The organism is Actinokineospora spheciospongiae (assembly GCF_000564855.1).
In the GTDB taxonomy this organism is placed as follows: domain Bacteria; phylum Actinomycetota; class Actinomycetes; order Mycobacteriales; family Pseudonocardiaceae; genus Actinokineospora; species Actinokineospora spheciospongiae.
This window is the reverse complement of the sequence record NZ_AYXG01000033.1, coordinates 1-44,393: the sequence shown is the minus strand read 5'-3', so window position 1 is coordinate 44,393 and position 44,393 is coordinate 1. Positions and strand designations below refer to the sequence as shown.

The 44,393-nt window shown below is 73.8% G+C and carries 37 protein-coding genes, 2 tRNA genes and 2 pseudogenes; 24 read left to right on the top strand and 17 right to left on the bottom strand.

Going from position 1 to position 44,393, the window contains the following annotated elements; all coding sequences use genetic code 11:
• Positions 1–232 precede the first annotated feature (232 nt).
• Positions 233–517, bottom strand: coding sequence for a hypothetical protein (locus tag UO65_RS04410; protein WP_052020689.1), 285 nt, complete (start codon positions 515–517; stop codon positions 233–235).
• 62 nt (positions 518–579) lie between these two features.
• A complete protein-coding gene (locus tag UO65_RS04405) occupies positions 580–1,194 on the bottom strand; it encodes a TetR/AcrR family transcriptional regulator (protein ID WP_035278953.1) in 615 nt (204 codons plus the stop codon).
• Positions 1,195–1,284: 90 nt separating this feature from the next.
• Here UO65_RS04405 and UO65_RS04400 point away from each other — a divergent pair, with 90 nt between their 5' ends.
• Positions 1,285–2,784, top strand: a complete 1,500-nt coding sequence (locus tag UO65_RS04400; protein ID WP_035278952.1) for a flavin-containing monooxygenase — start codon at positions 1,285–1,287, stop codon at positions 2,782–2,784.
• Between the two features lie 49 nt (positions 2,785–2,833).
• Here the strand turns inward: UO65_RS04400 and UO65_RS04395 are convergent, their stop codons facing one another.
• From UO65_RS04395 to UO65_RS38540, 3 genes are all read right to left on the bottom strand, one after another.
• Positions 2,834–3,319 carry a helix-turn-helix domain-containing protein gene (locus UO65_RS04395; protein WP_035278950.1) on the bottom strand — a complete coding sequence of 162 codons (486 nt, stop codon included), beginning with the start codon at positions 3,317–3,319 and terminating at the stop codon, positions 2,834–2,836.
• Between the two features lie 108 nt (positions 3,320–3,427).
• On the bottom strand, positions 3,428–5,326 hold the full coding sequence (locus UO65_RS04390; RefSeq protein WP_052020687.1) for an LCP family protein: 1,899 nt from the start codon (positions 5,324–5,326) through the stop codon (positions 3,428–3,430).
• A gap of 114 nt (positions 5,327–5,440) precedes the next feature.
• Complete coding sequence (locus tag UO65_RS38540; protein ID WP_052020684.1) at positions 5,441–7,633, bottom strand: phospholipase A2; 2,193 nt, start codon at positions 7,631–7,633, stop codon at positions 5,441–5,443.
• 388 nt (positions 7,634–8,021) lie between these two features.
• Between UO65_RS38540 and UO65_RS04380 the strand changes: the two genes are divergently transcribed.
• From UO65_RS04380 to UO65_RS04360, 5 genes are all read left to right on the top strand, one after another.
• Entirely contained in the window at positions 8,022–11,507 is a 3,486-nt protein-coding gene (locus UO65_RS04380) for a tetratricopeptide repeat protein (RefSeq protein ID WP_052020681.1), read from the top strand.
• A gap of 250 nt (positions 11,508–11,757) precedes the next feature.
• Entirely contained in the window at positions 11,758–12,669 is a 912-nt protein-coding gene (locus tag UO65_RS04375) for an SDR family NAD(P)-dependent oxidoreductase (protein WP_052020679.1), read from the top strand.
• Positions 12,670–12,917: 248 nt separating this feature from the next.
• A complete protein-coding gene (locus UO65_RS04370; protein WP_084175300.1) occupies positions 12,918–14,156 on the top strand; it encodes a GGDEF domain-containing protein in 1,239 nt (412 codons plus the stop codon).
• 111 nt (positions 14,157–14,267) lie between these two features.
• On the top strand, positions 14,268–15,416 hold the full coding sequence (locus UO65_RS04365) for an inorganic phosphate transporter (protein WP_035278948.1): 1,149 nt from the start codon (positions 14,268–14,270) through the stop codon (positions 15,414–15,416).
• Complete coding sequence (locus UO65_RS04360; protein WP_035278945.1) at positions 15,413–15,631, top strand: hypothetical protein; 219 nt, start codon at positions 15,413–15,415, stop codon at positions 15,629–15,631. The genes UO65_RS04365 and UO65_RS04360 overlap by 4 nt, the downstream gene beginning before the upstream one ends.
• Here the strand turns inward: UO65_RS04360 and UO65_RS38535 are convergent.
• The 3 genes and pseudogenes from UO65_RS38535 to UO65_RS04350 form a co-directional block, all read right to left on the bottom strand.
• Positions 15,615–16,019, bottom strand: a complete 405-nt coding sequence (locus UO65_RS38535) for a DUF4184 family protein (RefSeq protein ID WP_052020677.1) — start codon at positions 16,017–16,019, stop codon at positions 15,615–15,617. The two genes, UO65_RS04360 and UO65_RS38535, sit on opposite strands and share 17 nt — an antisense overlap.
• Positions 16,020–16,132: 113 nt before the next feature.
• A pseudogene (locus tag UO65_RS38910) lies at positions 16,133–16,246 on the bottom strand (DUF4184 family protein); the annotation flags it as partial.
• 80 nt (positions 16,247–16,326) lie between these two features.
• Positions 16,327–16,524, bottom strand: coding sequence for a hypothetical protein (locus UO65_RS04350; RefSeq protein ID WP_035278943.1), 198 nt, complete (start codon positions 16,522–16,524; stop codon positions 16,327–16,329).
• Positions 16,525–16,846: 322 nt separating this feature from the next.
• Here UO65_RS04350 and UO65_RS04345 point away from each other — a divergent pair, with 322 nt between their 5' ends.
• Positions 16,847–17,941: a glycoside hydrolase family 3 N-terminal domain-containing protein gene (locus UO65_RS04345; protein WP_152551976.1), complete on the top strand. Its 1,095-nt coding sequence runs from the start codon at positions 16,847–16,849 to the stop codon at positions 17,939–17,941.
• A gap of 68 nt (positions 17,942–18,009) precedes the next feature.
• On the opposite strand, the gene UO65_RS04340 is transcribed toward UO65_RS04345, so the two are convergent.
• Positions 18,010–18,085, bottom strand: a tRNA-Lys gene (locus UO65_RS04340).
• A gap of 168 nt (positions 18,086–18,253) precedes the next feature.
• On the opposite strand from UO65_RS04340, the gene UO65_RS04335 reads away from it, so the two are divergent.
• Entirely contained in the window at positions 18,254–19,453 is a 1,200-nt protein-coding gene (locus UO65_RS04335) for a L,D-transpeptidase (protein ID WP_084175298.1), read from the top strand.
• 6 nt (positions 19,454–19,459) lie between these two features.
• Here the strand turns inward: UO65_RS04335 and UO65_RS04330 are convergent, their stop codons facing one another.
• From UO65_RS04330 to orn, 3 genes are all read right to left on the bottom strand, one after another.
• A complete protein-coding gene (locus tag UO65_RS04330; RefSeq protein ID WP_084175297.1) occupies positions 19,460–19,675 on the bottom strand; it encodes an RNA-binding S4 domain-containing protein in 216 nt (71 codons plus the stop codon).
• A 63-nt stretch (positions 19,676–19,738) separates the two neighbouring features.
• A tRNA-His gene (locus UO65_RS04325) sits at positions 19,739–19,811 on the bottom strand.
• A gap of 67 nt (positions 19,812–19,878) precedes the next feature.
• Entirely contained in the window at positions 19,879–20,484 is a 606-nt protein-coding gene (orn, locus tag UO65_RS04320) for an oligoribonuclease (protein WP_035278940.1), read from the bottom strand.
• Positions 20,485–20,609: 125 nt separating this feature from the next.
• On the opposite strand from orn, the gene UO65_RS04315 reads away from it, so the two are divergent.
• Positions 20,610–22,088 carry a glutamate--cysteine ligase family protein gene (locus tag UO65_RS04315; RefSeq protein ID WP_035278938.1) on the top strand — a complete coding sequence of 493 codons (1,479 nt, stop codon included), beginning with the start codon at positions 20,610–20,612 and terminating at the stop codon, positions 22,086–22,088.
• A gap of 53 nt (positions 22,089–22,141) precedes the next feature.
• Here the strand turns inward: UO65_RS04315 and UO65_RS04310 are convergent, their stop codons facing one another.
• The 3 genes from UO65_RS04310 to UO65_RS04300 all read right to left on the bottom strand — a co-directional run bounded on the left by UO65_RS04310 (position 22,142) and on the right by UO65_RS04300 (position 24,993).
• Positions 22,142–22,879: a VOC family protein gene (locus UO65_RS04310; RefSeq protein WP_052020672.1), complete on the bottom strand. Its 738-nt coding sequence runs from the start codon at positions 22,877–22,879 to the stop codon at positions 22,142–22,144.
• A gap of 78 nt (positions 22,880–22,957) precedes the next feature.
• Complete coding sequence (locus UO65_RS04305) at positions 22,958–24,487, bottom strand: PH domain-containing protein (protein WP_035278936.1); 1,530 nt, start codon at positions 24,485–24,487, stop codon at positions 22,958–22,960.
• Positions 24,484–24,993 (bottom strand): PH domain-containing protein, encoded by a 510-nt coding sequence (locus UO65_RS04300; RefSeq protein ID WP_035278933.1) that lies wholly within the window; start codon positions 24,991–24,993, stop codon positions 24,484–24,486. Before UO65_RS04300 ends, UO65_RS04305 begins: the two co-directional genes overlap by 4 nt.
• A 185-nt stretch (positions 24,994–25,178) precedes the next feature.
• Here UO65_RS04300 and UO65_RS04295 point away from each other — a divergent pair, with 185 nt between their 5' ends.
• Both UO65_RS04295 and UO65_RS04290 read left to right on the top strand, forming a co-directional pair.
• Positions 25,179–25,382, top strand: a complete 204-nt coding sequence (locus tag UO65_RS04295; protein WP_035278931.1) for a hypothetical protein — start codon at positions 25,179–25,181, stop codon at positions 25,380–25,382.
• A gap of 53 nt (positions 25,383–25,435) precedes the next feature.
• Positions 25,436–27,355: an SDR family oxidoreductase gene (locus tag UO65_RS04290; RefSeq protein ID WP_035278929.1), complete on the top strand. Its 1,920-nt coding sequence runs from the start codon at positions 25,436–25,438 to the stop codon at positions 27,353–27,355.
• Between the two features lie 105 nt (positions 27,356–27,460).
• On the opposite strand, the pseudogene UO65_RS34315 reads toward UO65_RS04290, so the two are convergent.
• Positions 27,461–28,615 (bottom strand): annotated as a pseudogene (locus UO65_RS34315) (Bcr/CflA family multidrug efflux MFS transporter); the annotation flags it as partial.
• A 249-nt stretch (positions 28,616–28,864) separates the two neighbouring features.
• Between UO65_RS34315 and UO65_RS04280 the strand changes: the two are divergent.
• Entirely contained in the window at positions 28,865–29,860 is a 996-nt protein-coding gene (locus tag UO65_RS04280) for a tetratricopeptide repeat protein (RefSeq protein ID WP_035278927.1), read from the top strand.
• 143 nt (positions 29,861–30,003) lie between these two features.
• Complete coding sequence (locus UO65_RS04275) at positions 30,004–30,594, top strand: hypothetical protein (RefSeq protein WP_035278925.1); 591 nt, start codon at positions 30,004–30,006, stop codon at positions 30,592–30,594.
• 249 nt (positions 30,595–30,843) lie between these two features.
• Here UO65_RS04275 and UO65_RS04270 read toward each other — a convergent pair whose 3' ends face one another.
• Complete coding sequence (locus UO65_RS04270; RefSeq protein WP_035278923.1) at positions 30,844–32,535, bottom strand: bifunctional 3'-5' exonuclease/DNA polymerase; 1,692 nt, start codon at positions 32,533–32,535, stop codon at positions 30,844–30,846.
• Between the two features lie 217 nt (positions 32,536–32,752).
• Between UO65_RS04270 and UO65_RS04265 the strand changes: the two genes are divergently transcribed.
• The 11 genes from UO65_RS04265 to kamB all read left to right on the top strand — a co-directional run.
• Positions 32,753–34,348, top strand: coding sequence for an acyl-CoA synthetase (locus tag UO65_RS04265; RefSeq protein WP_035278963.1), 1,596 nt, complete (start codon positions 32,753–32,755; stop codon positions 34,346–34,348).
• A 420-nt stretch (positions 34,349–34,768) separates the two neighbouring features.
• Positions 34,769–35,956 carry a S8 family peptidase gene (locus tag UO65_RS04260; RefSeq protein ID WP_035278921.1) on the top strand — a complete coding sequence of 396 codons (1,188 nt, stop codon included), beginning with the start codon at positions 34,769–34,771 and terminating at the stop codon, positions 35,954–35,956.
• Between the two features lie 182 nt (positions 35,957–36,138).
• Positions 36,139–37,347: an acyl-CoA dehydrogenase family protein gene (locus tag UO65_RS04255; RefSeq protein ID WP_035278919.1), complete on the top strand. Its 1,209-nt coding sequence runs from the start codon at positions 36,139–36,141 to the stop codon at positions 37,345–37,347.
• Positions 37,344–38,147: an SDR family oxidoreductase gene (locus UO65_RS35490; protein WP_035278917.1), complete on the top strand. Its 804-nt coding sequence runs from the start codon at positions 37,344–37,346 to the stop codon at positions 38,145–38,147. The genes UO65_RS04255 and UO65_RS35490 overlap by 4 nt, the downstream gene beginning before the upstream one ends.
• Positions 38,144–38,893: an SDR family oxidoreductase gene (locus UO65_RS35485; RefSeq protein ID WP_035278915.1), complete on the top strand. Its 750-nt coding sequence runs from the start codon at positions 38,144–38,146 to the stop codon at positions 38,891–38,893. The genes UO65_RS35490 and UO65_RS35485 overlap by 4 nt, the downstream gene beginning before the upstream one ends.
• Positions 38,890–39,945 (top strand): phosphotransferase family protein, encoded by a 1,056-nt coding sequence (locus tag UO65_RS04240; protein WP_035278914.1) that lies wholly within the window; start codon positions 38,890–38,892, stop codon positions 39,943–39,945. The genes UO65_RS35485 and UO65_RS04240 overlap by 4 nt, the downstream gene beginning before the upstream one ends.
• Before the next feature lie 7 nt (positions 39,946–39,952).
• Positions 39,953–40,618: a histidine phosphatase family protein gene (locus UO65_RS04235; protein ID WP_035278960.1), complete on the top strand. Its 666-nt coding sequence runs from the start codon at positions 39,953–39,955 to the stop codon at positions 40,616–40,618.
• A gap of 10 nt (positions 40,619–40,628) precedes the next feature.
• Positions 40,629–41,615 carry an SMP-30/gluconolactonase/LRE family protein gene (locus UO65_RS04230; protein ID WP_084175296.1) on the top strand — a complete coding sequence of 329 codons (987 nt, stop codon included), beginning with the start codon at positions 40,629–40,631 and terminating at the stop codon, positions 41,613–41,615.
• 133 nt (positions 41,616–41,748) lie between these two features.
• Entirely contained in the window at positions 41,749–42,210 is a 462-nt protein-coding gene (locus UO65_RS04225) for a PPOX class F420-dependent oxidoreductase (protein WP_035278912.1), read from the top strand.
• A 405-nt stretch (positions 42,211–42,615) separates the two neighbouring features.
• Positions 42,616–42,987, top strand: coding sequence for an STAS domain-containing protein (locus tag UO65_RS33020; RefSeq protein WP_052020670.1), 372 nt, complete (start codon positions 42,616–42,618; stop codon positions 42,985–42,987).
• A 755-nt stretch (positions 42,988–43,742) separates the two neighbouring features.
• Positions 43,743–44,393 (top strand): 16S rRNA (adenine(1408)-N(1))-methyltransferase KamB (gene kamB / locus UO65_RS36565; RefSeq protein ID WP_035278955.1); only part of this gene is annotated, 651 nt, incomplete at its 3' end.

Sequence of the window (44,393 nt, the reverse complement as noted above, 5' to 3'; positions counted from 1 at the left end):
CCACCCAAGCACATCCACCCACCCGGGCATTCCGGCGCCGGGCCGGCGGTTTGTTGGGTGGCTGGCTTTCGCTGCGCCGGTGAGGTTGCGGGTGGCCAGCCGCCAGACCGGCGGTTGGCGGGGGATGGTCGCCTGCTGCGCTCGGTGGGTTCGGTGTGGTTGCCCGCCCGCCTGTGGGGTTCGGGGTGTTCTGGTGGCCTGCCTGCTCGGGACTGGTGCCGGTGGTGTCGGCTCAGGCGGTTGTCGCCTCGTCGGTGGCGGGGGGTGGGCCTGGGGGTGGGGTGGCCAGGCGGGCGGTCAGGTAGGCCGTGGTGAAGCCCAGGGCGTCGCCGTCCAGGGTGTGGACGACGGTGCGGGGTTGGTCGCCGGGGGCGATGCGCTCGGCGAGTTGGTCGGCCTGGTCGCGGGCCGCGATGAGGCCGGGGGCGGTCGCGGTGAGGACCTCGTCCCCGCCCGTGACCTCGACCTTCCAGTCGTCGCCGTCGCGGGTGTAGTTCGCCAGGATCGGCTCGAACATCCTTGGCCCTCCTGTTCTGCTCACCGACCAGCGTAGGCCCGGTGTCGGCGCGGTGCCGGAATTCAGTTCTCGACCATGCTGGACAGCCCGGTCCACAGTGCCCGCATCAGGTGGTCGGCGGCCTGCTCGGCGGTGACCTCGTCCTGGTTGACGTACCACAGCGACAGGCGCTCGCAGGCGCCGACGACGATCTGGGCGGCCGCCTCCAGGTCCTGGTGGGGGGCGTCGGGCAGGAAGGCCTTGAACAGGGCGAGGTCGATCTCCACCTGCTCCTGGCGGCCCGCCTCGATCTCCGCGGCGGCGGCCGGTCCGGCCACGGCGGCCTCGCTGCGCAGCATGAGCGACCAGGCGCGGCGGTGGGTGTCGGTGAACTCGAAGAAGGCGACCAGGCCGCGGCGCAGGGCCTCCTCCGCGCTGGTGGACCCCACGACCGACTCGGTGGTGGCCTTGGCCAGCTCGGTGCGGGCCTGGCGGATGCAGGCGACGAGCAGGCCCTCCTTGGAGCCGAAGTACTCGTAGATCATCGGCTTGGAGACCCCGCACAGCTCGGCGATGTCGTCCATGGAGGCGGCCAGGTAGCCCCGGTCGGCGAAGATCTCCTCGGCGACGGCCATCATCTGCCGCTCGCGCTCGGCGCGGGGCATTCGTCGCTTGCGCTCAACCTTGCCACCGGTCATTGTCACGGGATTGACTCTACCGCAAGTAACCTACTCAGAGTAAGCTTGACTCCGGGTAACAGGTACATACTAGTCACGGAGGCGCGGCCCATGGGCAAACTCATCCACACCGGTGTGGTGATCGTCGGCACCGGGTTCTCCGGCATGGGCATGGCCATCCAGCTCCGCAAGGAGGGCCGCGAGGACTTCGTCGTGCTGGAGAAGGCCGACGACTTCGGCGGCACCTGGCGCGACAACAGCTACCCGGGCTGCGCCTGCGACATCCAGTCGCACATGTACTCGTTCTCCTTCGAGCCCAAGGCCGACTGGTCGCGCGCGTTCGCCCCGCAGGCGGAGATCTACCAGTACATGCGCGACGTGGCCGCCAAGTGGGACCTCGCCCGCAACACCACCTTCGGCGTCGAGGTCGCGGGCGGGCGCTGGGACGAGGAGGAGAACCGCTGGTACATCGCCACCACCGGCGGTGACACCTACGTCGCGCAGTACGTCGTCGCGGGCATTGGTGCGCTGCACCTGCCGCAGGTCCCGCACCTCAACGGCATCGAGAACTTCGAGGGCACCGCCTTCCACTCCGCGCGCTGGGACCACGACTACGACCTCACCGGCAAGAAGGTCGCCGTGATCGGCACCGGTGCCAGCGCGGTGCAGTTCATGCCGCGCATCGCCAAGCAGGTCGCCGAGCTGACCCTGTTCCAGCGCACTCCGCCGTGGGTCATGCCCAAGCCCGACCACGCCATGCCCGGCTGGGCCAAGACGGCGCTGGCGAAGGTCCCCGGCGCCCACCGCGGCTACCGCAACTTCCTGTACTGGCTCAACGAGGCCCGCGCGATCGGCTTCAACGGCCACCAGGGGATGCTCAAGGCGGCGTCCAGGCTGGCCGCGTGGAACATCAAGCGGTCCGTGCGGGACCCGGAGCTGGTCGCCAAGCTCACCCCGGACTACGTCATGGGCTGCAAGCGCGTCCTGATCTCCAACGACTACTACCCGGCCTTCCGCCGCGACAACGTCTCCCTCGACACCTCCGGCGTCGCCGAGGTCAAGGCGAGGAGCATCGTCACCAACGACGGCCGCGAGATCGAGGTCGACGCCATCATCTACGGCACCGGCTTCCAGGTCATCGACTCCATGGAGCACCTCGACATCACCGGCCGCGACGGTGTCGAGCTGGGCAAGATGTGGGCCGAGGCGGGCATCACCACCTACAACGGCATCAACGTCGCCGGTTTCCCGAACCTGTTCTTCCTGCTCGGCCCGAACACCGGCCTGGGCCACAACTCGGTCGTGTTCATGATCGAGTCGCAGCTCAACCACATCCGCGAGGCGATGAAGCTCGCCGAGCGGCACAACGTCGAGGCCATCGACGTCCGCCCGGCGGCGCAGGAGAAGTTCAACGTCGAGATCCAGCGCAAGCTCCGCGAGGGCGTCTGGACCCAGGGCGGCTGCAAGAGCTGGTACCTCGACGCCCAGGGCGTCAACCGCACCCTGTGGCCCGGGTTCACCTGGCGCTACTGGCTCAAGACCCGCAAGGTCGACGCGGCCGACTTCGAGCTGATCACCCGCAGCCGGACCCCGCAGCTCACCGCGAGCTGAGCCCCCGACGCTGAACCCCGCACGGCTGAGCCCCACCCGGCGGCGGGGTTCAGCCGTGCGGGGGTTCCGGCGCGTCCGACAGGTCGCGCAGCCGCGCGAGCAGGTCCGGCGCCGGGAGCCCGCACAGCTCCGCCATCCGCGCCACCGCGTCCACGTCCAGGTGCACCGGCACCGGCCGCGCCCCGTCGCGCCCGCCGAGCCGCTCGACCGCCCAGCGGCGCAGCGGGGCCAGCTCCGGCGACCGCTCCCGGGCGACCCGGCGCAGGTCGAGGCGGACCCCGCCCGCCGGGTCGTCGGGGACCACGCGGGCCTGCACCCGGGCCAGCAGCCGGTGCGGCGGTTCGCCCAGGGCCAGGCAGATCTCCACGAACCGCAGCACCGAGCACCGCCGGGTGCCCAGCTCGTAGGTCGCCAGGGTCTGCAACGAGATGCCGCTGGGCAGCCGGGCGTTGAGCTCCTTGCGGGTCCAGCCCCGGCTCTTGCGCAGCTTCCGGATCTCGTCCCCCAGCACCCGCTGGTACGCCGCTCCATCCATGCGCCGCGCACGCCCCTCTCCAGCCGGGTTCCACTGGAGAGAAGGCGAGGTCACCGCACCCTGACGCGACTCACCCGAAGTTGCGCCGAACGGGTGAGCCGGGCGGGGTCAGTTGATGCAGGGCACCGCGGGCTGGAGCGCGGCGCGCGCCGGGGCGCCCAGGTCGAGCGCGGGCGCGCCGCCGAACCCGTCGGCGGTGGTGTAGTCCTTGCCGAGGATCACCGAGACCTTGCCCTTGCCCAGGTCGGAGTCCTGCTCGACGGTGTAGTCGCCGCCGAGGGCGTCGGCGACCATCGTGCCGAGGTCCTGCTGGCCCGTGGCGTAGCGGATCACGGTCTTGGCGCGGGCCGCGGCGTTGCCGGTGCTGCCCTCGGTGAACCCCTTGCCGGTCAGCGTCTTCACCACGTCCGCGGCCAGGCCGGTCCTGCCGGAGCCGTTGAGGACGTTGACGGTCGGCTTGGACTCCGCCTCGGTCGACCCCGGTTCCGTGGTGCCGCCCGCGGGGGCGCTGCTCGGGCCCGCGCTGCTGGTCGGCGCGTCCGGGGTGAGCAGGTGCCGGACGAAGGCGCGCACGTCGTCCGGGTCGATCTCGATCGCCGAGCCGTCGTTGGGCGTCTGCAGGTCGATGGTGCCGTGCGGGATGGTCTCGAAGGCGACCTTGCCGCCGGTGATGCCGGTCATCTGCTGGGCGAACTGCATGATGTTCCAGTCCTCGTCCAGCACGACCGACTTGGAGATCGCCTCCTGCAGCTTGGGCAGGGTCTCCGAGCCGGGGGCGATGACGTCCTGGGAGAACACCTTCTTCGCCATGGCCCCCATGAACGTCTGCTGGCGGACGATCCGGTCCAGGTCGCCGTTGGGCAGGCCGTGCCGCTGCCGGACGAACGCCAGCGCGGGCACCCCGGAGATGGTCTGCACCCCGGCGGGGAAGTCCGCCCCGGAGAACTTGTCCTTGGTCGCCTTGTTCAGGCAGACCTCGACGCCACCGATGGCCTGGGTGATGTCGGCGAAGCCGAAGAGGTTGATCTCGGCGTAGTGGTCGACGGTGGCGCCGGTGAGCTTGTTGACCGTGGCGATCACGCTCTTGGCGCCCTCCAGGTTCGACCGCACCTCCAGGTCCCGGCCGCCGACGCCGTCCTCCTTCAACCCCGCGTACGCCTGCAGCTTCGCCCGGCCGTAGGCGGAGTTGATCTTGTGCTTGCCGTGGCCGGGGATGTCCACGTAGGAGTCGCGCGGGATCGAGATGCCGGTGGCCTTGCCGCCGTCGTTGGGAATCCGGATCAGGATCAGCGTGTCGGTGTTGACCTCGCCGTCGGCCACGCCCGCGTGCAGCTCCGCGAGCCGCTCCTTCGACAGCGGGTTGCCCTGCGGGTCGGTTCGGCTGTCCATGCCGACCATCAGGATGTCGATCGCGCCGTCGGCCGGCTTCTCCACCGAGGCGCCGTCGATCACGTTCGCCCGGGTCAGGTCGTCGGAGAAGTCGTCGGTGACCTTCCAGTAGTAGCCGAGGGTGACCACCATCGCCGCCGACAGCAGCGTCACCAGGGATTTGCCCGCGACGTACCGGGGGCGCCGGTCGGCGACCGGGGCGGCGGCGGGTCGGGCGCGCGGGGCGATCTTCTCGGTGGGCGCCGCGGCGTTGGCGCGGGCGGCCGTGGGGCGGGCTGCGCGCTCGGGCGTCCGGCCGCGCGCCGCGGCGCCGCGGCGCTCCCGGGGTTCGCGGGCGGGCTCGGCGGCGCGACCGCGGCGGTCCGGCGGGGGCTGGCGGCGGTCGGCGGGCTCGCCCGGCTGGCGGCCCCGGTCCCCGGGCTGGCGGGTGCGGTCGGCGGACTGGCGCACGCGGTCGGCCGGGCGCCCCGACCGGGCGGCGCCGGGCTCGGCGCCTCTCCCGCGGTCGGCACGTGCCTGGGCGGACCGCTCCCGGCCCGCGGCGCTGCCTGACCCAGGCGGCCGGTACTCCACGCCCTGCTCCTCCCCGTCGGCGGCGCGCGGCACGCCGTCGCGCACGTCGTGTCGAAAGCGGCGGCCGTTCTGCCCCGTCTTCGGAACAGACGCGAACAGGGCCGCCCAGGTTGTCCGTACTGTGACATACGATTCCGGGGAGCTTGCCACGGCACGGGCTCAGCCGGGCACCCCGGAACCCCCGTTCACCCGTGCCGGTCGCCGCGACACCGGCTCCGAGCTGCCCGGACGCCCCGGTCCGCGCCGCGGCCACGCGGTGGCCACGGCCGCCAGCAGCGCCACGCCGATGGTGATCGAGTGCACAACGTCGCCGGTGTCGCTGACCGTGGTGACCATCGGCGGCACGCAGGCCACCGCCGCCAGCAGCCACGGCCACGGCGTCGCGCCGGTGCCCACCCGCACCGAGTGCAGCAGGTACCAGCCCAGCAGCAGGTGGATCACCCCCGCCATCGGGTCCATCGGCATCCCCAGCACCACCGCGCCGTGCCCGGTGCCGGTCAGCCCGGTCACCGCGAACCCGACGATGCCCAGCGCGCCGTAGGCGGTGCCCAGCGTCGCGGCCACCACCTCCCAGCGGCTGCCCGGGCGCGGGTGCTCCGCCACCGGCTCCGGGGTGTGCCGGTGCCGCTCGAACAGCAGGAACGCCAGCGCCGTCGGCACCGCCAGCAGCCCGATCGCGGCCAGCGTGCGCGGGGAGGGCACCCACCCGGCGGCCCGGGTCCAGCGCAGCGCGCCGACCACCCCGGCCAGCAGCAGCAGCGCGCACAGGTACACCAGGTAGACCGTCATCGGCGCCGACCGGGCGAAGCGCACCGCCCGCACCGCCGCCCCGCGCGCCACCGCCCGCACCCCGGCCGGGCCCGGCGCCACCACCAGGCACACCTGGGCCAGCCCGAGCAGCAGCACCGCGGGCGCCGACGGCACGAAGCTGGCCGTCTCGGCGGGTTCGGCGATCAGCCCGGGGGAGGAGCCGAAGACCGTGGTCAGCAGCACCAGCCCGAGCAGCGCGCCCGCGGCGACCACCGCGGGCACCCGCCTGCGCGGCCGCCACAGCGTGCCGTCGGCGTAGAGGAACGAAAGCTGCCCGAAGAACAGCGCCAGCACGATCCCGCCGAGGTGCGCGGCGACCGAGCCGGACCCGGCGACCGCGAGCCCGACCACGCCCGCGGCCAGGGCGGCCGGGGTGAGCAGCGGCGCCCGCTCGTGCGCCCACTGCGCGACCGGGGCCGCGCCGACCACCAGCAGGTACAGCCCGAGCAGCCACAGCGGCTGCGCGACGAGCCTGCCGAAGGCGGCCACCACCGCGTCCGGGGCGTCGAGCAGGTCCAGCGACAGCGGCACCACCAACCACGCGGTGACGAACGCCAGCACCGGCCGGATCAGCCAGGACACCCGCCGCGCCAGGTACCCGCCGTAGCCGGTGCCCGCCGCCCGCGCCGCGCGCCAGGCCAGCAGGTTGGAGTTGCCGCCCGCGAAGAAGAACAGCGGCACCAGTTGCAGCAGCCAGGTCACCGGCCACAGGTCGGCCACCGGCACCGACAGCAGCGGGCCGAACGCCAGCACCGACTCCGCCAGCACGATCCCGCCCAGGCTCAGCAGCCGCACCAGGCCCAGGTAGGCGGCCCGGTCGCCCTCGGCCTCGGTCAACCGGTGCGCGTCCTCGCGCGGCACCCGGCGCCTGGCGAACGCGGGCACCCGCACCGCCAGCAGCACGACCACCACCAGCGCCGCCATCGCCCACCCGCCCATCGGCTCGCTCACCGGCGGACCCCAGCGCTGGTGCCAGGAGTTGGCCACCAGGCCCGCCGAGTACAGCGAGGCGACCACCCGGCAGGTGCCGCCGGAGCCGCGCGGGTTCAGCTCGCACTGCCGGTGCATGTCCGCCGACAGCCGCGCGTCGAGGTCGCGGCGCGCGTCCGGGGGCAGCGGCTGCCCCTTCGCCGCGGCGTAGCGCAGCAGGTCGTAGCCCAGGTCGTGGGCCTTGCAGCCGACCGAGAAGTCCCACCGGGTGTCGTCGTCGCCCCACGGGGTCGAGCAGCCGCCGTCGACGTGCACCGACCGGGTGGTGCCGTCGGGGGCGGGGAGCCGGTCGGGCACCACGCCCACCTCGGCGGTGAAGTCGGCGGGCAGTTCGGCCAGCGGGTCGCGGCCGGAACTGGGGTGCAGCAGGGCGTCCACCGCGGTCGCCGCGCGGGCCACGTCGCCGGTGGGCGGGTGCTCCGCCGGGGCCGGGGAGCGGGAGGCGACCACCGCGAACCCGGCGGCGGCCAGCACGACCAGCACCAGCCAGCCCAGCCGGGACCGGACCCGGCGCCCAGCCGGATCGCGCTCGGGCGGCGCGCCGCCGCTCATCGCCGGATGGTCATGTGTCGAGTGCCGCCCCCACCTCCGGGAGGCTACCGGTGGCCGGTTCCCGACTCCTGCCGAGTTCGCCCCCGCGCGGACCGCGGGCGGCGACCCCCGACGGGAACCCCACGGCCCGCGTGGCGCGGCGCACCCCCAGAACGCCGCGCCACGAAACGGGTCCGCCCACGCGCGCGAAAGCGCGGACCGGACCCGACGACACACGCTAGTGTTCGCACTTGGCAACGGATCTGTACTGCCGCGACGACCGGGGCCGGTTTGTGATCATGGCCTCCACCTGGGACGACAACGTTTTTTGGTGCGCTACCTTCGGTGCGGGCGGCAACTTCGGCCGCCGGTGGCGGCAAGAGGCCCCCGCGCAGGCGGAAAGGACGCGATGGACCCCGGTGCCCCCGGCTCGTTCGGCGCGGCGGTGCGCGCGCACCGGCTGCGCGCCGGGCTGACCCAGGGCGAGCTGGCCGCCCGGTCCGGGCTCAGCGTGCGCGCCCTGCGCTACATCGAGCGCGGCGGCGTCGGCAGGCCGAGGGTGGAATCGGTGCGCAGGCTCGCCGCCGCCGTCGGGGTCGCCCCGGACGCCCTCGACACCCACGCCGACGCGGCCCCGCCGCTGCGGCTGGGGGTGCTCGGCGCGTTCAGCGTCGCCCACGGCGGGCAGCAGTTGCGGCCGGGCGCGGTCAAGCAGCGGTCCCTGCTGGCCCTGCTGGCGCTCAACGCCAACCACCGGGTCTCGCACGAGGAGGTCGTCGACGTGCTCTGGGGCGAGGACCCGCCCGCGAGCTGCCTCGGCCTGGTCCACACCTACGTCTCCCGGCTGCGCCGCACCCTGGACCCCGGGGGCCGCTCGATCGCCTCGGTCCCCGGCGGCTACCGGCTCGGCGCCACCCCCGAGCAGCTCGACCTGCTGCGCTTCGAGGAGCTGGTCGCCCGCGCCCGCACCGCCGACGGCGCCACCGCCGCGCAACTGCACGCCGAGGCGCTGGCCTGCTGGCGCGGCCCGGTGCTGGCCGACCTGCCCGAGCGCCTGCGCGGGCACCCGACCGCGGTGGCGCTCGGGGTGTGCCGCAAGGCGACCGCGCTCACCTACGCCGACCTGGCGCTGCCGCTGGGCGAGCACGCGGGCGTGGTCGGCGCCCTGCGCGCGCTGGTCCCCGACGAGCCGCTGCACGAGGGCCTGCACGCCCGGCTGATGCTGGGCCTGGCGGGCACCGGCGAGCAGGCCGAGGCGCTGCGGGTGTTCACCGACCTGCGCGCCCGCCTCGACGAGGACCTCGGCGTCGAACCGGGCCGGGAGGTGCGGGAGGCGCACCTGCGGGTGCTGCGCGCCCAGCCGCCGCGGCCCGACCCGCGGACCCCGCCGGGGCCGCCGGTCCCGGCGCAGCTCCCCGCCGAGTCGCCGGGGTTCGTCGGCCGCGACACCCCGCTGGCCGACCTCGACGCCCTGCTCGGCCGGGTCGACACCGGGGTGGTCCCGGTCGTGGTGTCCGGCACCGCCGGGGTCGGCAAGACCGCGCTGGCGCTGCGCTGGGCGCACCGCGCCCGCGGCCGCTTCCCCGACGGGCAGCTCTGCGTCAACCTGCTCGGGTACGCCAAGGGCACCCCGCTGAGCACCCACCAGGTCCTCGTCCGGTTCCTGCACGCGCTGGGCGTGCCGCCGGAGCGGGTCCCGGTCGACACCGACGAGGCGGCGGGCCTGTACCGCACCCTGCTCACCGGCAGGCGGGTCCTGGTCGTGCTCGACAACGCCGCCACCGCAGAGCAGGTCCGCCCGCTGCTGCCCGGCTCGCCCGGCTGCCTGGTCCTGGTCACCAGCCGCGACCGGCTCACCGGCCTCACCGCCCAGGACGGCGCGCACCAGCTCCCGCTGGACGTGCTCGGCCCGGCCGAGGCGGTGCAGCTACTGGGGCGGATGGTCGGCTCGGCCCGGCTGCGCCGCGAGCCCGAGGCGACCGCCGAGATGGCCGGGGTGTGCGGGCACCTGCCGCTGGCGTTGCGCATCGCGGGCGCGAACCTGGCCGTGCGGCCGCTGGTGAGCATCGCCGACTACACCCGCGAGCTGCGCGACCGCGGCAGGCTCAGCGGGCTGGCGGTCACCGGCGACGACTCCGCCGCCGTGCGCGCCGCGTTCGACCTGTCCTACGCCAAGCTCACCCCGGGCGCGCGCAGGCTGTTCCGCCTGCTCGGGCTGGTGCCCGGCGCCGACCTGACCCCCGCCGCCGCGGCGGCCCTGGGCGGCCTGGCGGTGCCCGAGGCGGCGCGGCTGCTGCGGGTGCTGCACCACGGCAACCTGATCCGCGAGCAGAGCCGGGGCCGCTACGCCCTGCACGACCTGCTGCGCGACTACGCCAAGGACCGCGCCGAAGGCGACGCGGCAGGCAGCACTGAAGGCGGTGCGGGAGGCGGCACTGGAGGAGGTGCGGGCGCCGGGGAGCACACCGCCGCCCTCGTGGCGCTGTTCGACCACTACCTGCGCGAGGTCGAGACCCACAGCGCCGTGCTGTGGCGGGTCGGGCTGCCCCGCCCCGCGGGCGCCGAGGACACCGCCCTGGCCTGGCTCGACGCCGAACTGGGCAACCTGGTCGCCGCCGCCACCGAGGCCACCGGCCTGGGCCTGCCCCGGTACGCGTGGCGCTTCGCCGAGGCGCTGCGGGCCTTCTTCTTCAACCGCGGCCACGGCGCCGACGGGCTCGCCGTGGGCCGCGCCGCCCTGGCCGCCGCCCGCTCCTGCGCCGACGTCGACGCCGAGGCCTCCGTGCACGACCTGCTCGGGCTGGTCCACTGCAACCTCAGCGACTACGCCGCCGCCATCGAGCACCACGGGTGGGCGCTGGAGCTGAGCCAGGGCACCGGCAACCGGGTGGTCGAGGCGGGCGCCCTGCACAACCTGGGCCGCGCGCACTCCCAGCTCGGGCAGCCCGCGCAGGCCTCGGCGTTCTACGAGCGGTCGCTGGAGCTCAACCGGGCCATCGGCAACCGGTTCGGCGAGGCGGGCGCCCTGCACTACCTGGGGGTCGCCGCGCTGTCGCTGGGCAGGCCGGAGGAGGCCCTGGCCCGGCACACCGAGGCGCTGGAGCTGAGCACCCGGGTCGGGCACCGGCACGTGCAGGCCGCCGCCTGCCAGGGGCTGGGCCTGGCGCACTGGGCGATGGGCGACCTGCCCAGGGCCACCGAGCGCTACCGGCACGCGCTGTCGGTGTGCAGGCGCTACGGCTACCGCCACGGCGAGGTCAGCATGCTGGTCTGCCTGGCCGAGACCGGCTGCGACGCGGGCGACCACGCCGCGGCCGCGGCCCAGGTCCGGCACGCGATGGAGGCCAACCGGCAACTGGGGGAGCGGCGGCACGAGGTGAGCTGCCTGGACATCCTGGGCACCATCGCCCAGCGCACCGGCGAGTGGTCGGCCGCGGCGGACCACTACGCCAGGGCGCTGGACCTGGCCCGGGAGATCCGCTTCGGCTACGGCGAGGCCTCGGTGCTCACCGGCCTGTGCGCGCTGGCCCGCCGCACCGGCGACCCCCGCGCCGCCATCCACCACGGCTTCGGCGCCCTGGCCCTGATGCGCGACACCGGGATGCGGCTGCTGGAGGCCCGTGCCCTCACCGAGCTGGCGCACGCCCACCTCGACGCGGGCGAGCCGGACTCCGCGGGCGACCACGTCGAGCGCGGCCTGTCGGTGGCGGCGCGCTCCGGGCAGCGGCTGGCCGAGGCGCGGGCCAGGCACGTGCGCGCGCTGATCCGCCAGCACGGCGGCGACCGCCGGGGCGCGGTGGTCGACTGGCGGGCGGCGCTGCCGGTGTTCGAGGGCCTCGCGGTCCCCGAGGCCGACCACGTCCGGGCGCTGCTGGCCGCGTTCGCCGCCGACTGACCGGCTCCGCCCGCCCCCGGACCGGGTGCGGGCGGGCACCGCTCGGCGCAGAGCGGGCGACCAGTTCGTGGTTCCGCTGGGCCGAACGGCCGACCCCGCGTTCGGCGCACCGGCCGCGCCGCTCGGCGCGACCGGGCTGCTCCCGCGGTCGCGCTCACCGAGACTGACCCCGCAGGTGGCGGTCGCTCGACCGCCGCGGCCGCCGGGAGCCCCCGGCGCGGATTCGGGGCCTGCGAAGGGGAGCACGACGATGAGCACTCTGGACGGCGGCATTCTCGGCGGCAGCACTCTCGACGGCAAGGCGGTCGTGGTGACCGGGGCGGGCCGGGGACTGGGGGCGGCGTTCGCCGCGCACCTGGCCGGGGCGGGCGCCGCGGTCGTGGTCAACGACGTCGACCACGAGGCGGCCCGGCGGGTGGCCGCCGACATCCGCGCGGACGGCGGGGCGGTGGTGGCCAGCGGCCACTCGGTCGCCGACCCGGAGCAGGCCGAGGCGATCGTGGACCTGTGCGCCCGCGAGTTCGGCGCGGTCGACGGGCTGGTCAACAACGCGGGCCTCAACCACGAGGCCCTGCCCTGGGACGACGACCCGGCGCGGGTCCGCGCCCTGGTCGAGGTCAACGTCCTCGGCGTGCTCTACACCGGCATGGCCGCCATCCGCCGGATGCGCGCCGCGGGCCGCGGCGGGGCGATCGTCAACATCTCCTCCGGCGCCTCGCTGGGCCAGCGGACCCTGGGGGCGTACGCGGCGAGCAAGGGCGCGGTCTCCTCGCTGACCTACTCGTGGGCGCTCGACCTGGAGGAGTGCGGCATCCGGGTCAACGCGGTCTGCCCGCTCGCCTACACCAGGATGGTGTGGACCTCCGAGCGCGCCTCGCGGGTGACCGGTCCGGACAGCACACCGGACCTGGTCGCGCCGCTGGTCCACTTCCTGCTCGACGACCGCTCCGCGGGCATCACCGGGCAGGTGGTGCGCTGCACCGGCACGGAGCTGCACGTGGTGGGCAGGCCGCACTTCAAGGCCCCGATCCTGCGCCGCGACGAGTGGGACCTCGACAGCGTCGACCGGGCGTTCACCGAGGTGCTCGGCGGCCACCTGGAGCCCTACGGGCTGGAGCAGCGGCTGCCGCCCAGGCTGCGCAAGTGGCTCACGCCCGCCTGATCGAGTTGTTGAAGAGTAAATATCTTGCCGGTCGCGACGTATCCTTCCCCTGAGGACACCGTTCCGAGGGGAGAAGGGGGGCGGCGGCGTTGGTCCGGCACGCACGCGGGCCGCGGGGTCCGATCACCGGTCACGGCTGCGCATCGGCCCCACCTCCCGCGGGTCACCCACCGGGCCCGGCGCCCCAGGGGGTCGACGACCACACCCCGGCGGCGCCGGGGAGCCGGACCGCGGCTCCGGGCACCGGGGTGACCGGCGTCGAACCGCCGACCGGGTTGTGGTCGCTGCCGCGGCCCGCGATCGCCTACATCCTGCTGTTCGAACTCCTCACCGCGGCGGCGCTGGTGGCGGCGCTGCTCGCCGACCGGTCGGCGGCCGCGGCGGACTGGCGCCGCTTCGGCGCGCTGGTGCTCGCCGGGGCGGCGCACCTGTGGCTGTCCCGGCGCACCGAGGAGGCCCGCCGGGACAACCGCGGCGGCCCGCACGTCGACACCTCGGTCGTGTGGATTCTGCCCGCCGCGGTCCTGCTGCCCGCGTGGATGGCGGTGCTGTCGATGCTGCTGCTGCGCCTGCAGCTCTACCCGGTCGCCCGCCGCCCCCTCCACCGGTTCACCTTCGGCAGCGCGGGCACCCTGCTGCCCGCGCTGGCGGCGCTGTCTGTGGTCCGGGTGTCCGGCCTGGACGTGCTGCACCGCTTCTCCCCGGGCGGGTTCCTGGTCCTGCTGACCGCGGCGGCGGTCTACTTCGCACTCAACGCGGCCGCCATCGCGGGCGTGATCGCCCTGTCCACCCCCCACCCCACCCGCGCCCGGGTCACCGGTACCCGCCGCGACAACGCCATGGCCGCCCTCGCGGTCAACCTGGGCGTCCTCGTCGCCCTGGCGGTGGCGCACGCCTGGGTGGCGCCCCTGCTGGTCGTCCCCCTCCTCTGCGCCCTCGACTGGGGGGCGTTGCAGTTGGAGAACCTGCGCGGCGACTCCCGCACCGACGACAAGACGGACCTGCTGAACTCGCGGGGCTGGCACGAGCAGGTCGACCGCGAACTCGTCCGGGCCCGCCGCCGGGGCACCCCCGTGGCGGTGGCGGTCCTCGACCTGGACCACTTCAAGCAGGTGAACGACACGTGGGGCCACCCGGCGGGCGACGCGGTCCTGCGCGCGGTCGGCGCGGTCCTGCACGAGACCACCCGCCAGGGCGACGTCGTCGGCCGCTTCGGCGGCGAGGAGTTCGTCCTGCTCCTGCCCGACACCGACGCCGCCCAGGCCGTCCACGTGGCCGAACGCGTCCGCCGGGGGGTGGCCGCCATGCACGTCCCGGCCAAGGACAAGCGCGGCAACCCGGTCACCATCACCGCCCGCACGACCTCGATCGGCGTGGCGGCGGCCCCCGCCCCCACCGCCACCCTGGAAGCGCTGCTCCGCCAGGCCGACGCGGCGGTCTACGAAGCGAAGAGCACCGGCCGCAACCAGATCCGCGTCGCCCCCTGACCGGCCCGGCACACCGCCGCGCGGGCGGGTCGCGGTCATCGGACGTTAACGTAGGCGTCACCTGCTTTTCCGGTTTCCGAATGGAGCACCCTTCGGGGAGGGAGTCTCTCGGTGGACCTGACCGTGCTGGTCCCGCTCGTCGTCGTCACGGCCCTCGTCTTCGACTTCACCAACGGCTTCCACGACACCGCGAACGCCATGGCCACGTCCATCGCCACCGGGGCGCTGCGGCCGAAGGTGGCGGTGGCGCTGTCCGCGGTCCTCAACCTGGTGGGGGCGTTCCTGTCGGTCGAGGTGGCCAAGACGATCTCCGGGGGGTTGGTCGATGACGCCGCGATCACCCCCGAGGTGGTGTTCGGCGGCCTGATCGGCGCCATCGTGTGGAACCTGCTGACCTGGTACGTCGGCCTGCCGTCGAGTTCTTCGCACGCCCTGTTCGGCGGGTTGGTCGGGGCGACGTGGGTGGCGGCGGGCAGCGACGCGGTGCACTTCGCCAAGCTGGTGGAGAAGGTGCTGGTGCCCGCCGTGGCGGCGCCGGTGGTCGCCGGGGTCGCGGGCGGCATCGCCACCTACCTGGCCTTCCGGATCACCCGCCGGGCCACCGCGAGCCGCACGCCCAGGGGGTTCCGGATCGGGCAGATCGCCTCGGCCTCCCTGCTGTCGCTGGCGCACGGCACGAACGACGCGCAGAAGACCATGGGGATCATCACGCTGACGCTGATCAGCGCGGGCAGCCTGCCGACCGGCTCCGGACCGCCCACCTGGGTGATCGTCAGCGCCGGGCTCGCCATCGCCGCGGGCACCTACCTGGGCGGGTGGCGGATCATCCGCACCCTGGGCCGCGGCATCACCGACATCGGCGCCCCGCAGGGCTTCGCCGCGCAGACCAGCGCGACCGCGGTGATCCTGACCTCCTCGCACCTGGGGATCGCGCTGTCGACCACGCACGTCTGCTCCGGCGGCATCCTCGGCGCCGGGCTGGGCACCCCGCAGGCGGTGGTGCGGTGGGGCACGGCCGGGCGGATGGTGCTGGCCTGGCTGATCACCCTGCCCGCCGCCGGGGTCGCGGGCGCGCTCGCGGGCGCGGTCGCGGAGTCCGGGACGGTCGGCACGATCGCGGTCGCCGTGCTGGGGGCGGTGTTCGGCGGCGCGGTCTTCCTGCTGTCGCGCCGCAACGCGGTCAGCGCGCACAACGTCAACGACATCCCGGTGGAACCGGTCACCGAATCCGCCGCCCCCGTCGCGGGGGGCCACCGGTGAACTGGGGATCTCTCGGCGAGGTTGTCGTCGCCGCGCTGAGCACCGGGATCGGTGCCGTGGTGCTGTTCGCGCTGGGGGTGCGCGGCTGGTCCGACCACGCCGACGCCCGGCAGGCGGGTGGCGCCAGCGCGATGGGGCTGGGCCTGGCGGTGGTGAGCTTCGCGTTGTGCGTGGCCCTGGTCGGCGTCGGCATCTGGGTCATCGTGGCGAAGTGAGCCTGCGGCGGCGGACCACGCCGTGGGCGAGCAGCCCGAGGAAAGCCCCGGTCACCGGCAGCCACGGGCGGCGGGCAGGCGCGAAGCGGGCGGGCGCCGGCGTGGGCTCGGCGCCGCGCGGGTAGTGGGCGCACCACCAGGGCACGACGGCCGGCCCGACGACGCTGCTGCCCGGTTGCAGGAACTGGTGGACCGGCATGTCCGTCCACAGCGAACCGGCAGGCCACGGCAACCGCGTCACGGCGAACCCGTCGTGGTGGGTGAACGCGTCCCACACCAGGTGCGGCGCCTCGCCGACGAGGACCGACACCACCGGCAGCGGGCCCGGCCGCGGCGGCCGGGCGACCGCGACGACCCGCTCCCGGACCCACCGCGGCGCCTGCGACACCAGCGCGGGGGCGGCGAACCCGTGGACCAGCGCGAGCAGCGCCTGCGCCGGCGCAGGTCGACGACCACCGACCCGAGCGGGCTGTGCGTGAAGTCCCCGCCGAGCGGTCGCAGCGCCACGAAGTACGTCAGGTCCGGCGACAGGGACCCCACCACCAGCCCCGAGGCCACCAGCGGCGTCCTGGCCTGCGGCAGCACAGCGGCGGGGTGCGCGAGCGTGAACGGCATGCCCCCGACGGTCCCCGCGCGGTGTGGACCGCGCGCGCCCGACGGGTGAAGCCCTGGTGGAGATCGGGCCCGCGGCGGGGTCAGACCGGCGGCACGATGCCCGCGAAGTGCCCCACCGTCTCGCAGTGCGCGCACGGCCGCCCGTTGTCGACGGTCCGGGGGGTGCCCCCGATGATCGCCAGCTTCGGGTCGGCGATCATGCCGCCGCCACCGCAGTACTGGCACACCGTGTGCACCTCGGCCGGAACCTCCAGCTCCGACTCCTCGCCCTCGTTCATCCGCACTCCTCGCCTGGGGTTCCCGATCCTCGCACCCACCGCGCGCGCCGTCCGCACGGCCATCCCACCGCCACCCGATTTGCCCCGGTTCGCCCGCGTGGTGGTTGTCCACAGGGATGCCCGTTCGTCGGCGGGAAGTGTCGGTGCGGGCGAGGAGGATTGATTCGGGGGCTGCTCGGTTGGGCACCCCACCTCCGAGCGGGAGGGGACGGGCTTGCCGGTGCAGGGTGCGCGCGGGTCGACGTGCCGCGCGCGGGCGCGCCGAGTGGTGCGCGGGCGGCGTCGGGCGCGCGGGTTGCTGGCCGCCATCGGCGTCGGCGGCATGCTGGGCGCGTCCCTGCTGGTCCCCGACCAGGTGATCTCCGGCACACCGGTGGCGCGGAGCGACCGGAGCGGGCCGTCGCCCGCGAGCGGTGCGGTCCCCACCGACCCGTGCGCGGGGGTGATCGCGAGCCTGCCTCCCCGGCGGCAGCTCGCCCAGTTGCTGATCGTCGGCGTCGACCCGAAGGGCCCGGCCGCCGCGTTGGCGGCCGTCGGGCAGGAGCAGGTCGGGGGGATCTTCCTCGGCGGGAAGGCCACCGCGTTGCTGGTGGACGGGGGACTGGCCCCGGTGCGGGACGCGTCCGCGCTCCCGCTGACCGTGGCCGTCGACGACGAGGGCGGGCGGGTCCAGCGGGTCGACGCGCTCGACGGGGACCTGCCCAGCGCGCGGACGATGGCCGCGACCCTCTCCGAGCGGCGGGTGCGCGACCTCGCCCGCACCCGGGGGGACCGGCTGCGGGCGCGCGGTGTGACGCTGGACTTCGCCCCGGTGGTCGACGTGGGCGACCAGCCGGACGCGGCGGTGATCGGGGACCGGTCGTTCAGCCCGGACCCCGCCGTCGCCACCCGGTACGCCGGCGCCTTCGCCGCCGGGCTGCGGGACGCGGGCCTGCTGCCGGTGCTCAAGCACTTCCCCGGGCACGGCCGCGCCACCGGCGACTCCCACGTCACCGCCGTCACCACGCCGCCGCTGGAGCAGTTGCGCGCCGTCGACCTCGCCCCCTACCGCGACCTGCCCCGGGAAGGACGGGTCGCGGTGATGCTCGGCCACCTCACCGTCCCCGGCCTCACCGACGGCGTCCCCGCCTCGCTCTCACCCGCCGCCTACCGGTTGCTGCGCGGGGAACTGGGGTTCACCGGCCTCACGGTGACCGACGACCTGGGCTCCATGCGCGCCGTCTCCGACCGCTACGACCTGCCCGAGGCGGTCCTCGCCGCGCTCCGGGCCGGGGCCGACGTCCCGTTCTGGTCCTCCGGCGCCCGCCTGCCCCAGGTGCTCGACCGGCTCACGGCGGCGCTGGGCACCGGGGAACTCGACCCCGCGCGGGTGACCGAGGCGCTGGGCCGCGTGCTGCGCGCCAAGGCGGCCTGCTGAACCCGCTCGCGAAAGGACGGTGAAAAGCGGAAGACCCGTCCGGTGTGGACGGGTCTTCCGCTGTCTTGTGGTGCGCCGCCAGGGACTCGAACCCCGAACCCGCTGGTTAAGAGCCAGCTGCTCTGCCAGTTGAGCTAGCGGCGCTCGCCGGGAGGGTGTCTCTCCCGCTGACAGGGAAAAAGTTAGCACAGGCCCCCGGGAGGCCCAAAATCGGGGGGTACCCCTGTCTGTTTTCGGAGGTCCCCCACCCTTTCGGGTGATTGTCGGGCACACTGGTCACCCGGGTGACGGTCAAGCTTTTGGGGGTAGGACATGACGAGGGGTCGGTGGGCGCGGGCGGTGCTCGCCTGTGTCGGGGTGGTCGCGGTGGCGGCGTGCACCGCCGAGGGGTCGGCCACACCGGGTGGGACGCCGCCGGAGGCGGTGGCGGCCGGTGCGCGGTCCACCGCGCCGCCCGTTCCGCTGGCACTGGCGCTCGCCCCGGCCGACCAGGCCGCCGGGGTCGCGCCGGGCGCCCCGGTGACGGTCACGGCCGCGGGCGGGAAGATCACCGAGGCCGCGGTCACCGGTGCCGACGGCAAGGTCGTCGCGGGCGCGCTGTCGGCCGACGGCACGAGCTGGACGACCACCGAGGCGCTGGGCTACGGCAAGACCTACACCGCCACGGCCACCGCCGCCGACCCCGCGGGCAGGACGGCCACGTCGACCTCGACGTTCACCACCGTCAAGCCCGCCCGCCAGACCGCGCTGTCGATGAACCCGCTCGACGGGCAGGTCGTGGGCGTGGGCCAGCCGTTCGCGTTCTACTTCGACGCCGCCGTGGCCGACAAGGCCGCCGCCGAGAAGGCGATCACGGTCACCCCGACCCCCGCCGCCGAGGGGGCCTTCTACTGGTTCAGCGACAAAGAGGTGCACTGGCGGCCCAAGGAGTACCTGAAGGCGCACAGCACCGTCACGATCAACGCCGCCATCTACGGCAAGGACCTGGGCAACGGCGTCTACGGCCGCGCCGACCGCACCGCCACCGTCACGGTGGGCGACTCGGTGATCGCCGTCGCCGACGGGACCACCCACCAGATGACGGTGACCGTCAACGGGACCCCCGCCCGCACCATCCCGATCTCCCTGGGCAAGAAGGCCCACGAGACCCCGGTCGGCACCTACACGGTGATGAGCGAGCACACCGACTACACGATGGACTCCTCCACCTACGGCGTGCCCACGGACTCGGCGGCGGGCTACCGGACGGAGGTGGAGGTGGCGAGCCGCATGTCCAACAGCGGCATCTTCTTCCACTCCGCGCCGTGGTCGGTGCGCGACCAGGGGGTGCGCAACGTCAGCCACGGGTGCATCAACATGTCGACCGAGAACGCCGCCTGGTTGCAGAGCATCTCCAACAAGGGCGACGTGATCGTGGTGCAGAACTCCGGCGGCCCGGTGCTCGAAGCCTGGGACGGCCAGAGCGACTGGCAGATCCCGTGGGAGACGTGGAAGGCGGGCGGCAAGCGCTGACCGCGCTCAGGGGCGGGCGGTGACCCGGAAGGACTCGCCGCCCACCCCGACCACGTCGCCGGGGCGCACCTGCCTGCCCCGGCGGATCTCGACCTCGCCGTTCACCGTGACCTCGTCGCCGTCGATGAGGTCCTTGGCGTGCGCGCCGTCCTCGGCGGCGCCCGCCAGCTTGAGCAACTGACCCAGCCGGATCATGTCGTCCCGGATCTCGACCTCGCGCACCGCACGCCTCCCGTGGCAACCGAAAAGGCCGACCCCCGCGGAGCGGGGATCGGCCTTCGTACGGGTGAGTGACGGGACTTGAACCCGCGACTTCCTGGACCACAACCAGGTGCTCTACCAACTGAGCTACACCCACCACAGCGGCGCTTTTCAGCACCGTGCGCGCACAGCATAGCGTGCCCGTGCGCGGGCTTCATACCGGGTTAGGCATCCGCGGCGAGGACGGCTTCGGCGACCGCCTTGGCCTCCTCGGTGGAGGGGCCGGGCTGGGCGACGAAGGCGGTGCCGCGGTAGTAGCGCAGCTCGCGGATCGACTCCCGGATGTCGGCCAGCGCCCGGTGCGCCAGGCCCTTGTCCGGCTGCGCGTAGTAGATGCGCGGGTACCAGCGCCTGCACAGCTCCTTGATGGAGGACACGTCGACCATCCGGTAGTGCAGGTGCGCGTCGAGGGCGGGCATGTCGCGGGTGATGTAGCCGCGGTCGGTGGCGATGGAGTTGCCGCACAGCGGGGCCGTGCGGACCTCGGGGACCCACTCGCGGACGTAGTCGAGCACCTGCCGCTCGGCCTCGGCCAGGGTCAGCGTGGAGGCGCGGACCTCCTCGGTGAGCCCGGAGCGGGCGTGCATCTCCCGCACCACGTCGGGCATGCCCGCCAGGGTGTCGTCATCGGTGTGGATCACCAGGTCCACGCCGTCCCCGAGGACGTTCAGCTCGGAGTCGGTGACCAGGGCGGCGATCTCGATCAGGGCGTCCTTGCCCAGGTCGAGCCCTGTCATCTCGCAGTCGATCCATACCAGGCGGTCCGTCACGCGTGGCAGCTTAGCCGGGGCCGCCGCCGCGCCCGAGCGCCGCGCGCCCGTGTCGGGCTCCGGTGGGCGCGTCCGGATGGCCCAGCGTGTGGCGGCGGGCGCCGCGATGGATCACGCTTGGGGGCATGGGCAAGGATGTCGAGTCGACGGAGTTCACCCGGGCCGATCGCCAGCGGTTCCGGCAGAAGGTGCGGCGCTGCCTGGACGTGTTCGCGCAGATGCTGGCCGAGTCCCGGTTCGACGCGGGCCGCCCCATGGCGGGGTTGGAGATCGAGCTGAACCTGGTCGACGGGGACGGGGACCCGTCGATGCGCAACGCCGAGGTGCTGGCGGCGATCTCGGACCCGGCCTTCCAGACCGAGCTGGGGCGGTTCAACATCGAGATCAACCTGCCGCCGCAGCCGCTGGGCCCGCACGGCCTGCGCGCGTTCGAGGAGCTGGTGCGCGACGACCTCAACGAGGCCGAGCAGAAGGCGCGCAGGGCCGGTTCGCGGATCGTGATGGTGGGCATCCTGCCCACGTTGCAGCGAAAGCACATCAGCCTCGACGTGCTCAGCACGAACCCGCGCTACAAGCTGCTCAACGAGCAGGTGTTCGCCGCCCGCGGCGAGGACCTGGAGATCAACATCGGTGGGCGGGAGCGGCTGGTCGCGCACGCCGACTCGATCGCCCCGGAGAGCGCGTGCACCAGCGTGCAGTACCACCTGCAGACCGCGCCGGAGGACTTCGCCAAGTACTGGAACGCCAGCCAGGTCGCCGCGGGCATCCAGGTGGCGCTCGGGGCGAACGCGCCGTACCTGTTCGGCAAGCAGCTCTGGGCCGAGACCAGGATCGCGCTGTTCGAGCAGGCCACCGACACCCGCCCGGACGAGCTCAAGGCCCAGGGCGTGCGCCCCAGGGTGTGGTTCGGCGACCGGTGGATCACCTCGATCTTCGACCTGTTCGAGGAGAACGCGCAGTACTTCCCCGCCCTGCTGCCGCTGACCGACGAGGAGGACCCGGTGGAGGTCCTCGCCCGTGGCGACACCCCGGAGCTGCACGAGCTGCGCCTGCACAACGGCACGGTCTACCGCTGGAACCGCCCGATCTACGACGTGGTGCACGGCCGCCCGCACCTGCGGGTGGAGAACCGGGTGCTGCCCGCCGGACCGTCCGTGGTGGACACCATGGCCAACGGCGCGCTGTACTTCGGCCTGGTGCGCGCGCTGGCCGACCAGGACCGTCCGGTGTGGACGCAGATGAGCTTCGCCGCCGCCGAGGACAACTTCCACGCCGCGGCCCGCAACGGCATCGACGCCCGGGTGTACTGGCCCAACGTCGGCGAGGTCCCGGTCACCGAGCTGGTGCTGCGCCGCCTGCTGCCGATGGCCCACCGGGGCCTGGACGCGTGGGGGGTGGACCCGGCCGACCGGGACCGGTTGCTCGGCGTCATCGAACAGCGCTGCATCACCGGGCGCAACGGCGCCACCTGGCAGGTGGAGACGGTGAAGTCGCTGGAGGCGGCGGGGTCGGTGAGCCGGGAGCAGGCGCTGCGGGAGATGGTGCGCCGGTACGCGGAGTTCATGCACAGCAACGAACCCGTGCACACCTGGCCGGTCGACTGACCCGGTCGGGATCGCGGCGGCCCCCGGGGGCCGCCGCGAACCCGGGACGCGGTCTAGGGGCGCAACCAGGGGGCCAGGAGGTCCGGGTCGGCGACCGACTCCTCGACGCGGTGGTGGTCCTCAGGGGTCAGGACGAGTTCGCGGAGGCGGGCACCCCAGACCGGCACCTGGTCGTTCTTGCCCAGAGCCGTCGCGAGTTCGACGAGGCCCGCCAGCGCGACGGCCCGCTCCACGGCCGGGGCCGCTTCGCCGTGGCGGCGCAGGCCCGAGTCGAGGGCGCGGTAGGCGGCCCGGTCGTCGTTCTTGAAGTCGCGGAGGATGCGGGCGTTGTCCAGGACCCTGGCGAGGCCGTCCAGCTTCTTCGAGCCCCCGTACTCGACCTCCTCCGGCTCCTCGCGGTTGATGAAGATGATCGAGTTGCCGGAGGGGTCCATGACCGTGAACCGCGAGGCGCCGGGACGGTGGCGGGTGATCCTGGGCAGTCCCGTGGACAGCACCTTGCCGTACGCGCGGCGCATCCCCTCGGTGAACGCCGCGTGGTAGGCGGCGACGGAGCCGACCATCACCAGGCAGCCGCCGGTCTCCTCCCGCGCAGGGTCCACCGACGCCGCCGCGCGCCCGTAGTGCAGGGCGAAGCCGCTCCACTGGAACGCCAGGTACAGGTAGGGCTTCTTCTGCTCGTAGGTGACGGTGAACCCCAGCGCCCGCCAGAACTCCAGCGTCTCCTCCGGTGCCGTGCAGTGCAGCAGCGGCACCACGGTCTCATCGGGTCGTACGGTCTCGTCCAGCATCCTCGGTCCCCCAGTGATCGTTCCGGTCGACGACGCCGGATGTTGTCACAGCGCGCGCGTCGGCGCACATGACCAAGATCAACTTTCGGGTGCCCGGTGCTCCAGGAACTGGGCCAGCAGGTCCGGCACGGCCGCGTCGGCGAGGGCGAGGCCCTGCGCCTCGCCGACGTCGAGGACCCGGTAGCCGCCGGACCCGGCCGCGGTGACGGCGGTGATCGTCAACACGCCCGCGCGCCGCTGGAACAGGGTGCGGCTGATCTTCCACCCCACGATCCCGGTGCGCCGCAACGCCACCGTCGACCGGTCCAGCGAACCCGACCGGCTCACCAGGTACCGCTCGGTCAGCGCGTGCCCCAACCCCCGGTAGCGGTCGTACCCGACCAGCGCGGCCACCGGCACCAGGAACACCGCCACGACCCACGGCCAGTGCGGCCAGTCGACGAGCAGCGCCAACCCCAGCAGCACCACCGCGACCGCCACCGCGGGCGCCACCGCCCGGACCAGTCGCCGCACCAGCGCGCGGGGCGGGTGCGGGCGCAGCGGCACGTCGACCCGCTCGCCCAGGACCTCCACCGCCACCCGGTGCGCCTCCGCGCGGGGCGCGGGCGGCAGCAGCAGCGCGCTGCCGCTCATCCGGCCCAGACCGGTCGTCACCGCGCTGAGCCGCGCGCCCCGGCCCGCGCGCAGCAGCAGCGGTTCGTGCACGTCCACCCCGCGCAGCCGGTCCTCCTCGATGGACACCGACCGGGTCGTCAGCAGCCCGCGGCGCACCCGCAGGGTCCGGTCGGCCTGGCGGGTCAACCGGTAGCGGTGGTTCTGCAGCAGGTAACCCAGCAGCGAGGCCAGGGCCGCGAGCACCACGGTGGCCACCGCGGTCACCGGCACGATCGTTCCCGGGCCGGACTCGGCGAACCACGTGTAGACCGACCGCAGCACGCCGAACTCGGAGAACTCCAGGTCCAGCTCGTTGGCCAGGTTCATCAGGAAACCGACCGAGGCGCCGACACCGATCAACCCGGACAGCGACAGCGGCGCGTACCGGTACCAGGAGCCCGACAGCGCCGCGATCGGCGCACCGTCGTCGGCGGTGTTCTCGGCGGTCCCGCCCGCACCGTCCTCGGGGGCGCCCGCGCGGCGGTGCAGGAACACCTGGCGCAGCCGGTCGGCCTCCGCGGCGGTGACCGCGTCGAGCGCCACGCCCTCGCCGCCGCCGCGCTCCTGCTTGCCGGTGCCGACCCGGACCGCGGTCAGGCCGAACAGCCGGTGCCCGAGCTTGGCGGTCAGGTCGACGGTGCGAATCCGGTCGCGCGGGATGGCCAGCCGCTGGCGGAACAGCACGCCCTTGTGCAGCTCCACCTGGGTGTCGGTGATCCGGTACTTGGTGGTCAGCCAGGACAGCAGGCCGTAGAGCACCACGAAGGCCACCGTGCCCGCGCCGAACAGCGTGCGCACCAGGTTGACGTCACCGACGAAGACCAGCGCGAACAGCGGCAGCAGCAGCCCGACCAGCTCGTTGAGCGGCCGCACCACGATCATCCTGGGGTCCAGCCGACCCCACTCCGGGGCGGGTTCGACGTACTCCGGGGCGGCGGGCAGGGGCGGGGTCACGTGGCGTCCCCGGGGGTGGCCTGGGTGGTGGCGGTCAGCTCGTCGACGATCCGGGCGGCCACCTCCGCGTCGAGGCCCTCGATGGTCACCGGCCCCTGCGCCGAGGCGGTGGTGACGGTGACGGTCGCCAGCCCCAGTAGCTGCTGCAACGGGCCGCGGGCGGTGTCGACGGTCTGGATTCGCGAGACCGGGGCCAGCCGCCACTCCTGGTTGACCCAGCCGCCGCGGGTGAACACGGCGTCCGGGGTGGTCTCCCAGCGGTGCACCCGGTAGCGCCACCGCGGCATGACCACCACGTGCGCCACCGCGACCAGCGCGCTCACCAGCAGCGTCACCCGCAACCAGGTCGGCGCGCCCGCGGCGAGCACGACCGGGACGGCCTGCGCCAGCAGGACCACCAGCCAGCCGAGACCGGCGCGCAGCGCCCAGTGGCCGATGGCGCGGCGGCTGACCAGGTTCACGGGTGCGCGCAGCCGGGGGCCCGCGCCGCTGGTGGTCTCACTCACCGGGTCAGTCTGCCGGTTCGCAGGTCACCGGGCGTCATCCCGGGGTCGGACGGGGTGGTCGGGGTTCCCCTCCCGGGACCCCTCCCGGGGAAGTTCCGTTATCTCGTGACTTGCGGCGTCACGTCTCGTTGCGGCACGCGTCGGAAGTGGTGAGGGGACAGTCGGGGGATGAGAGGTGGGCCGCAGTGACCAGCCACAGGGAGTGGAGTGTGAGCTGTCGTGACCTGGCGGGGCGCAAGCGCGAGGTGACCGTGTTCGTGCGGGCGGGGCGGGTGGTGCTGGTGTCCCCGCCGGGGGAGACGGCCATCTTCACCCCGCTGGACGTGGGCAGGCTGCGGGCGGCGCTGCGGGACGCGGTGGTGGACGCGTCGATCGAGCCCGAGAACTGACCGACGGTACTACTGTGGAGTAGATACTGGCGGAATCCGCACGGAGGCACGGCATGGCCACCTACTTCATCACCGGCGCGACCGGGTTCCTGGGGCGCAGGCTCGTCGAGCGGCTGGTCGCCCGTCCGGACTGCGACCGGGTGTACGCCCTGGTCCGCCCCGAGTCGACCGCCCGCTTCACCGCCGCCTCGGCGCACTGGTCCCGGCCCGACCTGGTCGTCCCGGTCGCCGGTGACCTCACCGAGCCCGGCCTGGGCGTGGACCCCGCCGCGCTGCCCGGACCGGTCGACCACGTCGTGCACCTGGCCGCGGTCTACGACTTCACCGCCCCCGCCGAGGCCAACCACGCCGCGAACGTGACCGGCACCGCGAACGTGCTCGCGTTCGCCGCCGCCACCGGCGCGGGCCTGCTGCACCACGTGTCGTCCATCGCGGTCGCGGGTGACCACCGGGGCCGCTTCGCCGAGTCCGACTTCGACCTCGGCCAGCGCCACCACAGCCCGTACCACGCGACCAAGTTCGCCGCCGAGGAGCTGGTCCGCGACCAGGACGAGGTCCCGTTCCGGGTCTACCGCCCGGCCGCCGTGGTCGGCGACTCCACCACCGGCGAGATGGACAAGGTCGACGGCCCCTACTTCTTCCTGCCCGCGCTGGTCCGCCTCGCCCGGCTGCCCCGGGCGCTGCCGCTGGTGCTGCCCGAGCTGGGCCGCACCAACGTCGTCCCGGTCGACTACGTGGTCGACGCCATGGCGCACCTGATGCACCTCGAAGCGCCCACCGGCACCACCTACCACCTCACCGAACCGGGCGGGCAGCCCGTGCGCGAGGTCTACAACGCCCTGGCCGCGGTCGTCGACGCCCCCCGGATCGCGGCCACCCTGCCGGTGCGGCTGCCCGCGGTGCGCACCGTGCCCGCCCCGGCCGCCGCGGTGCTCACCGAGCTGGGCATCCCGGCCGAGGTGCTGCCGCACCTGGACCTGCCGACCGAGTTCGAGACCGGCGCCACCGCCGTGGCACTGGCGGGCAGCGGCGTGGACCTGCCCCGGTTCGCCGACTACGCCAGGGTCCTGGTCGAGTACTGGGCCGAGCACCTGGACCCGGACCGGGCCTGGGTCGACTCCGGGTCGCTGCGCGGGCGCCGGGTCGTGGTCACCGGCGCGTCCTCCGGCATCGGCCGGGCCACCGCGCTCGCCGCCGGGCGGCGCGGGGCGACCGTGCTGCTGGTCGCGCGCAGGCGCGCGGAGCTGGAGGAGGTGCGCGGGGAGGTCGAGGCGCTGGGCGGCCGGGCCTCGGTGCACCCGTGCGACCTGACCGACGGCGACGCGGTCGACGCCCTGGTCAAGGAGCTGGGCGTGGTCGACGTGCTGGTCAACAACGCGGGCCGGTCGATCCGCCGCGCGGTGCACCTGTCGGTCGACCGGCTGCACGACTTCGAGCGCACCATGTCGCTGAACTACTTCGCCCCGCTGCGGCTGACCCTCGGGCTGCTGCCCGGGATGCGGGCCCGCGGCTTCGGCCGGATCGTCAACGTCACCACCATGGGCCTGCAGTCGGACACGCCGCGCTTCTCCGCGTACCTGGCGTCGAAGGGGGCGCTGGAGGCGTTCGGCCGGGCGGCCGGGCGCGAGCTGGTCGCCGACGGGGTCACCGTCACCTCGGTGCGGATGCCGCTGGTGCGCACCCCGATGATCGGCGCCACCGGCGTCTACCGCGGCGTGCCCGCGGCCACCCCGGAGAAGGGCGCGGCGATGGTCCTGCGCGCGCTCACCCGAGGCGGCGACGTGGTCCAGCGGCCGGAGGGGTTCGCGCTGGAGCTGCTACGCGTCGTCGCCCCCGGCCTGGCCCGGCAGCTTCTCGGCGTCGCGTACCGACTCTCCCCGGAATCGGCCCCGGAAGCCCGGCGCCGGGCCGAGCCGCCGCTGGCCGTCCTCACCTCGACCCTCCTCCGGCCGCTGTGGCGCGCCCTGCGCTGAGGGCACGAGCGCGCCGAGCGGGATCTCGATCTCCATCGTGCGCGCCTCGCGGAAGGCCGCGTACCGGCCCGGCCTGCGCCGGGTCGGTCTGGTCAGCGCGAACGCCGCCAGCCCGCCCACCGACAGCGCGGCGATCACCAGGGCCATCGGCAGCGCGGACCCGTGCCCGATGCCGACCAGCGGCGCGGCCAGCCCGCCGATGACGAACTGGAGCACGCCCAGCAGCGCCGCCGCGGTCCCGGCCCGGCCCGCGTGGTCGGCCAGCGCCAGCGCGGTCGAGTTCGGCGTCACCATGCCCACGCTGGCCACCACCACGAACAGCCCCGGCAGCAGGAACGGCAGGCCCAGCCCGCCGAGCACGGCGGCCAGCACCGCGGCCCCGCCGACGGTGGAGCTGACCAGCCCGGCGGTCAGCAGCCTGCGCGGGGTGAACCAGCGCAGCAGCAGGTTGTTGAGCTGCGAGAGCAGCACGATGCCCAGCGCGTTCACCCCGAAGACCACGCTGAACTGCTGCGGGGACAGCCCGTGCAGGTCCTGGAGCACGAACGAGGAACCGGAGATGTAGGCGAACATCGCGCCCAGGGTGAACCCGGCCGCGAGCGCGTAGGCGATGAACGTGCGGTCGGTGCCGATGCGCACGTAGGACCGCACGGTGGCGCGCAGGTGCGGGGGTTTGCGCCGCTGCGGCGGCAGCGTCTCCGGCAGGCCGACCGCGGAGGCGAGGAGCAGCAGCACGCCGAACCCGGCCAGCACCACGAAGATGCCCGGCCACGACACCCAGCGCAGCACCTGCCCGCCGACGACCGGGGCCAGCATCGGGGCCAGCCCGTTGACCAGCATCAGCATCGAGAAGAACCGGGCCATCTCGGTCCCGGAGTACAGGTCGCGCACCGCGGCGCGGGCGATCACCACCCCCGCCGCCGCGCTGACGCCCTGGGCGAACCGCAGCCCGACCAGCGCGTACACCGTCGGCGCCACCGCGCACACCAGCGAGCTGACGGTGTAGAGCACCAGCCCCACCAGCAGCGGTTTGCGCCTGCCGAGGGAGTCCGACAGCGGCCCGGCCACCACCTGCCCTGCGGCCAGGCCGACCATGAACGCGGTCAGCGTCAGTTGGACCTGCGACTCGCCCGCGCCCAGGGTGCGCGCCAGCTCCGGGAACGCGGGCAGGTACATGTCGATCGACAGCGGCCCGAACGCCGCCAACCCGCCCAGGATGAGCGCGAGCCGAGGCTTCTGCGCCCTTGACGCCGGATTCACCCGATCAGTCTAGGTAAGAACGTGCGAGCTGCCCCTGTCGCCTGCGCCACCTGGGGTAATGCCCTGGTAGCGGCCACGCATTCGGGTCAGGATGGGGTTCGGGCACAGTGGATTACCTGTTTGGCGGTCGCCAGGTCGAGCCCGCTTCGGAGGGGAGTCGACACGGACAGTCACCCCCGGCCGGGCGGGTCGTTCCCCGACCTGATCGGCGGCTTGACACACTGGGCGCCCGAGGGGCGGGAGGGTGCCATGGCCGAGCCGATCGATGCGGTGCTGACCGAGGCCGCCCAGCTCACCGCGGCCGGGCAGCCCGAGGCCGCCATCTCCCTGCTGCGCCCGGTGCTGGTGGTGCACCCGGACAACCCCGCCGCCTGGTGCAGGCTCGCCGCCGCCCTGTTCGACGCCGGGCAGCCCGAGCACTGCCTCACCGCCGCCAAGCGGGCGATCACCCTCGGTGAGCGGTCCTGGGCGCACCGGCTGGCCAGCCTCGCCCTCGGCGAGCTGGGCCGGTTCGAGGAGGCCGCCACCTCCGCCGGGGAGGCCGCCCGCCGCGACCCCGACGACTGGCGCGCGCACGTGGCGCTGGCCGAGGCGCACGGCCCGCGCTCCCCGCTGGACGCCCTCGCCGCCGCCCGCCGCGCGGTCGAGGTCGCCCCGGACGAGGCCCGCCCGCACGAGGTCCTCGGCGCCGCCGCCCTCTGGGCCGACGAGCGCCCGCTGGCCAAGCGCGCCTTCACCGACGCGCTGCGCCTGGACCCCGCCAACACCGACACCCGCGCCGCACTGGGCAGGCTGGCCGACGTCCGCGCCGCCCGCGCCGACCCCGGCCCGCAGGTCCCGTTCGGCCGCGCCCAGCGGATCGCGCTGTGGCTGCTGCTGCGCCGCTGCGCGGGCTGGCTGCTGCTGGGCGGGTTCCTGCTGCTGCTCGCCGGGTCGCCGCGGCCGAGTCGCCTGCTGGTGTGGTTCGCGCTGGCGCTGCTGCTCGCCGTCGCCGGGACGGGGCTGCACGGGCTGCTGGGCCTGCCGCGGACCGCCCGCCTGCCGCTCGCGCAACTGTGGAGCCGGGTGCCGCTGTTCTGCGTCGGCGCCGGACTGCTCGGGGTGGGGCTGGCGTCGCTGGCGGTGTGGACCGTCGCACTGGCCTTCGGCGCGACCGGGACGCAGCCGCTGGTCCCGGCGCTGGTGGCGGCGGCGCTGTCCGGCGCGGTGTGCTGGGTGGGCCTGGCCCGGATGCGGATGCGCTGACCTCCCGCGACGAACACCCGGCTCGCCCGGACAGATCAATCACTCGAACGGGGGAATCGCGGGTCGGCGGACCGCGTCAGTACCCCGTTCGACCTTTCGCGGGCCGGGGGATCACCGCGCGCCGATTCTTCGCCGTCCTGATCGTGTTCGGCTTCGGCTCGGCCGCGCTGGGCTTCACCGGAATCCAGTTCCCGCTGATGAGCTGGAGCAACCCGTGGCAACCCAGCGCGGGCCTGATCCTCGGCGCACTCGGCGCGCTGCTGCTGGTGCTCACGAGCAGGTTCGGCAAGGACACCCCCGCGCGGCCGCACCCGGCGGCGGGCCCCGGCGGCCCGGTGCCGCCCGGAGGCTCCACCCAGCCGGGCCACGGCCTGTCGGGCCACGGCCTGTCGGGCGCGCCGCTGACCCCGCCGCAGGGCCACCACCAGCCAGGCGTCCCCCTGTCCCCGCCGCAGGGCTTCCCCCAGGCGCCCGTCCCGAGCTTCGCTCAGGCGGCCGGTGCGCCGCTGTCCCCACCGCAGGGCTCCACCCACCCGGGCATGCCGGTGTCGCCGCCGCAAGGTTTCGCGCAGCCGGGCGTGCCCGGGTCGGCGCCGTGGGGCTTCGGGCAGCCGTTCCCGGCACAGGGCGGCGCGCAGCAGCAGCACCCGCCGCAGGGGTCCGGTCAGCCGCAGGCGAGCCACCCGCAGCCGGGCGGGTACCCACCGCCCCAGCCGTTCGGCCCCCGGGGCTGATGGCCGGTCGCCCCGGCCCCGCCGCGGCGCACGAGGTCCCCGGTGGTCCTGTCCGATCACGGTGGCCGCCGGGTCGACGGGGCGGGGACGTCCCCGGACGTGCTGCCGGAGATCGCCACCGCCGTCGGCGTCCGCCACGCGGTCCGCACCCTCCTGGTGGACTCGGACCTCACGATGGCCCTCACCGGCGGCCGAACCCTCGGCGACCTCTCACCGGATACCCCCCCCGCCGCGACGGAACCCGGTGCGCTACTTGGCATCCGCATACGAGTCCACAATGGACGCGGCAAGCGGGAACTGCACGACCGCCCCGGCGAAGACCAGCCGGGAGGCCTCCAGCGCCGCCGCCTCGACCTCGGCCGCCACCAGCGGGGCGACCTCGGCCGGGCAGTGCACGATCACCTCGTCGTGCTGGAAGAACACGATCTCGGCGGTTTCCCCCAGCAGCCGCCGCCGCAGCGACGCCAGCATCGCCAGCGCCCAGTCCGCCGCCGAGGCCTGCACCACGAAGTTCCTGGTGAACCGCCCCCAGTCCCGCGCCGCCAGCCGGGCCCGCCGCTCCACCTCCTCGTCGCCGGACGCGGAGACCCGCTCCTGCCACGCCTCGCTCGGCGGCGGCGAGGTCCGCCCGAGCCGCGACCGCACCACCCGCCCGGCCTCCCCGGCCCGGGCCGCCTGCTCCACGTACTCCACCGCCACCGGGAACCGCTTGCGCAGCACGGCGAGCAGCGCCCCGGCGGGCCCGGAGGTGCCGCCGTACATGGCCGAGAGCATCGCGGTCTTCGCCCGGTCCCGGTCCCCGTCGAACGCGTCCGCCGCCACCCCCGCGTACAGGTCGTCCCCGGCGGCCACCTCGGCGAACCGCGGGTCCCCGGACAGCGCCCCCAGCACCCGGGGCTCCAGTTGCGCGGCGTCGGCCACCACCAGTGCCCACCCCGGGTCGGCCCGGACCGCGGTCCGCAGCACCTTCGGCAACTGCAACGCGGCCCCGCCCCGGGTCGCCCACCGCCCGGACACCACCCCGCCGACCACGTAGTCCGGCCGGAACCGCCCGCCCTCGACCCAACTGTCCAACCACGACCACCCGTGCGCCGCCCACAGCCGCGCCAGTTCCTTGTAGGCCAGCAGCGGCTCCACCGCCGGGTGCTCGACGCCCTTGAGCACCCAGGCCCGCGCCGAGTCGACCTCGATCCCCTCCCTGGCGAACGCCTTGACGATGCTCGGCGGGTGGTCGGGGTTGATCGGCCGCCCGGAGAACGCCGCCGAGATCCGCGCCGCCAGTTCGGCGAGCCGGGCGGGTCGGGCGCCCGGCGCGGGCCGCGGCCCCAGGGACGACACCAGCAGGTCCAGGTGCACGTCGACCCGCCACGGCAGCCCGAAGTGCGTCATCTCCGCCGCGGCCAGCCCGCCCGCGGACTCCGCCGCCACCAGCAGCCGCAGCAGGTCGGGCCGGGCGGTCCCGGCGATCCGCCGCTCCTGGTCGGCCAGCACGTCCACCGCCTGCGCCACCGGGTCCGCGCCCGCGGGCGTGGTCCGCCGGTCGGCCTCGAACAGCGCGGGCTGCTCCCCGCGCGCCTGCGGCTTCGCGTCCTCCGGCTCGGGCAGCCCGCGCGGCCGCGCCCACGCCGCGGCCACGTTCCGCGGCCGACCCGCCCGCTCCTCGAAGGCCAGCAGGATCGCCTCCGCCAGCCCCAGGTCGTGGCACCGCCCCAACCGCACCCCCGCCCGCAGCAGCGCCGGGTACACCTCCGCCAGCGACGGCACCACCCACCGCGGCCCGACCCGCCGCTCCAGCTCGCCCATCCACCCGGCCAGGTCGGCCACCTCGGTGACTTCACCGACTTCACCGACCTCACCGCCCCCGCCACCCCCGGGAGCGGCGTCCCCGGACACGACCGCCCGCCCACCCCCGTCCTCCCCCGGCACGACCACGACCCGCATACCCGCATTGTCCGGTCCGGCACCGACAAAAAGCGCGCGGCTTGCGCGGGCACGACAAGAATTCCGGCTGGTGGCCAGGGGGAAGTGAGCGCTCCGTACCGGCGGTAGGGCCACTGGTTGACTCACTAGTAGGTTCTACGGCACGGTGTTACCGAAGGGTAACCCCAGGAGGCTATCGGTGACCGAGTACCTGACCCGTGTGCGTGATCTCGCGGCCATGGTCCCCACGGCGGTGCGCAGCGTGGACGTGATGCGCAAGGCGGGACTGGTCCCGCTGAGCAGGCCCGACCACGTGCTCAAGTCGGCGATGGCCGTGCGCAAGTACGGGCCCATCGCCGGAGCCGCCCGCGTGGCCGCGACCAGGGACAGCAAGGCCGTCGGGCTCGTCGACGAGCTGGGATCGCTGACCTTCAGCCAGCTCGACCTCCGGTCGAACGCGCTGGCCAGGGCGCTCGCCGCGCAGGGCGTGACCGAGCACTCCGTGGTGGCGCTGCTGGCCCGCGACCACCGCGGCGCCGTCGAGACCATGCTGGCCACCGGCAAGCTGGGCGCCCGGCTGCTGCTGATGAACACCGGCTTCGCCAAGCCGCAGCTCATCGACGTCACCAAGCGCGAGGGCGTCACGGTGTTCGTGCACGACCAGGAGTTCACCGAGCTGGTGGACACGCTGCCGGACACCCTGCCCCGGTTCCTGGCGTGGGTCGACACCACCCCGACGGCGGAGCGCACGCTGGAGCAGTTGATCGCCGCCACCGACGACGCGCCGCTGCCCGCGCCGAGCAGGCCCGGCGGGATGGTGCTGCTGACCAGCGGCACCACCGGCACCCCCAAGGGCGCGCCGCGGCAGGTGCGCTCGCCGCTGGCCGCCGCGCAGTTCCTCGACCGCATCCCGCTGCGCGCGGGGGAGGCGACCGTGCTGGCCGCGCCGCTGTTCCACGCGACCGGCATCTCGCAGTTCATCATCAGCTTCGCCCTGCACTCCGCGGTCGTGCTGCGCCGCAGGTTCGACCCCGAGGCCACGCTGCGGATGATCCAGGCGAACAGGGCCACCGCGCTGGTGCTGGTGCCGACCATGCTCCAGCGGATCATGGACCTGGGGCCGGAGGTGCTGGGCAGGTACGACACGTCCAGCCTGCGCGTCGTGTTCACCGCGGGTTCCGCGTTGTCGCCCGAGCTGGGCAACCGCGCCAGCAAGGTGTTCGGCGACGTCATCCACAACCTCTACGGCTCGACCGAGGTGTCGGTGGCGACCGTGGCGACCCCGGCGGACTGGCGCGCCGCGCCGGGCACCGTGGGCAAGCCGCCGGTGGGCTGCAAGGTCGTGCTCTACGACGACCGCGGCACCGCGATCACCGAGCCCGGCGTCACCGGCCGCATCTTCGCGGGCAGCGGCCTGGCCTTCGAGGGCTACACCGACGGCCGCAACAAGGAGGTCATCGACGGGCTGCTGTCCACCGGCGACCTGGGCCACTTCGACGCCGAGGGCAGGCTGTTCATCGACGGCCGCGACGACGACATGATCGTCTCCGGTGGGGAGAACGTGTTCCCGGCCGAGATCGAGAACCTGCTGGTGGAGTTCCCCGGCGTGGTCGAGGCGGCGGTGCTCGGCGTCGAGGACGAGAAGTTCGGCCAGCGGCTCAAGGCCTACGTCGTGGTCGAGGAGGGCGCCTCGGTGGCCGAGGACGACCTGCGCGAGCACGTGAAGAGCAACCTCGCCCGGTTCAAGGTCCCGCGCGACGTGGTGTTCCTCGACGAGCTGCCGCGCAACGCCACCGGGAAGCTGATGCGCAAGCGGCTGCCCGAATTCGGCTGAGCGGCATTATCACGCTGCGTTGAACCGGCACAAGCTCCGGGAGTCGGGGATGCCGGTCCACAATGGTGCTGATTGGGCCATTTGCCGACCCGGTCCAAACAAGTTTCACGCAATCGGTGCACTCTGGTGGTTAATCACCGCGAAACGGGGAAGTTCTCCGATATCGGGGCTTTGACCTGCTGAAACCAACTGAACCCACGTCACCTCAAGGATCATCTCCCGATGGTCGCGCTTGTCCGCCGCTGGGCTGTGCGGCGCATCTGCATTCCGCCGCACGGCTCAGTTGTGGCAAGTGTGAACCGTTGCCCCGATGTCCGCTTCCCGCGTTGCATAACCATCAAGCAACGACGCGGAGAGTGACCACGGTGAACCCCTCCAGCGTCGGAGCGGTTCTTGTCGGGGCAAACGGAAGGCAATCCCATGAACACGAGGCGCGAAGGTCGTCGGGGCCGATTCGCAGTCGGCTTCGGTCTCGTCGGCGCGGCGGCTGCGGTGGCCGCACTGGCCACCCCCGCCCAGGCGGCCGAGGGCCAGATCCGGTTGGCGGGCACCGCGAACGCGGTGGCCGACAGCTACATCGTGGTCCTCAAGGACTCCCTGCGGGCCGCTGAGGTCAGCAGCCAGGCGAACACGCTCGCCGGTCGCTTCGGCGGTCGGGTCGGCAAGACCTACGACTCGGCGTTGGACGGGTTCTCCGTCCACATGGGCGAGGCGCAGGCCAAGAAGCTCGCCGCGGACAGCTCGGTCGCCTACGTGCAGGCGAACCAGCGGTTCCACGTGGACGCCACCGCGTCCTGGGGCCTGGACCGGATCGACCAGGCGGACCTGCCGCTGGACGACACCTACCGCGCCCCCTCCGACGGCGCGGGCGTCACCGCCTACATCGTCGACACCGGCATCAACGCCGCGCACGAGGCCTTCGGCGACCGGGTCAAGAGCGGCTTCGACGCCGTGGACGACGACTCCGACCCCGACGACGAGAACGGCCACGGCACGCACGTGGCGGGCACCGTCGGCGGCGCCGAGTACGGCGTGGCCCCGGGGGTCGACCTCGTCGGCGTCCGCGTCCTCGACGCCGACGGCTCCGGCACCACCGAGGGCGTGGTCGCGGGCATCGACTGGGTGACCGAGAACCACTCCGGCCCGTCGGTGGCCAACATGAGCCTCGGCGGCGGCGTCGACGAGGCCCTCGACAGCGCCGTGCGCGGCGCGATCTCCTCCGGTGTCGTGTTCGCCGTCGCGGCGGGCAACTCCGGCGACGACGCGGCGTCCTACTCGCCCGCCCGGGTCGGCGAGGCCATCACCGTGGCCGCCTCGGACATCGACGACGCCCAGGCGGACTTCTCCAACCACGGCGACGTCGTGGACATCTACGCCCCGGGCGTGGACATCACCTCGTCCTGGATCGGCGGCTCCACCGCCACGAACACCATCAGCGGCACCTCGATGGCCACCCCGCACGTGACCGGCGCGGCGGCGCTGTACCTGGCGCAGAACCCGGGTTCGAGCCCGGCGGAGGTGGCCGACGGCCTCACCGGCGCGGCCACTCCGGACAAGATCACCAACGCCACGGCGGGCACCCCCAACCTGCTGCTCAACGTGGGCTGAGAACCGCGCCGGAGCTGCCCCCGCCACCCTCGTGGCGGGGGCAGCTCCCGTTCCGGGCAGGGGTGAGCCGGGCACCGCGGGCCCCGGTCACGGCGCCGCCGATCGGGGCGAGCCTGTTGAACCGGCCACTACTAAGCGGTAGCTTAGTAACCAGTGCTCATCCGCAATCCGGAGGTTTCCCCGTGGACTTCGCGCACAGCGCCCGTGCGACCGAGTACCTGGATCGGGTCGGTGAGTTCATCGCCACCGAGATCGACCCGGTCGAGCCGGACCACCACCGCGAGCTGGCCGCCCTGGACGACCCGTGGGTCGTCCTCCCGGTCATCGAGGAGCTGAAGGCGAAGGCCAAGGCCAAGGGCCTGTGGAACCTCTTCCTGCCCGACACCGAGCACGGCGCCGGGCTCAAGAACGTCGAGTACGCGCCGCTCGCGGAGCTGATGGGCCGCTCGGCCATCGCCCCCGAGGTCTTCAACTGCAACGCCCCGGACACCGGGAACATGGAAGTCCTGCACATGTTCGGGTCCCAGGAGCAGAAGGACCGCTGGCTGACCCCGCTGCTCGCCGGGGAGATCCGCTCGGCGTTCTGCATGACCGAACCGGACGTCGCCTCCTCCGACGCGACGAACATGGCCGCCACCGCGGTCGTCGACGGCGACGAGATCGTGCTCAACGGCACGAAGTGGTTCTCCACGGGCATCGGGCACCCGAATTGCAAGGTCGCGATCTTCATGGGCCTGACCGACCCGGACGCGCACAAGTACGCCCGGCACTCGATGGTCCTGGTCCCGCTGGACACCCCCGGGGTCACCGTGGGGCGGATGCTGCCGGTCTTCGGCCGCCTCGACGCCCCCTCCGGGCACGGCGAGGTCACCTTCACCGACGTGCGGCTGCCGCTGGAGGCGGTCATCGCCGGACCCGGCCGCGGCTTCGAGATCGCCCAGGGCCGCCTCGGCCCCGGCCGCATCCACCACTGCATGCGGCTGATCGGCCTGGCCGAGAAGGCCCTGGAGCTGGCCTGCCGCCGCGCCACCGACCGGGTCGCCTTCGGCAAGCCGCTGGCCAACCTGGGCGGCAACCGCGAGCGCATCGCCAACGCGCGCATCGCCATCGACCAGGCCAGGTTGCTGGTGCTGAGCACGGCGTGGAAGCTGGACACGCACGGGCTGCGCGGTGCGCTGTCCGAGGTCTCCCAGATCAAGGTGGTGGTCCCGAACATGGCACTGGGCGTCATCGACATGGCCATCCAGTTGCACGGCGGCGCCGGGATGACCGACGACTTCCCGCTGGCCGCGGCCTACGCCGGGGCCCGCGCGCTGCGCCTGGCCGACGGCCCGGACGAGGTCCACCAGGGCGTCGTGTCCCGCATCGAGCTGAAGAAGTACCTCCCGTGAGCCCCCGCGTCCTGGTCACCGGAGCGGGGTCCGGTCTCGGCAAGGCGCTCGCCACCAGGTGGGCGCGGTCCGGAGCGCGGGTGCTGGTCACCGACGTGAACCCGGCCGCGGCGGAGGCGGTGGCCGCGGAGCTGGACACCCGGTCCCTCGCCCTCGACGTCACCTCCGAGGAGTCCTGGGAGGCGGCCCGGCAGTGGTGCGCCACCGAATGGGACGGCCTCGACGTGCTGGTCAACAACGCGGGCGTCGGCGCGGGCGGGCGGATCGAGGTCGTCCCGATGGCCGACTGGGACTGGATCATCGACATCAACCTCAAGGGTCCGGTGCGCGGCTGCCGGACCTTCACGCCCCTGTTCAAGGCGCAGGGCAGCGGCCACATCGTCAACGTCGCCTCGATGGCCGCGATCATGAACCTGCCCGCCATGGCCCCGTACAACGTGGTCAAAGCCGGGGTGCTGTCACTGTCGGAGACGCTGCGGTTCGAACTGGCGCCCTACGGCATCGGCACAACCGTGGTCTGCCCCGGCTTCTTCAAGACCAACCTGCCCGACGCCGCGCGCAACGCCGACCACCCCGGGGTCAACGTCACCCGCAAGCTGATGGAGCGGGCCACCGTCACCGCCGACGACGTCGCCGAGCAGGTCGTGCAGGGCGTGGCCGAGAACCGGTTCCTGGTGCTGACCCACGAGGACGGCAGGCAGTCGCACGAGTTCAAGCGCCTGCAACCCGAGGCCTACGAGGCGCAGGTCGTCTCGTTCTGGGACCGGATGCGGTCGAAGATCGAAGGGGAGAACCCGTGAGCCGCAAGAACATCCTCATCACCGGGGCCAGCTCCGGCCTGGGCGAGGAGATGGCCAGGCAGTTCGCCGCGCTGGGCCGAAACCTGGCGCTGGCCGCGCGCCGCACCGACCGGCTCGACGAGCTGCGCGCGGAGCTGACCGCGACCTACCCGGGCATCACCGTCGCCGTCCGGGCGCTCGACGTCAACGACCACGACGCCGTGTTCAAGGTGTTCGGCGAGTTCCGCGAGGAACTGGGCACGCTCGACCGCGTGGTCGTCAACGCGGGCTTGGGCAAGGGGCAGCCGATCGGCACCGGCTACTTCTACGCCAACAAGCAGACCGCGGAGACCAACTTCGTCGCCGCGCTCGCCCAGTGCGAGGCCGCGATGGAGGCGTTCCGCGAGCAGGACTCCGGCCACCTGGTCGTCATCTCCTCGATGAGCGCGATGCGCGGGATGCGCGGCAACCTGTCCACCTACGCCGCCACCAAGGCCGGGATCGCCGCGCTGGCCGAGGGCATCCGCGTCGACACGCTCAAGACGCCGATCAAGGTCAGCACGATCTACCCGGGCTACATCCGCTCGGAGATGAACGACAAGGTCAAGAAGACCCCGCTGATGGTCGACACCGTGCCCGGGGTGCGGGCGATGGTGAAGGCCATCGAGCGCGAGGTGGCCGAGGCGTGCGCCCCGTCGTGGCCGTGGACCCTGCTCGGCTTCGCCATGCGCAACCTGCCACTGCCGATCGTCGCGAAGATGTCATGAGCGCACCCCGTGACGAGGCGTCCGAGGTCCGGGCGGAGGACAGCTTCGACACCGCCGCCGTGCACGCCTGGCTCCGGACCGTCGTGGACGGCCTGGACGCAGAACCGGTCGTGCGCCAGTTCCCCGGCGGCGCCTCGAACCTGACCTACCTGCTCACCTACCCCGACCGGGAGCTGATCCTGCGCCGCCCGCCGGTGGGCAAGAAGGCCGCGTCCGCGCACGACATGCGGCGCGAGTACCGGGTGCAGAAGGGGCTCAAGCCGGTCTACCCGTACGTGCCGACGGTGCTCGGGCTGTGCCAGGACGAGTCGGTCCTCGGGTCCGACTTCTACGTCATGGAGCGGATCGAGGGCACGATCCTGCGCAACAATCTGCCCGAGGGCATGGAACTGGGCGCCGGGCAGGCGCGGGCGCTGTCGACGGCGCTGGTCGACCGGCTGGTCGACCTGCACCGCGTCGACCCGGAGGCCGCCGGGCTCACCGACCTGGGCAAGGGCAGCGGGTACGTCGCCCGCCAGGTCGGCGGCTGGTCCAAGCGCTACACGGCCGCGCGCACGGAGAACGTGCCGGACTTCGCCGCCGTCATGGACTGGCTCGCGGCGCACCAGCCCGACGACGTCGCCACCGTGGTCATCCACAACGACTGGCGCTTCGACAACGTCGTGCTGGACGACTCCCTCGACGTCGTCGGGGTGCTCGACTGGGAGATGTCCACCCTCGGCGACCCGCTGATGGACCTCGGCGGCGCGGTCGCCTACTGGATTCAGGCCGACGACGACATGGTGTACCAGCAGGCCCGGCGCCAGCCCACGCACCTGCCCGGGATGCTCACCCGCGCCGAGCTGGTCGACCACTACTGCGCGCGGATGGGCCTGAGCACCGCGAACTGGGCGTTCTACGAGGCGTTCGGGCTGTTCCGGCTGGCCGTGATCATGCAGCAGATCTACTACCGGTTCCACCACGGGCAGACCACGAACCCGCGCTTCAAGGACTTCTGGATGTTCGTCGGGTACCTGGAGTGGCGCTGCCGCGAAGTCATCGGTGGGGCGTGAGGTCGGCATGAGCGTCGTCTACCTGCTGCGCCACGGCCAGGCGTCCTTCGGCGCGGCGGACTACGACGTCCTGTCGCCGCAGGGGGAGTTGCAGGCCAAGGTGCTGGGGGAGGAGCTGCGCACGCGCGGCATCACCCCCGTCCAGGCGTGGTCCGGCACCCTGTCGCGGCAGCGCGCCACCGCGTCCATCGCGCTGGCCGCGGCGGGCCTCGACCTGCCGGTGCGGGAGGACCCGAGGTGGAACGAGTACGACCACCTGGGGCTGGTGCAGCACCTGCTGGCGCGGGAGAACGTGGGCGCGCCCGCCTCGCCGCGCGAGTTCCAGGCCGTGCTGGACCGGGCGCTGCACGGCTGGATCACCGATGGCGAGTCAGCCGGGCCCGCCGGGACCTACGCGGACTTCGACGCCGCCGCCGCGGCCGCGCTGACCGAGCTGGCGGCGGGTCTCGGGTCCGGCGGCACGGCGGTGGTGTTCACCTCGGGCGGGGTGATCGCCACGCTGTGCTCGCGGCTGCTCGGGCTGCCGGGGGCCGCGCTGGTCGCGCTGAACCGGGTCGTGGTCAACGCGGCGGTCACCAAGGTCGTGCACGGGCGCGCGGGGGCGTCGCTGGTGTCGTTCAACGAACACGGGCACTTCGAGGGCCCGAACCGGGAGTTGCTGACGTATCGCTGAGGAGTCCGGCATGGGTCGTCCGAAGATCGAACCGGTCGTGTGGCGGGCACCCGCGCCCGGACCGAAACCGTCGCCCACCGCGCTGCCGCCGCTGACCGTGCACCCGGTCAACGGGTTCGGCGCGGAGGACGTGCTGGTCGATTCCGACGGGACTGTCCTCACCGGACTGTCCGACGGCCGGATCGTGCGGCTGGCGCCGGACGGCAGCCGGATCGAGGTGGTCGCCGCGACCGGTGGCCGCCCGCTCGGGCTGGAGCACCACCCCGACGGCCTGCTGGTGTGCGACGCGCACCGCGGCCTGCTGCTGGTCACCGGCTCCGACGTGGCGGTCCTCGTCCCGCGCGGACCGGACCTCAACCTGTGCAACAACGCCGCGGTGGCCGAGGACGGCACGGTGTACTTCACCGACTCCACCAGCCGCTTCGACCTGGAGCACTACCGCGCCGACCTCATCGAGCACTCCAGCACCGGCAGGCTCCTGCGCCGCACCCCCGACGGCGCGCTCGACGTGCTGCTCACCGGCCTGAACTTCGCCAACGGCGTGGCCCTCACCCCGGACCGGTCCGCGGTGATCGTCTCCGACATGGCCGCCTACCGGCTGCACAAGGTCCCGGTGACCGGCCCCACCGCCGCCGCCTCCGACACCACGGTGTTCGTCGACGACCTCCCCGGCTTCGCCGACAACCTCTCCCTGGGCACCGACGGCCTGCTGTGGCTCGCCTTCGCCAGCCCCCGCGACCCGGTGCTGGACGCGCTGCTGGGCAAGCCGCCCGTGTTCCGGCAGTTCCTGTGGCGCCTGCCGCAGAAGCTGCAACCCGCCCCGCGGCGCACGGTGTGGGTCCGCGCGCTCGACCCGGCCACCGGCGCCACCGTGCACGACTTCCACGGCAGCCCACCGGACTTCCACATGGCCACCGGCGTCCGGGAGAGCGGCGGCACGGTGTGGCTGGGCAGCCTCCAGGAACCCGCCGTCGCCGCCTTCACCGTTCCGAAGTGACAGTCGGACCCCGGCGGGGTCGCCCGACCGCGCCGGGGTCCGGGCCACCCGGGGTGACGGTCACCCCGGGTGGCCCCACCCGGCCCGAATCCGCGGAACGGCGCTGAGAACGCCCACTGGTTAGCATCGGACCATGCCCAGGACCGCCAGCGCGCACAAGCCCGACCGATCGGAACTGATCGACTTCCTGCGCAGGCGCACCAAGTGCGTCCTCGCCACCACCCGCGCCGACGGCAGACCGCAACTGTCCCCGGTGACCTACGGCGTCGACGCCGAGGGGCGCATCGTGGTCTCGACCTACCCGGAACGCGTCAAGGCCCGCAACGCCCGCCGCACCCCCACCGCCTCCCTCTGCGCCCTCTCCGACGGCTGGGACGGCCCCTACGTGCAGGTCGACGGCACCGCCGAGGTCCTCGACCTCCCCGAGGCGCTGGAACCGCTGGTCGACTACTTCCGGTCCATCTCCGGTGAACACCCCGACTGGGCCGAGTACCGCGCCGCGATGACCCGCCAGGGCAAGTGCCTCATCCGGGTCACCATCACCCGCTGGGGCCCCATCGCCACCGGTGGCTTCCCGCCCCGCCTAGCAGGCTGAGCACCCCCATTCCCGGTCGGCCGGGCCGCCCCGCCCGACACCACCGCGGACCCCCGCCCCCGGTGCCGCCGACGCGCCCGATCCCCCCGCCGCGTGCGAACCCGACGTGTGTGAACTCCTTGCTGTGCTGCGATTCCCCATGTCGACGACGCTAACAACGACCCCCGACAATTCCGGGCCGATCGCGGTGCCGCTGTGCGCCGGGCCGGGAACCCGCCCACCCGGTGCGCTCGCGCGGGAAACGGACTCCGACCGACCGCGGGTGTCACCGGAACAGACCCATTTCAGTGGCATCCGCCACCGCGCCTGTGTCGACGCCCCGGCGCCCGGCGCGCGGGCGGTTATAGTCCGTCGAATCCGGTCGGCAGGCCGCCGCCCGGTGGGATGACCCCACAGGAGACCGCCGTGCGTCCGGGCGCGCCACTCGAGGTCACCACTCGGACCACCAGGTCCGCGGTGGTCGTCGCCGCCGTCGGGCGGGTCGACCTGATCAGCGAGGCCCCGCTGCGGGAGCAGGTCCTCGACGCCTGCGAAGAGGACACCGTCAAGCGGTTCGTCGTGGTCGACCTCACCGGCGTCACCTTCCTCAGCGTCGGTTCGGCCCCGCTGTTCCTGCGCGCGCACTACCACTGCCTGCACCGCGGCAGGCTGCTCCGCGTCGCCGTCCCACCCGGGCCCGCCCTGCACACGTTGCAGCTCACCGGCGTGCGGGACGTCGTCGCGGTCTACCGCGACCTCCCGTCCGCATTGCAGAGCGAAACCCGCTCCCCCTGGTAGCGCGAGCACCGATCCCCGCTGGCGCACCGCATGATGCGCCCCACCGTGCATCGACCGGCGCCGGGTGCATCACCGCATCACGAATCCCCCGATCGGGCGATGGAGCCACGCCATCCCCACCTCATCGGTACGGGTCCTGCCCCGGGTGACGCCCGCCCGAAGGCACCACCCGGTGGCCCACGGGCGGCGGTTCCCCGATCCGGCGAGCCGGTGGCCCTGCGCGACCCGCACCGCCGGTGCGGCGAAGTGATCCAGTGGTCGCCCGCCGTCCCCGCTGGTAGCCGTTGGTGGAGCAGGGGCCGATCCGCTCGATCCTCGGAGGACCGCAGATGAACCGCCACCACACGCGGTCGATCGCCCCGAACCCGTCGACGATCGCGAACCGCGCGACTGCCCGCCCCCGACCCGCCACCACCGCACCCGCTCTCCCGACCACCGATCGACCCGGGGGACCGCACCACCGCGCCCGCTCTCCTGTCCACCGATCGATCCGGGGGGCCGCACCACCGCGCCCGCTCTCCTGTCCACCGATCGACCCGAGGGCCGCACCACCGCACCCCGACGCCGATCCGAGCTGTTCCCCCCACCGGCCCGCAGGCGCCGGTGGGATCGCCGCCTCCGCCGCTGCCCGCCCTGCCCGGCAGGCGGCTCGGTCACCGGGCCGGGGAAACCCGCCGCCGCCGCACGGCCCGGTGACGACGGACCCCGGCGCCCACCGGGGCGCCGGGGTCCGTGGCGGCACTATCCTCTGCGCCATGCGCCGCGTCACCGGAAAACAGGTGGTCGACCTGGACGCGGCGGGCTTCGCCGCCCACCGCGCCCGGTACCCCCGGGCCGTCCTCGACGTCGGCACCGGCGACGGCAAGCACCCCCAGCACCTGGCCAGGGAACGCCCCGACACCCTCGTCGTCGGCCTGGACGCGGCCAAGGACAACATGCGCAAGGCCGCCACCAGGGCCGCGGCCAAACCGGCCCGCGGCGGCCTGCCGAACCTGCTCTACGTCTGGTCCGCTGCCGAGCACCTGCCCGAGGGCCTGACCGGCTTCACCGAGCTGCACGTCCTCATGCCCTGGGGCAGCCTGCTGCGCGGGGTCCTCGGCTCCGACCCGACGATGCTGCGCGGCCTCGCCGCGGCCTGCGAGCCCGGCGCGGAGTTCCTGGTCACCCTCAACCTGCACGCCTGGCAGCCACCGGTGCCGGAGGTGGGGGAACACCCCGAGCCCACCCCGGAGTCGGCCGTGGAGGACCTGGGCCCCGCCCTGGCCGCCGCGGGCTGGCGCCTGGACACCGCCGCCTACCTCGACGCCGCCGAGATCGCCGCCCTCGCCACCTCGTGGACCCGCAGGCTCAACTCCTCCCGCGATCGGCTGGAGGTTCTGGCGTTGACCGGTGTGGTCAATCCCGGT

Coding starts and splice junctions, on each gene's coding strand:
- UO65_RS04400 (WP_035278952.1), top strand. CDS start 1,285: ATGGGCAAACTCATCCACACCGGTGTGGTGATCGTCGGCACCGGGTTC.
- UO65_RS04265 (WP_035278963.1), top strand. CDS start 32,753: ATGGTCCCCACGGCGGTGCGCAGCGTGGACGTGATGCGCAAGGCGGGA.
- UO65_RS38540 (WP_052020684.1), bottom strand. CDS start 7,633: ATGAGCGGCGGCGCGCCGCCCGAGCGCGATCCGGCTGGGCGCCGGGTC.
- UO65_RS04395 (WP_035278950.1), bottom strand. CDS start 3,319: ATGGATGGAGCGGCGTACCAGCGGGTGCTGGGGGACGAGATCCGGAAG.
- UO65_RS04230 (WP_084175296.1), top strand. CDS start 40,629: ATGGGTCGTCCGAAGATCGAACCGGTCGTGTGGCGGGCACCCGCGCCC.
- UO65_RS04375 (WP_052020679.1), top strand. CDS start 11,758: ATGAGCACTCTGGACGGCGGCATTCTCGGCGGCAGCACTCTCGACGGC.
- UO65_RS04235 (WP_035278960.1), top strand. CDS start 39,953: ATGAGCGTCGTCTACCTGCTGCGCCACGGCCAGGCGTCCTTCGGCGCG.
- UO65_RS04240 (WP_035278914.1), top strand. CDS start 38,890: ATGAGCGCACCCCGTGACGAGGCGTCCGAGGTCCGGGCGGAGGACAGC.
- UO65_RS04380 (WP_052020681.1), top strand. CDS start 8,022: ATGGACCCCGGTGCCCCCGGCTCGTTCGGCGCGGCGGTGCGCGCGCAC.
- UO65_RS04350 (WP_035278943.1), bottom strand. CDS start 16,524: ATGAACGAGGGCGAGGAGTCGGAGCTGGAGGTTCCGGCCGAGGTGCAC.
- UO65_RS04280 (WP_035278927.1), top strand. CDS start 28,865: ATGGCCGAGCCGATCGATGCGGTGCTGACCGAGGCCGCCCAGCTCACC.
- UO65_RS04290 (WP_035278929.1), top strand. CDS start 25,436: ATGGCCACCTACTTCATCACCGGCGCGACCGGGTTCCTGGGGCGCAGG.
- UO65_RS04345 (WP_152551976.1), top strand. CDS start 16,847: ATGCTGGGCGCGTCCCTGCTGGTCCCCGACCAGGTGATCTCCGGCACA.
- UO65_RS04410 (WP_052020689.1), bottom strand. CDS start 517: ATGTTCGAGCCGATCCTGGCGAACTACACCCGCGACGGCGACGACTGG.
- UO65_RS04225 (WP_035278912.1), top strand. CDS start 41,749: ATGCCCAGGACCGCCAGCGCGCACAAGCCCGACCGATCGGAACTGATC.
- UO65_RS04270 (WP_035278923.1), bottom strand. CDS start 32,535: ATGCGGGTCGTGGTCGTGCCGGGGGAGGACGGGGGTGGGCGGGCGGTC.
- UO65_RS04335 (WP_084175298.1), top strand. CDS start 18,254: ATGACGAGGGGTCGGTGGGCGCGGGCGGTGCTCGCCTGTGTCGGGGTG.
- UO65_RS04315 (WP_035278938.1), top strand. CDS start 20,610: ATGGGCAAGGATGTCGAGTCGACGGAGTTCACCCGGGCCGATCGCCAG.
- UO65_RS04260 (WP_035278921.1), top strand. CDS start 34,769: ATGAACACGAGGCGCGAAGGTCGTCGGGGCCGATTCGCAGTCGGCTTC.
- UO65_RS04405 (WP_035278953.1), bottom strand. CDS start 1,194: ATGACCGGTGGCAAGGTTGAGCGCAAGCGACGAATGCCCCGCGCCGAG.
- UO65_RS04310 (WP_052020672.1), bottom strand. CDS start 22,879: ATGCTGGACGAGACCGTACGACCCGATGAGACCGTGGTGCCGCTGCTG.